The organism is Mycobacterium asiaticum, assembly GCF_001668675.1.
Lineage (GTDB): Bacteria > Actinomycetota > Actinomycetes > Mycobacteriales > Mycobacteriaceae > Mycobacterium > Mycobacterium asiaticum_D.
The window spans coordinates 1-49,749 of the sequence record NZ_LZKQ01000308.1 but is presented as its reverse complement, the minus strand read 5'-3'; the positions used below and the strand labels follow the sequence as shown (position 1 = coordinate 49,749).

39 protein-coding genes, 2 pseudogenes and 1 riboswitch are annotated in these 49,749 nt (G+C 66.6%); of the genes and pseudogenes, 22 read left to right on the top strand and 19 right to left on the bottom strand.

Features of this window, described 5'->3' with window-relative positions:
• Window positions 1–189 precede the first annotated feature (189 nt).
• The 5 genes from A9X01_RS31650 to A9X01_RS25785 all read right to left on the bottom strand — a co-directional run bounded on the left by A9X01_RS31650 (window position 190) and on the right by A9X01_RS25785 (window position 4,037).
• Entirely contained in the window at window positions 190–405 is a 216-nt protein-coding gene (locus A9X01_RS31650; RefSeq protein ID WP_065123426.1) for a hypothetical protein, read from the bottom strand.
• 20 nt (window positions 406–425) lie between these two features.
• Window positions 426–929: a PE family protein gene (locus A9X01_RS25800; RefSeq protein WP_065123425.1), complete on the bottom strand. Its 504-nt coding sequence runs from the start codon at window positions 927–929 to the stop codon at window positions 426–428.
• Window positions 930–1,273: 344 nt separating this feature from the next.
• Window positions 1,274–2,356 (bottom strand): adenosine deaminase, encoded by a 1,083-nt coding sequence (locus A9X01_RS25795; RefSeq protein ID WP_065123424.1) that lies wholly within the window; start codon window positions 2,354–2,356, stop codon window positions 1,274–1,276.
• Window positions 2,353–3,639, bottom strand: a complete 1,287-nt coding sequence (locus A9X01_RS25790; RefSeq protein WP_065123423.1) for a thymidine phosphorylase — start codon at window positions 3,637–3,639, stop codon at window positions 2,353–2,355. The genes A9X01_RS25795 and A9X01_RS25790 overlap by 4 nt, the downstream gene beginning before the upstream one ends.
• A complete protein-coding gene (locus A9X01_RS25785) occupies window positions 3,636–4,037 on the bottom strand; it encodes a cytidine deaminase (protein ID WP_065123422.1) in 402 nt (133 codons plus the stop codon). The genes A9X01_RS25790 and A9X01_RS25785 overlap by 4 nt, the downstream gene beginning before the upstream one ends.
• Window positions 4,038–4,298: 261 nt before the next feature.
• Between A9X01_RS25785 and sdhC the strand changes: the two genes are divergently transcribed.
• From sdhC to A9X01_RS25765, 4 genes are read left to right on the top strand one after another with little or no spacing between them, the layout of a single operon-like run.
• Window positions 4,299–4,637, top strand: a complete 339-nt coding sequence (gene sdhC / locus A9X01_RS25780) for a succinate dehydrogenase, cytochrome b556 subunit (RefSeq protein ID WP_036353070.1) — start codon at window positions 4,299–4,301, stop codon at window positions 4,635–4,637.
• Window positions 4,634–5,101, top strand: coding sequence for a succinate dehydrogenase hydrophobic membrane anchor subunit (locus A9X01_RS25775; RefSeq protein ID WP_065123421.1), 468 nt, complete (start codon window positions 4,634–4,636; stop codon window positions 5,099–5,101). Before sdhC ends, A9X01_RS25775 begins: the two co-directional genes overlap by 4 nt.
• A gap of 20 nt (window positions 5,102–5,121) precedes the next feature.
• Window positions 5,122–6,876 carry a succinate dehydrogenase flavoprotein subunit gene (gene sdhA, locus A9X01_RS25770; protein ID WP_065123420.1) on the top strand — a complete coding sequence of 585 codons (1,755 nt, stop codon included), beginning with the start codon at window positions 5,122–5,124 and terminating at the stop codon, window positions 6,874–6,876.
• Window positions 6,876–7,667: a succinate dehydrogenase iron-sulfur subunit gene (locus A9X01_RS25765; RefSeq protein WP_065123419.1), complete on the top strand. Its 792-nt coding sequence runs from the start codon at window positions 6,876–6,878 to the stop codon at window positions 7,665–7,667. Before sdhA ends, A9X01_RS25765 begins: the two co-directional genes overlap by 1 nt.
• Window positions 7,668–7,747: 80 nt before the next feature.
• On the opposite strand, the gene A9X01_RS25760 is transcribed toward A9X01_RS25765, so the two are convergent.
• A complete protein-coding gene (locus A9X01_RS25760) occupies window positions 7,748–10,384 on the bottom strand; it encodes a serine/threonine-protein kinase PknD (RefSeq protein WP_081282635.1) in 2,637 nt (878 codons plus the stop codon).
• 63 nt (window positions 10,385–10,447) lie between these two features.
• Here A9X01_RS25760 and A9X01_RS25755 point away from each other — a divergent pair, with 63 nt between their 5' ends.
• Complete coding sequence (locus tag A9X01_RS25755) at window positions 10,448–11,308, top strand: SCO6745 family protein (RefSeq protein WP_065123418.1); 861 nt, start codon at window positions 10,448–10,450, stop codon at window positions 11,306–11,308.
• On the opposite strand, the gene A9X01_RS25750 is transcribed toward A9X01_RS25755, so the two are convergent.
• Window positions 11,229–11,765, bottom strand: coding sequence for a condensation domain-containing protein (locus tag A9X01_RS25750; protein ID WP_065123417.1), 537 nt, complete (start codon window positions 11,763–11,765; stop codon window positions 11,229–11,231). The genes A9X01_RS25755 and A9X01_RS25750 overlap by 80 nt on opposite strands.
• Window positions 11,766–11,836: 71 nt before the next feature.
• Here A9X01_RS25750 and A9X01_RS25745 point away from each other — a divergent pair.
• Window positions 11,837–12,475, top strand: a pseudogene (locus A9X01_RS25745) (carboxymuconolactone decarboxylase family protein); the annotation flags it as partial.
• 9 nt (window positions 12,476–12,484) lie between these two features.
• Window positions 12,485–13,876, top strand: a complete 1,392-nt coding sequence (locus tag A9X01_RS25740; protein WP_065123415.1) for a PE family protein — start codon at window positions 12,485–12,487, stop codon at window positions 13,874–13,876.
• A 4-nt stretch (window positions 13,877–13,880) separates the two neighbouring features.
• Here the strand turns inward: A9X01_RS25740 and A9X01_RS25735 are convergent, their stop codons facing one another.
• Entirely contained in the window at window positions 13,881–14,792 is a 912-nt protein-coding gene (locus A9X01_RS25735) for a sigma-70 family RNA polymerase sigma factor (protein ID WP_065123414.1), read from the bottom strand.
• A 32-nt stretch (window positions 14,793–14,824) separates the two neighbouring features.
• Between A9X01_RS25735 and A9X01_RS25730 the strand changes: the two are divergent.
• Window positions 14,825–16,153 (top strand): annotated as a pseudogene (locus A9X01_RS25730) (aspartate aminotransferase family protein); the annotation flags it as partial.
• Between the two features lie 85 nt (window positions 16,154–16,238).
• Here the strand turns inward: A9X01_RS25730 and A9X01_RS25725 are convergent.
• On the bottom strand, window positions 16,239–18,494 hold the full coding sequence (locus tag A9X01_RS25725) for a VIT domain-containing protein (RefSeq protein WP_065123412.1): 2,256 nt from the start codon (window positions 18,492–18,494) through the stop codon (window positions 16,239–16,241).
• Window positions 18,491–19,060, bottom strand: a complete 570-nt coding sequence (locus tag A9X01_RS25720) for a MerR family transcriptional regulator (RefSeq protein WP_065123411.1) — start codon at window positions 19,058–19,060, stop codon at window positions 18,491–18,493. The genes A9X01_RS25725 and A9X01_RS25720 overlap by 4 nt, the downstream gene beginning before the upstream one ends.
• 110 nt (window positions 19,061–19,170) lie before the next feature.
• Between A9X01_RS25720 and A9X01_RS25715 the strand changes: the two genes are divergently transcribed.
• The 6 genes from A9X01_RS25715 (at window position 19,171) to A9X01_RS25690 (ending at window position 24,309) form a co-directional block, all read left to right on the top strand.
• Window positions 19,171–19,833, top strand: coding sequence for a hypothetical protein (locus tag A9X01_RS25715; protein WP_065123431.1), 663 nt, complete (start codon window positions 19,171–19,173; stop codon window positions 19,831–19,833).
• A gap of 72 nt (window positions 19,834–19,905) precedes the next feature.
• Window positions 19,906–21,153 carry a D-alanyl-D-alanine carboxypeptidase DacB1 gene (dacB1, locus tag A9X01_RS25710; RefSeq protein WP_065123410.1) on the top strand — a complete coding sequence of 416 codons (1,248 nt, stop codon included), beginning with the start codon at window positions 19,906–19,908 and terminating at the stop codon, window positions 21,151–21,153.
• A gap of 21 nt (window positions 21,154–21,174) precedes the next feature.
• On the top strand, window positions 21,175–21,498 hold the full coding sequence (locus A9X01_RS31645; RefSeq protein WP_065123409.1) for a hypothetical protein: 324 nt from the start codon (window positions 21,175–21,177) through the stop codon (window positions 21,496–21,498).
• On the top strand, window positions 21,495–22,871 hold the full coding sequence (locus A9X01_RS25700) for a sugar porter family MFS transporter (RefSeq protein ID WP_065123408.1): 1,377 nt from the start codon (window positions 21,495–21,497) through the stop codon (window positions 22,869–22,871). The genes A9X01_RS31645 and A9X01_RS25700 overlap by 4 nt, the downstream gene beginning before the upstream one ends.
• On the top strand, window positions 22,868–23,995 hold the full coding sequence (nagA, locus tag A9X01_RS25695) for an N-acetylglucosamine-6-phosphate deacetylase (protein WP_065123407.1): 1,128 nt from the start codon (window positions 22,868–22,870) through the stop codon (window positions 23,993–23,995). Before A9X01_RS25700 ends, nagA begins: the two co-directional genes overlap by 4 nt.
• Window positions 23,995–24,309, top strand: coding sequence for a DMT family transporter (locus A9X01_RS25690; protein WP_065123406.1), 315 nt, complete (start codon window positions 23,995–23,997; stop codon window positions 24,307–24,309). Before nagA ends, A9X01_RS25690 begins: the two co-directional genes overlap by 1 nt.
• On the opposite strand, the gene yhjD (A9X01_RS25685) is transcribed toward A9X01_RS25690, so the two are convergent.
• Genes yhjD (A9X01_RS25685) through trpS form a run of 3 tightly spaced genes read right to left on the bottom strand, consistent with a single transcriptional unit; the run spans window position 24,306 to window position 27,257 of the window.
• Entirely contained in the window at window positions 24,306–25,352 is a 1,047-nt protein-coding gene (gene yhjD, locus A9X01_RS25685) for an inner membrane protein YhjD (protein WP_065123405.1), read from the bottom strand. The two genes, A9X01_RS25690 and yhjD (A9X01_RS25685), sit on opposite strands and share 4 nt — an antisense overlap.
• Window positions 25,349–26,215 carry an inner membrane protein YhjD gene (gene yhjD / locus A9X01_RS25680; protein ID WP_065123430.1) on the bottom strand — a complete coding sequence of 289 codons (867 nt, stop codon included), beginning with the start codon at window positions 26,213–26,215 and terminating at the stop codon, window positions 25,349–25,351. The genes yhjD (A9X01_RS25685) and yhjD (A9X01_RS25680) overlap by 4 nt, the downstream gene beginning before the upstream one ends.
• A 22-nt stretch (window positions 26,216–26,237) precedes the next feature.
• Window positions 26,238–27,257: a tryptophan--tRNA ligase gene (gene trpS / locus A9X01_RS25675; RefSeq protein ID WP_065123429.1), complete on the bottom strand. Its 1,020-nt coding sequence runs from the start codon at window positions 27,255–27,257 to the stop codon at window positions 26,238–26,240.
• 171 nt (window positions 27,258–27,428) lie between these two features.
• Between trpS and A9X01_RS25670 the strand changes: the two genes are divergently transcribed.
• The 4 genes from A9X01_RS25670 (at window position 27,429) to A9X01_RS25655 (ending at window position 31,744) form a co-directional block, all read left to right on the top strand.
• Window positions 27,429–28,235 (top strand): alpha/beta fold hydrolase, encoded by an 807-nt coding sequence (locus tag A9X01_RS25670; protein ID WP_065123428.1) that lies wholly within the window; start codon window positions 27,429–27,431, stop codon window positions 28,233–28,235.
• 41 nt (window positions 28,236–28,276) lie between these two features.
• Window positions 28,277–28,395, top strand: a riboswitch (SAM riboswitch).
• A 123-nt stretch (window positions 28,396–28,518) separates the two neighbouring features.
• On the top strand, window positions 28,519–29,871 hold the full coding sequence (locus A9X01_RS25665; protein WP_065123404.1) for a bifunctional o-acetylhomoserine/o-acetylserine sulfhydrylase: 1,353 nt from the start codon (window positions 28,519–28,521) through the stop codon (window positions 29,869–29,871).
• Window positions 29,872–29,882: 11 nt separating this feature from the next.
• On the top strand, window positions 29,883–31,016 hold the full coding sequence (gene metX / locus A9X01_RS25660; protein ID WP_065123403.1) for a homoserine O-acetyltransferase MetX: 1,134 nt from the start codon (window positions 29,883–29,885) through the stop codon (window positions 31,014–31,016).
• A complete protein-coding gene (locus A9X01_RS25655) occupies window positions 31,013–31,744 on the top strand; it encodes a class I SAM-dependent methyltransferase (protein WP_065123427.1) in 732 nt (243 codons plus the stop codon). The genes metX and A9X01_RS25655 overlap by 4 nt, the downstream gene beginning before the upstream one ends.
• Window positions 31,745–31,748: 4 nt before the next feature.
• Here A9X01_RS25655 and A9X01_RS25650 read toward each other — a convergent pair whose 3' ends face one another.
• On the bottom strand, window positions 31,749–32,324 hold the full coding sequence (locus A9X01_RS25650) for a carboxymuconolactone decarboxylase family protein (RefSeq protein WP_065123402.1): 576 nt from the start codon (window positions 32,322–32,324) through the stop codon (window positions 31,749–31,751).
• Window positions 32,321–32,632 carry a carboxymuconolactone decarboxylase family protein gene (locus A9X01_RS25645; protein ID WP_065123401.1) on the bottom strand — a complete coding sequence of 104 codons (312 nt, stop codon included), beginning with the start codon at window positions 32,630–32,632 and terminating at the stop codon, window positions 32,321–32,323. Before A9X01_RS25645 ends, A9X01_RS25650 begins: the two co-directional genes overlap by 4 nt.
• A 197-nt stretch (window positions 32,633–32,829) precedes the next feature.
• Here A9X01_RS25645 and A9X01_RS25640 point away from each other — a divergent pair, with 197 nt between their 5' ends.
• Window positions 32,830–33,414, top strand: coding sequence for a PE family protein (locus tag A9X01_RS25640; RefSeq protein ID WP_065123400.1), 585 nt, complete (start codon window positions 32,830–32,832; stop codon window positions 33,412–33,414).
• Between the two features lie 43 nt (window positions 33,415–33,457).
• On the opposite strand, the gene A9X01_RS25635 is transcribed toward A9X01_RS25640, so the two are convergent.
• Both A9X01_RS25635 and A9X01_RS25630 read right to left on the bottom strand, forming a co-directional pair.
• Entirely contained in the window at window positions 33,458–44,602 is an 11,145-nt protein-coding gene (locus tag A9X01_RS25635; protein ID WP_065123399.1) for a PPE family protein, read from the bottom strand.
• A 221-nt stretch (window positions 44,603–44,823) separates the two neighbouring features.
• Window positions 44,824–46,251, bottom strand: a complete 1,428-nt coding sequence (locus A9X01_RS25630; protein WP_436405306.1) for an FAD-dependent oxidoreductase — start codon at window positions 46,249–46,251, stop codon at window positions 44,824–44,826.
• A gap of 254 nt (window positions 46,252–46,505) precedes the next feature.
• On the opposite strand from A9X01_RS25630, the gene A9X01_RS25625 reads away from it, so the two are divergent.
• The gene (locus A9X01_RS25625) at window positions 46,506–46,916 is read left to right on the top strand and encodes a DUF732 domain-containing protein (protein WP_065123397.1); all 411 of its coding nucleotides are present in this window, start codon (window positions 46,506–46,508) and stop codon (window positions 46,914–46,916) included.
• Here the strand turns inward: A9X01_RS25625 and A9X01_RS25620 are convergent.
• Both A9X01_RS25620 and A9X01_RS25615 read right to left on the bottom strand, forming a co-directional pair.
• Window positions 46,913–47,206 (bottom strand): DUF3017 domain-containing protein, encoded by a 294-nt coding sequence (locus tag A9X01_RS25620; protein ID WP_036353028.1) that lies wholly within the window; start codon window positions 47,204–47,206, stop codon window positions 46,913–46,915. The genes A9X01_RS25625 and A9X01_RS25620 overlap by 4 nt on opposite strands.
• Window positions 47,203–48,048, bottom strand: a complete 846-nt coding sequence (locus A9X01_RS25615) for a bifunctional methylenetetrahydrofolate dehydrogenase/methenyltetrahydrofolate cyclohydrolase (RefSeq protein WP_065123396.1) — start codon at window positions 48,046–48,048, stop codon at window positions 47,203–47,205. Before A9X01_RS25615 ends, A9X01_RS25620 begins: the two co-directional genes overlap by 4 nt.
• A 71-nt stretch (window positions 48,049–48,119) precedes the next feature.
• Here A9X01_RS25615 and A9X01_RS25610 point away from each other — a divergent pair, with 71 nt between their 5' ends.
• The gene (locus A9X01_RS25610; RefSeq protein ID WP_065123395.1) at window positions 48,120–49,316 is read left to right on the top strand and encodes an NADH:flavin oxidoreductase; all 1,197 of its coding nucleotides are present in this window, start codon (window positions 48,120–48,122) and stop codon (window positions 49,314–49,316) included.
• A gap of 30 nt (window positions 49,317–49,346) precedes the next feature.
• A partial coding sequence (locus A9X01_RS25605) for an FHA domain-containing protein (protein ID WP_155772291.1) occupies window positions 49,347–49,749 on the top strand: 403 nt, incomplete at its 3' end.

Here is a 49,749-nt window from a genome sequence, read left to right as displayed (position 1 = left end):
AGAAACGCCCGCCCGCGCGGCGACAGCCGGTAGCCGACGTCCAGGCTGATGGTCAATCCGAGCTCTTTGAGCCGACGAACGACCGGCACTGGCCGCCGATGCCGCGTTGTCGCCCGCCGACCTCGATGCCATCGCGGCGCGCCTGCACCGGCTGGACACCGCGAGTGAATCGGGGCCGTGGACTCGGCGCTACCTGCGGCTCGTCGCCGGCAACGAGGCGGCGCGCGCCTGCCGCGCGGTGACCCGGTAGTCGGCTGGGCGTTCCTGCACGTCGTCGATGCGCACGGTTCCCGCCATGGTTCGCTGCCTGCCGCCAGGTTTGGCGCGAGGGACGTCCCAGCGGCGCAGCACCAAACTGACTTCGCCGCGGGCAATGCCTTCGGCCGTTGCGCGGTTCAGCAGCACATCGGCGATGGTATTCCGCGCTAGCCCGCAGCGGTGGCGACCGGGGTGAACAGCTGCACGATGGTGGGGAGCGCGTAGCCGACTGCGGCGAGAAACAGCAAGAAGGGTGGCCCGAGGACAAGGGTCAAGAGGATGCCGAGCAGGGGCGCGGTTATGTCCTCGAGCGTGGTGGGAATCGTCACGCCCAGCACATCCACGGCGGCGCTGCCCACGCTCGCGGCGGCTGGCTGCAGCAGCGCGGCGTTACCGGCCTCGGCGCTGGCGTAGCCACCGGCACCAGCGGTCAAGCGCTGCACGAATTGATCGTGGAATGCTGTGGCCTGCCCGGCCGCCTGCTGGTAGTGCTCGGCCTCACGGGAGAACAGCTGCGCGATCGCCGCCGAGACCTCGTCGGCGGCCGCGGGCTGGATGGTGAGCGTAGGTCCCGCCGCTTCGATGTGCGCGGCGTCGAGAGTCGAACGCACCGTCGCCAATTCCGTTGCCGCCGCCTTGATCAGCTCCGGCGTCGCCATCACATTCGACATGCCCGATACGATCCCCCATTTGCTCGAACAGCGCCTGCGGATTCCCGGATTTGGTCGGGCCGGATCACCACCAGCGGCGGTTCATCGCGCGGGACATGCAGGAATCGTCCAGGAACGAGTGGCGCCTGGGGTGGGATACCCGCTCTGGCGAACGGTCGCGGCGAGTCGATGTTTCGGGGTTGCGGGTCAGGTACTTCACTTCGTGCTCCTCGGGATAGAACGGGACGATTCGACTGTGCCCCGTCCGCCCGCAACAACCATCGGTCGGAACGCGTAATTCCCCAGGCCCGGGGTCGTACGTGTCACATGCCGCCGAAAGCTGGCCTACGTGTTTTCGCTGACGGTCATCCGATCAGCACCGCATACCGCGGCTTGATGACGTCGTCGATGATCTCCAGCCGTTCGTCGAACGGGATGAACGCCGACTTCATCGCGTTGATCGTGAAGCGCTCCAGATCACTCCACCCGTAGCCGAACGCCTCCGAAAGCCGGCTCATCTCCTGGCTCATCGTCGTATCGCTCATCAGCCGGTTGTCGGTGTTCACCGTCACCCGGAACCGGCTGCGGGCCAACAGGTCGAACGGGTGCTCGGCGATGCTGTTCACTGCGCCGGTCTGCACGTTCGAGCTCGGGCACAGTTCCAGCGGAATTCGCTTGTCCCGCAATATCGCTGCCAACTTACCCAGGGAGACGCCGCCGTCCGGGCCGACGGTGATGTCGTCGACGATGCGCACCCCGTGCCCGAGCCGGTCGGCACCGCAGAACGCGATCGCCTCGTGGATGGACGGCAGGCCGAAGGCCTCCCCGGCGTGAATCGTGAAGCGGGCGTTGTGATCTCGCATGTACTCGAAAGCATCCAGATGCCTGGTCGGCGGGTAGCCGGCTTCCGCACCGGCGATGTCGAATCCGACGACGCCCTTGTCCCGGAACCGGATTGCCAACTCCGCGATCTCCCGCGACATCGCGGCGTGGCGCATCGCGGTCACCAGGCAGCGGACCTTGATCGGACGGCCGTCGGCGGCACACGCCTTCTCGCCGGCGGCGAAACCGGCCAGCACCGCGTCGACCACTTCGTCGAACGACAGGCCGCGGTTGATGTGCAGCTCGGGCGCGAATCGGACCTCGGCGTACACCACCGAGTCGGCGGCCAGGTCCGCTACGCATTCGTGCGCGACGCGATACAGCGCTTCGGGTGTCTGCATGACGGCGACGGTGTGCGAGAACGGCTCGAGATAGCGCTCCAGCGAACCGCTGTGCGAGCGGGTGCGAAACCACGCCGCCAGCGCATCGACGTCGGTGGCCGGCAGGCCGTCGTAGCCGATCTCGCCGGCGATCTCCAGCACGGTGGCCGGCCGCAGCCCGCCATCGAGGTGGTCGTGCAGCAGCGCCTTGGGTGCTTGCTTGATCCTGTCCAGACTCAGGCTCATCGCGTGATCCGATCGATAATCAGGGGCCGCGGCGGCGGCGGTTGGTCCACCACACTGAAGGCGCCGTCCAGCTCGGCTATCGCGGGCGCCAGGCGGTCCGGGGTGTCGGTGTAGAGCGTGAAAAGCGCGTCGCCGACGGCCACCGGCTCACCGCGGCGGCGGTGGATCCGCACGCCCGCGCCGTGCTGCACCCGCGCGCCCGGCCGGGACCTGCCCGCACCGAGTCGCCAGGCCGCCAACCCAACCGCCATTGCGTCGATGTCGCCCATTGTGCCGCCCTCAGCGGCCGGCACGGTTTCCGAATGCCGACCAATCGGCAACGGTTTCGCCAAATCCCCACCTTGGGCGGCCACCAGCCGGCGGAATCGGTCCATCGCGGAGCCGTCGCGCAGCGTCTCGGCGGGGTCGCGCCCGTCGATCCCGGCCAGGTCGAGCATCTCGCTGGCCAACCGCACGGTCAGCTCGACCACGTCGGGCGGCCCGCCGCCGGCGAGCACCTCCAGGGACTCCGCCACCTCTAGGGAGTTGCCGACCGTGGCCCCGAGCGGCGCCTCCATGTCGGTGAGCAGGGCGCGGGTGGGCACCCCGTGTGCGATGCCCAGCTCGACCATGGTGTGGGCCAGGTCCCGGGACTCGGCCTCGGAGTTCATGAAAGCTCCGGAGCCGACCTTCACGTCCAGCACCAGCGCCCCCGCACCCTCTGCCAGCTTCTTGCTCATCACCGAACTGGCGATCAGCGGCAGCGATTCGACGGTCCCGGTGACATCGCGCAGCGCGTACAGCTTGGCGTCGGCAGGAGCCAGCTCGCCGGCGGCGAAGATGGCGGCACCGATGTCCCGCAACTGCTCACGCACTCGCTGGTTGGACAGCGCCGCAGTGAAGCCGGCGATGGATTCCAGCTTGTCCAGGGTGCCGCCGGTGTGGCCGAGCCCGCGGCCGGAGGCCTGCGGGACCGCTGCGCCACAGGCCGCTACCACGGGCACCAGCGGGATCGTGATCTTGTCGCCCACGCCGCCGGTGGAGTGCTTGTCCACCGTCGCCAGACCCAGGTCGGTGAAATCCAGCCGCGGTCCCGACGCCAGCATTGCCGCGGTCCAGCGGGTGGTCTCGCCGCGATCCATGCCGCGCAGGAAGATCGCCATCAGCAACGCCGACATCTGCTCGGGTGCCACACGGCCGTCTGTGTAGGCCTCGATCACCCAGTCGATGGCGGCATCCGAGAGCCGGCCGCCGTCCCGCTTGCACCGGATGACCGTCGGCGCATCGAATACGTTGTCCGTCAACGGCTTACCCGCGCGATATCGTCGGGACCGAAGGGATCGGGCAGCAGCTCGGCGAGTCGACGGGGCCCGTCGGCATGGTCGATCAGCAACTCCGGTCCGCCGTGTTCGAGCAACAGCTGACGGCATCGTCCGCACGGCATCAGCAACGAACCGACGCCGTCCACACAAGCCAGCGCGAGCAACCGGCCGCCGCCACCGGAATGCAGCGCACACACCACCGCGCATTCCGCACAGAGACCAAGGCCATATGAGACATTCTCCACATTGCATCCGGCGATAATGCGGCCGTCGTCGACCAATGCCGCGGCGCCCACCGGGAACCTCGAATATGGCGCATACGCGCCGGATGCAACCTGAATTGCCTTGTCGCGCAATAAATTCCAATTCACTTCCGGCATTTGGCAACCCCGCTCGCCGTTGGGCTTAATTGAGCAAGGCCACCCTAACCTGTGCTACGACACACAATTCGGATGGGACTGTTTGGTACCGCTCGCTCGTTGCTCAAGTTAAGCTCGGTTGCCCGGCTAGACCCGTTTACTGACGGTTTTTGGGAGGCGGTGGAAATGGTAAGCACCCAAGCGACAACCGCGGATCCGGCAACGCCCTCGACGTCACGTAAGCGGCGGCCACCTCGGACCCTGTACCGAGGCGATCCCGGAATGTGGGCGTGGGTGCTGCATCGCATCAGTGGCGCCACGATTTTCTTCTTCCTGTTCGTCCACGTGCTGGACGCGGCAGTGCTGCGGGTCAGCCCGCAGACCTACAACGAGGTGTTGTCGACTTACAAGACCCCGATCGTCGGCCTGATGGAATACGGCCTGGTGGCCGCGGTGCTTTTCCACGGGCTGAACGGGATTCGGGTCATCCTGATCGACTTCTGGTCCGAAGGTCCGCGCCACCAGCGGACCATGCTGTGGATCGTGGCGGTCGCCTTCCTGGTGCCGCTGGTGATGGCCGGCGTCGTGATCGGCATCCACGCTTGGGAGCACCTGCGATGAGCATCAACGACCTGCAGCTCGGCCCCGGCCAGACGGCGCCGATCCGCCAGCGCAGCCACGACCGGCCCGCCAGCCTGGACAACCCGCGCTCGCCGCGCCGCCGCGCCGGCATCCCGAACTTCGAGAAGTTCGCCTGGCTGTTCATGCGGTTTTCCGGGATCGCGCTGGTGTTCCTGGCCATCGGCCACCTGTTCATCATGCTGATGTGGGACGACGGCGTGTACCGCATCGACTTCAATTTCGTCGCACAGCGCTGGGCGTCGCCGTTCTGGCAGTTCTGGGATCTCGCGCTGCTGTGGCTGGCGCAATTGCACGGCGGCAACGGGCTGCGCAACATCATCGACGACTACAGCCGCAAGGACGTCACCCGCTTCTGGCTGAACAGCATCCTGCTGCTGTCGATCGGCTTCACCTTGGTGCTGGGAACCTACGTCATCGTGACCTTCAACCCGAACATCGCCTGAAAACCGTTGAAGGAGAGGTCTTGATCCAGCAACACCGATACGACGTCGTCATCGTCGGCGCGGGCGGTGCCGGGATGCGCGCCGCGGTCGAGGCCGGGCCGCGGGTACGTACTGCCGTGCTGACCAAGCTTTATCCCACTCGTAGCCACACCGGCGCCGCCCAGGGCGGCATGTGCGCGGCGCTGGCCAACGTCGAAGAGGACAACTGGGAGTGGCACACGTTCGACACCGTCAAGGGCGGCGACTACCTCGCCGACCAGGACGCGGTGGAAATCATGTGCAAGGAAGCCATCGACGCGGTGCTCGACCTGGAAAAGATGGGGATGCCCTTCAACCGCACCCCGGAGGGCCGCATCGACCAGCGCCGCTTCGGCGGGCACACCCGCGACCACGGCAAGGCGCCGGTGCGCCGGGCCTGCTACGCCGCCGACCGCACCGGCCACATGATCCTGCAGACGCTGTACCAGAACTGCGTCAAGCACGACGTGCAGTTCTTCAACGAGTTCTACGCGCTCGACCTCGCGCTGACGCAGACCCCGACCGGCCCGGTGGCTACCGGCGTGGTGGCCTACGAACTGGCGACCGGTGACATCCACGTCTTCCACGCCAAGGCCATCGTGCTGGCGACGGGCGGTTCCGGCCGGATGTACAAGACCACCTCCAACGCGCACACCCTCACCGGCGACGGCATCGGCATTGTTTTCCGCAAGGGACTTCCGTTGGAGGACATGGAGTTTCACCAGTTCCATCCGACCGGACTGGCCGGGCTGGGCATCCTGATCTCCGAGGCCGTACGCGGCGAGGGCGGCCGGTTGCTCAACGCCGACGGCGAACGCTTCATGGAGCGCTACGCCCCGACGATCGTCGACCTGGCGCCGCGGGACATCGTCGCCCGCTCGATGGTGCTGGAAGTGCTCGAAGGCCGCGGCTGCGGCCCGCACAAGGACTACGTCTACATCGACGTCCGGCACCTCGGTGAGGACGTGCTGGAGGCGAAGCTGCCCGACATCACCGAGTTCGCCCGGACCTATCTGGGCGTGGACCCGGTCCACGAACTGGTGCCCGTCTACCCGACGTGCCACTACGTGATGGGCGGCATCCCGACCACCGTCACCGGGCAGGTATTGCGCGACAACACCAACACCGTGCCCGGGCTGTTCGCGGCCGGCGAGTGCGCGTGCGTGTCGGTGCACGGCGCAAATCGGCTGGGCACCAACTCGCTGCTGGACATCAACGTGTTCGGGCGCCGGGCCGGCATCGCGGCGGCCGCATACGCCCAGGGACACGACTTCGCCGACATGCCGCCGGAGCCGGCGTCCATGGTGGTCGGCTGGGTGGCCGACATCCTCTCCGAGCACGGCAACGAACGCGTCGCCGACATCCGCGGTGCCCTGCAGCAGACGATGGACAACAACGCCGCGGTGTTCCGCACCGAGGAAACACTCAAACAGGCGCTCACCGACATTCACGCGCTCAAGGAGCGGTATTCCCGAATCACGGTGCACGACAAGGGAAAGCGCTTCAACAGCGACCTGCTGGAGGCCATCGAGCTGGGCTTCCTGCTGGAGCTGGCCGAGGTCACCGTGGTAGGAGCGTTGAACCGCAAGGAATCCCGCGGCGGGCACGCGCGCGAGGACTACCCCAACCGGGACGACGTCAACTACATGCGTCACACCATGGCTTACAAAGAGGGCACCGATCTGCTCAGCGACATCCGGCTGGACTTCAAACCCGTCGTGCAGACCCGGTACGAACCGAAGGAGCGCAAGTACTGATGAGCGCTGAGACCGACGTCGAAACCCTCGACCCGCCGCTGCCCCCGGTGCCCGAGGGCGCGGTGATGGTGACGGTGAAGATCGCCAGGTTCAACCCCGACGACCCGGATGCCTTCGCCGCGACCGGCGGCTGGCAGAGCTTCCGGGTGCCCTGCCTGCCCAGCGACCGGCTGCTCAATCTGCTCATCTACATCAAGGGCTACCTGGACGGGACGCTGACCTTCCGGCGGTCCTGCGCGCATGGCGTGTGCGGCTCCGACGCGATGAGGATCAACGGCGTCAACCGGTTGGCCTGCAAGGTGCTGATGCGCGACCTGCTGCCGAAAAAGCCGGGCAAAAAGCTGACCATCACCGTCGAGCCGATTCGCGGACTGCCCGTGGAGAAGGACCTTGTAGTGGACATGGAGCCGTTCTTCGACGCCTACCGCGCCATCAAGCCCTACCTGATCACCACCGGCAATCCGCCTACCCGCGAACGCATTCAAAGCCCCACCGACCGGGCCCGCTACGACGACACCACCAAGTGCATCCTGTGCGCGTGCTGCACCACCAGTTGCCCGGTGTTCTGGCATGAGGGCAGCTACTTCGGCCCGGCCGCGATCGTCAACGCGCACCGATTCATCTTCGACAGCCGTGACGAGGCCGCCGCCGAACGGCTGGACATCCTCAACGAGGTGGACGGGGTGTGGCGCTGCCGGACCACGTTCAACTGCACCGAAGCCTGCCCGCGTGGCATCGAGGTGACGAAGGCGATCCAGGAGGTCAAGCGCGCGACGATGTTCTCGCGCTAGGGTCGCGTTGCCTGGCGCGAGCAGACGCTAAAGCCCCCAATTTCCTTGCGAAATGGGGGCTTTAGCGTCTGCTCGCGCAACTAACTGGGCGGCAACTTCAGCACCCGGTTGTTCCCGCTGTCGACGACGTACACGTTGCCGGCGGCGTCGACCGCGATCCCTTGCGGATTCTTCAATCCCTGGAAGGGCAGCGGGTCCGAGGTGTTCGATGCCTTGACCAGCTTCACGACCTTGTTCGCGTGGCCGTCTGACACATACAGGTCATCGCCTTCACCGACGGTCATGAAGTCGGGCCGGTCGACCGCATAGGGCAGCACGGTCGCGACGATCGCGGTCGGCGGCAGCCGCAGGATCCTTTCGTTGTCCCGATCGACGACAAACAGGACACCGTCTTTGTCCACCACCACCGCCGACGGATGCTCCAAACCGGTGAAGGGCAGCTCGGTTTGACCCGTCGGCTGCAGCGTCAGTACCCGGTTGTGCAGCGAGTCGGCCACGTAATAGATCCGGTCGGCTCCGCGTGCGTAGACCGCAATACCGGTGGGCTCGGTCAGGTCGGTGAACGGGAGAACGGTGGGACTGGTCGAACCCGCCGGCAACTCGAGGACCCGACTGTTGGCAGCTTCGGCGACCACCATGTCCCCCTGGCCGTCAACCGCGATGGCGGTCGGATGGTTCAGATCCGTGAACGGTGCGACGGTCTGGTTCGTCGCGCCCGCCGCCAGCTGCACCACCCGGTTGTGGCCGCTGTCGGTGACATAGACGGTGCCGTTGGCGTCCACCGCAACGCCCACCGGCCCGTCCAGGCCCTGGAACGGCAGGACCGTTTGCGCCGAGTCCGGTGCCGAACGAAAAGGGTTGTCCAGCAACATGATTGCGGTGACAGCAAGGGCGACGGTCACGACGGCGGCCAGGCCCAGGACGAGCGGCCGCCGACTTCTGCGCGGGGACTCGACCGGTGCCAGCACCGCGGCGTCCTGTGTCGAGTCGGCGGGACCGGTGCCGGGTGTGGGCTTGGCGTGCCTGGGTCCGGCAGCGGTCAGTGCCGCGCGCGCGGCCGCCGCCAGTTCGCTGGCCGACTGGTACCGGTCATCGGGATTCTTCGCCATGCCGCGCGCGATCACCTCGTCGAACTTGACCGGGATTGCAGGCTGCGCCTCGCTCGGCCGCGGCGGCTCGTCACGTAGGTGAGCGACGGCCAATCCCTCAATACCGCCGCCGCTGAACGGCAGCTTGGCGGTCAGGCATTCGTACAGCACACAGGCCAGCGAGTAGACGTCGGCGCGAGCGTCGGCGGTCCCTTCGCCGGTGAAGCGCTCCGGAGCCATGTACCCCGGAGTTCCCGGAGTCACGTTGGTGAGCGTCAGGCGAGCGGCCGAGGCTTCATGCACGAGGCCGAAATCGATCAGATAGACGAAGTCGTCACCGACCATCAGGATGTTCGACGGCTTCACATCCCGGTGCACCAGCTCCGCGCGGTGCGCCGTGTCCAGCGCCGCGGCAACCTGTTCGATCACCCGCACCGCCTTGGCGGGGCTCATCGGCCCTTCCCGCTGGAGCACGGTGTGCACATCGACGCCGTCGACCACCGGCATCACCAGATAGAGCCGCCCGTCGATCTCGCCGGCCTCGTAGATCGGGATGATGTTCGGGCTGCTGAGCCGGCCGGCGGCGTACGCCTCGCGGCGGAATCGCTCTTGATAACCCGGCTCGGTGGCCAGTTCCGGCCGCAACACCTTGACTGCCACGTCGCGCCCCAGGGCGGTGTCGTGAGCGCGGTACACCGAACCCATTCCGCCCGAACCCAGCATTTCGAACAGTCGATAGCGGCCGAATTCCACCTCACTGAGCGAGCCCGCCGGTGCAATTGTGTTGGAGGCGAGCGCATTTCGCGCAGCGCCGGCCAATTCGCGGGACGATTGGTAGCGCTCGTCGGGATTTGTGGCCATGCCGCGCGCAATCACCTCGTCGAATCCGACCGGGACTGCCGGATTGACCTCGGTCGGTTTCGGCGGTCCATCTTCCAGGCGGGCGGCGACCACCTGCTCGAGGCTGTCACCTGCCACCGGCGGGCGCCCGGTGAGGCATTCGTAGAGCACCGCGGCCAGCGCGTAGGTATCCGCGCGGACGTCCGGGGGTTCGGACTTGATGCGCTCCGGCGCCAGGTACGCCCAACTCTGCCTCGCGTCGTCGTCGACCTGGTCCACAGCCGGCGTCTGGGAGGCGACCCCGAAATCGATCAGGTACACGAATTCGCCGCCGACCACGAACAGGTTCGACGGCTTCACATCGGCGTGCACCAGCCCTGCCGAGTGCATGGCGTCCAACGCCGCGGCGGCCTGCTCGATCACCCGCACCGCCAGCGTCGGGTGCATCGCTCCGTCACGGCGCAGCAGACTGCCCGCGTCCAGACCGTCCAACAGCGGCATCACCAGGTAGCGCTGACCCTCGATTTCGCCGGCCTCGTAGATCGGGATGATGTTGGGATTGTTCAGTTGGGCCGCGATGGACGCCTCATGGCGAAATTGCTCGTCAGACTGCGCCTCGCCGGCCTGCTCGGTCGGAAGCACCTTGATGGCGACTTCGCGCGTCATCATCGTGTCCCGGGCGCGATACACGGTCCCCAACCCGCCCCATCGAAGCACTTCGAGCAGCCGGTAGCGGCCGAAAATCTCCCCGTCCACGCCCGTTTCCAGCGAAGCCTCCTCCGAGCTCATGAGTGGTGCCTGATGCTACCAACGCGACTTTGCGTTTGGGCCGCCGTCGGCAAAGCTGCAAGCATGCAACGCACACCCGATCTGGCCCGGCGGTTCTACGACCGGTTTGAGCCGATTCACGCCCTGACGTATTTCGCCCCCGAAGCGCGTTCGGCGCTGGACGGTCTCGGGTACCGCGGCTTCTGGATGGGCTATTTCGCCGCCCGCTCGGCTCCCCTCGGCGCGGTGCCGCCGCAAGTGGTGACCGCGGTGTTTTACAACTTCGCGCCCGCCCGGGTGGCCAAGGCGCTGCCGGCGGCCTGGGACATCGCCGGGCCGGAGCTCGCACTGCGGGCCCGGCAGGATTCGGCGGTCGCCGCACTACGCCGCTGCGGCGTCACCGATGACGAAAATGTCCGCACCGCAGCACAATTGGCATTGCGCGCGGCGCATCAGACACCGGTGGACGGTCGGGCGTTGTTCGCGGCCAACCTCGCCCTGCCCGATCCGTCGGACCCGGTGGCCGCGTTATGGCATGCGACGACGTTGTTGCGGGAGCATCGCGGCGACGGACACATCGCGGTGCTGGCAGCCGCGGGCATCACCGGGCGCGAGTCGAACGTGTTCCACACCGTGTCCAGCGCGCTGCCCGCCGAATACATGAAGACCACGCGGCATTACGACGACAACGAATGGTCGGATTGCGCGCGGCGCCTCGCCGACCGCGGTCTGCTGGCCGACGACGGATCACTGACCTCGACCGGACGTGAACTCAAGGACCACATCGAGACGACCACCGACGCGCTGGCGTTGCGGGCGTTCGACCGACTCGACGACGACGAGCTGCAGACGTTGTTCGGCGCGCTCACGCCGATAGCGCGACAGGTGATCGGCGGCGGCGACTTGCCCGCCACCACGCCCATGAGTGTGCGCCGCGACTTCTAGCCCGATAGCTGGCATCGGGGGCCAGCACGCCACCGTTGTAGGCCGACATCACGCTGTGCACCACGTTGCTCCACAGCGTGGCGTCGGCGCACAGGTGGCTGGCGGTGAGCACCAGGCGCTCCGGGACGCCGGGAAGCAGCGACACCGCGAACAACCGGCCAGTGCGCATGTCGAAGCTCCCGCGGTGCCGGGCGATCACCTCGGGCACGGTGACTCCGGGGGGCTCGACCGCCCAGCTCCAGTCGCCGCCGGGGCGTGACAGCCAACGGTCCCGACTCGGTTCGAACACCGCACCCAAGTTGGGGTGGGCTTCGAAGACGGCGTCGATTGCGGCACGGACTCCGGTCTGGTCCAGGCGCGAGTCGGCGACCAGGACCTCCTCGTGCGTGCTGTCCTCGAGGTCGTTGACCATCGGAATCTCGGAATAGGTCCAGTAAGAAGATGTTCCCTGCTCCACCGAGCCAGGCTCGGACGCAGCGCTTGAAAGATTCTTGAAGGATTCTTGGAAAGGGCCGGTGACCTGGGCTGTCACGTGTGGGCGGGCTACCTCGTCTGACTGGTATGACACAAAAAACCCGTATCGAGCCCCTGCCCCCCAAGCGCGCCGGCCTGCTGATCCGCGCCATGTACCGCGTCGCCAAGCGGCGCTTCGGTGAGGTCCCGGAACCGTTCAGCGTCGCCGCGCACCACCCACGGCTGCTGATGGCCAACGCCGTGCACGAGACGATGCTGCAGAGCGCGTCGCGCACACTGCCGGCCAGTGTGCGGGAGCTGGCGGTGTTCTGGACGGCGCGCACCATCGGCTGCTCGTGGTGCGTCGACTTCGGTTCCATGCTGCAGCGACTGGACGGCCTGGACATCGAGCGCCTCAAGGACATCGACAACTACGCCACCTCACCGGCCTTCACCGACGACGAGCGCGCCGCGATCGCCTACGCCGACGCCATGACCACCGACCCGCACTCGGTGACCGACGAGCAGGTCGAAGACCTGCGCGCCCGGTTCGGCGAGGCCGGCGTCATCGAGCTGAGCTATCAGATCGGCATCGAAAACATGCGGGCCCGGATGTATTCGGCGCTGGGCATCACCGAGCAGGGTTTCAACTCCGGGGACGCCTGCCGGGTGCCGTGGGCCGATTCGGGGACCAACTCCGTTTCAGCTGGCTAACATGCGGTGATGTCGTCGTACCTGACCGCAGTGCCCGAAGCGCTTGCCGCGGCGTCGGCAGACCTGGGCGGCGTCGGGCAGGTGATCAGTGACGCCGCCACGACGGCGGCGCCGTCCACCACCCGTATTCTCGCGGCGGCCGGCGACGAGGTCTCGGTCGCCGTCGCGAGTCTGTTCGGCGGCTATGCGGACGAGTTTCAGGCGCTGATCGCGCGGACGGCCCTCTTTCACGCCGAGTTCGAGCGTGCCTTGGGCGCGGCCGCGACAGCGTATGCGACGGCCGAAGCGGCGAGTGTGCCTGCGCTGCAGACGCTGTTGCAGCAGGTTGAGAACTTCCGGCGGCCGCTGTTCGGCGGCACCGGGGCCGCGACGCTGGGCGCCGTGCTCAACTGGGCCAGCGACACCGTGGGCCTGGGCGGGGTGCTCAACTTTCCCTCGACGGTGGCCGTCGCCGGCACCGACGGCGTGACCGGGGTCAGGATCGGATTCTCCTTCCTGCAGATCCCGGTCGGCCCGAGTTCGTTCCTGGGCTTGACGATTCCGCAGTTCAGCTATCCCGCTCCGACGCTGTGGTACTTCCCGACGCAGGCGAGTGGGGCGGTGGATGCCGCCGGCACCGTTTATCTGCAGCACGGGTTCGCCGCGATCGGCTGGTTCTACCAGCCGCTGGCCATCGAATTGGCCGGCCAGACCAACAGCGTCGTGCTCACCCCCACCATCCCGTCGGTGCCGCTGCCGTTCGGGGTGTGGCTGAGCAGCCCGCAGATGCAGCAGGGTGTGGGCTCGCTGTTCCTGGGCGATCAGGCGGCGCTGAACACCGCCGCCCGCTGGGCCGGTTTGGCGGGCACGCTGCCGCAGGACTTCGTGCTGACCGGCCACTCCGCCGGCGGTGGCCTGGCGACGATGGCGGCCAGCAGTTACGTGACGAACCTCGGGGCCGGCACCAATCATCTGCTCGGCGTGGTGATGTTCGACGGGGTCGCCAACAATGCCGCGGCCTTCGGATCCGCGGTGGCGAACCTGCAGGCGGCGAGCATCCCGCTTTATGCGGTCGTGGCACCGCCGCAACCGTGGAATGCGTTCGGCGCCACCACAACTCAACTCGCCGCTTTGTACCCGAACCAGTTCTCCGGCGTCGAGATCGTCGGCGGCTCGCATGTGGACTCCATGCTTGGCGGGAGCCCGCTCGTCGACCTCGCCGCCCAGCTGTTGACCGGGTTCTCGCCGCCGGGCGCGACCGCGGCGGTGTACACCCTGGCCACCGGCTGGATCAACGACTTCTATGCCGGCGGCACTCCGGCCGACCCGATGTTCGGCATCTACGGACCCACCGGGCCGTACGAATCGCCGGGCGGCCAGTTGATCACTTTGGGGCCGGCGACCGGGATCGTGCTGCCGTAGTCCGTTAGTCGGATTGCCGCAGCGGCGAACCGGTGAACTTGTCCGGGTTGGCGATGTCCCAGAGCGCCACGACCTTTCCGTCGCGCACCGTCATCGCGGTGATCCGCGGCGCCATCTCCCGGCGGCCCTCGGCGGCCGGGACACCCTTTGTGTACGAACCGAGTTCGCCGTTGACCAACGCCAGTTGGTGCTCGGTGTAGAAAGCGTCGCCGTAGCGGTTGGCCAGGCCGAGCATGAACCGGACCACCTTGTCCACCCCGTGGATGACATTAACCGCCGTCGACGTCCGGCCGTTCGCATCGCCGGTGAAGGTGACGTCGGGATGCAGCAGCGACACGATGGTCTCGATGTCGCCGGCCGCCATGGCCGCCATCAACCGGCCGACCACCTCCGCGTGGCTGGGGTCGGGCTCGGGTGGCGGGGCGGCGGCAACCGCCTTGCGGGCCCGCGACGCCAACTGCCGGGCGGATGGCTCGCTCGTGCCCAGCACGTCGGCGACTTCGGCGAACGGCATCGAAAACCCGTCGTGCAGCACAAACGCCACCCGCTGATCGGGGCTGAGCCGTTCCAGCACCACCATGGCCGCGAACCGGGCGTCCTCAGCCGCCACCACGGCCGACAGCGGATCGGCCGGTGAATCCGAGAAGGGCGTCACCACCGGCTCGGGCAACCAGTTGCCGGTGTAGGACTCGCGCCGGTGCGCCGCCGACCGCAGCCGGTCCAAACCGAGCCGGCTCACCACCGTGGTCAGCCACGCCTGCAGGTTGTCGATCGCGGTGTCCTGAGTGGACCAACGCAGCCATGCGTCCTGGACGATGTCTTCCGCGTCGGCCACCGTGCCGGTCAGCCGGTAGGCGACCGACATGAGATGTGGCCGCAGCGCCTCGAACTCGGAGACCTGTTGGGCTACCGCCATGTTCTGAGCGTAACGCTAGGCTCGCGATCACTATGTCCAGAAATCTTTGGCTGCACTTCGCCCAGCACGGCAACGGCATCACGCCGCCCGTCATCACCCGTGGCGAAGGGGTCACCATCTTCGACGACCGCGGCAAGAGTTACCTCGACGCGCTGTCGGGTCTGTTCGTCGTGCAGGTCGGCTACGGCCGCGCCGAACTCGCCGAGGCCGCCGCGCGCCAAGCCGAAAAACTGGCTTTCTTCCCGCTGTGGGGCAACACCACCCCGCCGGCCATCGAATTGTCCGAGCGCCTTGCCGGCTATGCGCCGGGCGACCTGAACCGGGTCTTCTTCACCAACGGCGGCACCGAAGCCGTCGAAACCGCGTGGAAGGTGGCCAAGCAGTACTACAAGCTCGTCGGCAAACCCAATAAGTACAAGGTGATTTCGCGCGCCATCGCCTATCACGGCACCACCCAGGGCGCGTTGTCGATCACTGGCCTACCGAAGTACAAGGAAGCGTTCGAGCCGCTGGCCCCAGGCGGTTTCCGGGTGCCCAACACCAATTTTTATCGCGCGCCCGAACCGTTCGACACCGACGCCAAGATGTTCGGCCGGTGGGCCGCCGACCGCATCGCCGAGGCCATCGAGTTCGAGGGGCCCGACACCGTCGCCGCCGTCTTCCTGGAGCCGGTGCAGAACGCCGGTGGCTCCTACCCGCCGCCGCCGGGCTATTTCGAGCGGGTCCGCGAGATCTGCGACGCCTACGACGTGCTGCTGGTTTCCGACGAGGTGATCTGCGCGTTCGGCCGGATCGGTTCGATGTTCGCCTGCGACGATTTCGGCTACCGGCCCGACATGATCACCTGCGCCAAGGGCATGACATCGGGCTACTCCCCGTTGGGCGCAATGATCGCCAGCGACAAGGTCTTTGAGCCATTCAACGACGGCAAGACGACATTCCGGCACGGCTACACCTTCGGCGGCCACCCGGTGTCGGCGGCGGTGGCGCTGGCGAACCTGGACATCTTCGAACGCGAGGGCCTCAACGACCACGTCAAGAAGCAGTCCCCGACCCTGCGCGCCACCCTGGAAAGGCTCTACGACCTACCGATCGTCGGCGACGTTCGCGGCGAGGGATTCTTCTTCGGCATCGAGCTGGTCAAAGACCAGGCCACCAAGCAGAAGTTCGCCGACGACGAGCGTGCCGCGCTGCTCAAGCGGGTCGGCGCGGCACTGTTCGAAGCCGGGCTGTATTGCCGTACCGACGACCGCGGCGACACCGTCATCCAGATTGCCCCGCCGTTGATCAGCGGTCCCGCAGAGTTCGATGCCATCGAGTCGATCCTGCGCGGCGTGCTCAGCGACATCGGCCTGGATTGAGGCGCGCCGATGCGCGAGCGTGCACAGATGCGCGGCGACACGCCGCTGTAACCGGCAATCTGCGCACGTTCACGCACGGAAGGAATTACGTCCAGAAGCGCCGCTTGCTGGCCGGCCTGGCGTGCAACGCCAACGCCCGCTTGACCGCGTCGACCGCAACCAGCAGCTGGCGCCCCTGTGGTCCCGTCGGGTGCTCCAGGAACCGCGCCAGCGCCGCGCACAACTGGTCGAGTGCCGCGCGCAGTTCCCGATCCGACTCGTTGCCGCGGTGCTGCTTCAGTTCGGACAGCACCGTGTCGAGTCCGGAACGACGGACCTGCGCGCTCTTCTCCACCATCTTGAGCAGCTTGTCCAGCGGCCGCAGCGTCGCCGGCTTCGCACCGGCCGGCGGCGGGGCGGCGGCCATGGCGGCGGGTGCGGGCATCACCATGCCGAAGCCCGGCGTGGATACCTTTGCCGCCCGCACGAACCCCACGGTCGTCGCCCATCCCGACGGCTCCTCGACGGGCTGGATCACCTCGGTCAGCGGGCCGGCGTCGGTGCGTTCCGGGTCGACGGCCACGAACGCGGTGAACCGGGACAGCACCCCGAACCGGACGGAATGCGCGACGATCCGTTCGGCCAACTCCTCGTCCGCGCCGTACGACGCGTAGTCGTCCTCCAGGTCACGGACCACCGATCGCGCCCAAATTGTCTGCACCGCAACGGCTTCCGGGGCCACTCGGGCGGGCAGCGTCACCGCGGCCGAGTCGCCCACCACCTTTAGCGTCGCGGCACCGGCGCCCCGGTAGCGCCCGGAAACCACCCACGGCACACCAGCGAAGGCGTCGGGCAACGGGCCGGGCGTGAGGGTGCCGTCGATGATGTCGATCCCCTCGGCGGTTACCCGCAATCCGGTCAGCGCCGGGCGCCCGATGGTCCGCGCCAGCCGCGCCATCGCATCGTCCAGGCGCTCCTCGGACTCGACGAGTTCGGAGCGGCCGCGGCCCAGCTTCGCCAGCCGGTCGAGGAAGCCGGCGTTGACCGCGCGGTCGATTCCCACGCAATAAATGCGCGAGTCGCCCAGGGCCGGTGCCAGCGTCCCCAGCAGCTGGTCTTCCCCGGTGATTTGCCCATCGGTCACCAACACCACACTGGCCAGCCGGTCTTCACCCGAGCCGGCAAGCAGCTCCGCCGCCTTGAACAGCGGCTGCGCCATCTCGGTCCCGCCGCGGCTTTGCAGCCCACCCAGCCACGACGCGGCCGCGAACCGGTTCCGATCGCTGGCATCGACCAAACCGGCCGGCAGCCCCGCCGGACTGTCGATGCAATCGTCGAAGGCCAGCACGCAAAACCGGTCGGCGGCATCCAGCATGTCCACGATCCGGCCCGCGGCGCGGCGGGCGGCGATCATCTTCCAGCCGTGCATCGAACCCGAGCGGTCCAGCAACACCACCACGTCGCGCGGTGCGCTGCCGGTCTCGGCGGGTGGTACCAGCGTCACCGACCAGGTGCCCTCGTCGCCCTCGGCGTCCGGGACCAACAGCGCCGACGACGACAGCTCGCCCCGGTCGATGCGGAAACGCAGCACGAAATCCCGGTCGGCCCGAGCGCCCGGCTCCACCAGCAACCGGGTCGCACCCTCGGCTTCGGACACCGCCGTGGGCAGGCTCGACCGCAGATCGGACACCGGCAGGCCGCCTCCGTCGACGGTCAGCGCGATCTGCAGATCGGGGCGCTCGTCCTCCTCGGCCAGGCGTGGCGGCGTCACCCGCGACGCGTCGGGCACCGCGTCGGTGTCGTCGGCCAGGCCGGCGCCGGTCCGGTCGCCCGGCAGAGGTTTGCCGGCCGTATAGCGCGGGGCGACCACGAGCGGGAAGCGGAACGTCGCCTCGCCGTCCTCGAAGGACAGCGGCCCCGTCAGCCGCAACTCGATGGTGGCTTCCTCGCCGGGGCCGAGGTTGCCGACTCGCACCGAGAACACGTCCGAGCGGTCCTCCTCGACGATCGCGGCACGCTGGCCGGCGAGCAGCGCCTGCTCGTAGTCGGCGCGGGCGTGACCCCGCTCCTTGAGGAGCCCGATCACGCGCCGCCCCGCCAGATCGGCGGCGAAGTCGGTCACCCCGGCGCGAGCCGGCAGGGGAAATACGTAGGTCGCCTCGATGGCGGTATCGCCGGTGTTGACGAACCGCTGTCGCACGGTGGCCGTGGCGGTCAGGCCGACCAGGGCGGCGTCGACGGTCAGCGACTTCAGGGGGAGGGATCGGCCGTCCGGTCCCGACAACTCACCGCACGTCGGGCCGCCCGCCGGCACCGGGTGTGCGGGGCCGGCGGGCAGCAGGGGTAACAACTGAGCACTCATGACGAGTCCTTTCGGGTGTGGGCGAGGAGCTCCAGCAGCGGGGCCGCGGCGTGGCGCAGGGCATCGAGGGACGGCAGCCCGTCGCCGTCGACCAGCAAGGTGACAGTGTCGGACAGCCGCACGGCCTGCAGGCTGGTGACGGCCGGCTCGGCCGCCGGCTCGGCAGCCCGGTCAGGGACCGTCCGCCAGAACGCGCCGGCGGCGCGGGCGGGCGCGGGCGTCGGTTCGGGGTCGCCCAGATCCGCCGGCATCGCCGCCTGCGGGATGGCGGCCAGTGCCGCTTCCTCCGCCGCCGTCATGCTGTCGAGCCGCTCGGCGATCTGCTCTAGCGAGAAGCCCTGGCCCTGCAGCCGTTTGATGGCGACCAGCCGGATCAGGTGCGAACGCCCGTAGGTCAACGCGCGGCCCCGGTTGCCCGGCCGGGGCAGCAGGCCCCGCGCGGTGTAGTAGCGGACCATCCGCTCGGCCGGGATGGGCTTGGCTTGCCGGTTCTCCGGCACGGCGCCGGACGACTGCACCGCGGCAGCGGCCGCGGCGGCGAACTCGGGAAGCGTCAGCAGTTTCATACTGATTGACAGTGTCACACCGTATATTGACACTGTCAAACGGACTAGGCATCTGCTTCGGTTTGCCTGCGGACCTCGAGTGGCGCACTTAGGGTCGACAGATGAATTGGATGACGTTGCTAGCAAACGCGCTCGTCCCTCTCGCGTCCGTGATTTCAAGTGCCACCGTCGCGATCTGGACCAAGCGCATCGACGCCAGGAACAAGGAGGAAGACCGCCGTCACGAACGTGTGCTCGACTTCGAGAAGCGGGCGGCCGACGACAAGAAGGCCGTGCTCAAATCGCTGATCTCAGCGACCATGTACGTCAAACGCGCGGCCCAGTACGAAGGGCGCGGGACCGCCGAGGAGATCGCCACCCAGCGGCGCGCCGAAGCCATCCGGGAGCTCTATGACTTCCGCATGCGGCTGGGCCTCGACGACGGAGTGGCCGAGCTTCTGGTCTACGCCGCGCCGCCGGTGCAAGAGCTGGTAGGTCTGCTACTCGACGAGTGGGATCGTCAGTTCCGCGAACACGGCTACTCACTGACCCAGCTGGACGCCTGCAAGCGGCAGTTGGCCCAATCCGCGGCCTGCCCCGCCCCCGCGGACGACGCGACCGTGTACTACGAGGGCGAACTCAAGTGGTCCGAGCTGCGCAGGCAGGAGACGGTGTTCCTGGACATGCTGGGCAAAGATTCCGATCTCGACCTCGACGCGCTCGTGGACCTGTGCGATCGCATCCTGGCGGCCGCACACACAGACCTGCGCGGGGGCTACGGGCTCGATTTCTGATCGGCAGTGCAGCAGACCCAACACCGCGCGGCATCCTGCGATCCCCGGTTCGATCACTTAATCTGCTGAGCGATGCTGTTTTCACGGACCTCTTTGCGCGCCGCATCATGCCTGGCCGCAGCGTTTTTGGCGGTCACCGGAGCGGGTGCGCTAGCGCTTCCTGCGGCGGTTGCCGAGCCCAGTGCCGCGGTGAATGCCGGGACCGAGAACTGCCCGTACAAGATCAACACCCCGCCCGCGGTCGACTCCTCCGAGGTACCGATGGCGGGCGACCCGCCGCTCCCCCTGGCCCTGCCCCCGTCGCCGATCGGCGGGAACGCGCTGGGCGGCTGCGGCATCATCACCGCGCCGGGCACTCCCCCGCCGCCGGGCGATGTCTCCGCCGAGGCCTGGCTGGTCGCGGACCTCGACAGCGGCGCCGTGATCGCGGCGAAGGATCCGCACGGCCGTCACCGCCCCGCCAGCATCATCAAGGTGCTGGTCGCGATGGCATCGATCAACGCGTTCAACCAGAACAAGACGGTGCCCGGCACCGACGACGACGCGGCCGCCGAAGGCACCAAGGTCGGCGTGGACGCCGGCGGCGTCTACACCATCAACCAGCTGCTGCACGGCTTGCTGATGCACTCGGGCAACGACGCGGCGCACGCGCTGGCGATGCAGCTAGGCGGCATGCAGGCGGCGCTGGAGAAGCTCAACGTGCTGGCCGCCAAACTCGGCGGACACGACACCCGGGTAGCCACACCGTCCGGGCTCGACGGGCCCGGCATGAGCACCTCGGCCTATGACATCGGGCTGTTCTACAGGTACGCCTGGCGCAACCCCGTCTTCGCCGACATCGTCGCGACCAGGACATTCGACTTCCCTGGCCACGGCGACCACCCCGGCTACGAACTGGAGAACGACAACCAGCTGCTCTACCACTACCCCGGCGCGATGGGCGGCAAGACCGGCTACACCGACGACGCCGGCCAGACTTTTGTCGGTGCGGCAAACCGCAACGGCCGACGGCTGGTTGCGGTGTTGCTGCACGGCACCCGGCAGCCGATCGCTCCGTGGGAGCAGGCGGCGCACCTGCTGGACTACGGCTTCAGCACCCCGCAGGGCACGCAGGTGGGCTCGCTCATCGAACCCGACCCATCGCTGTTGCCCAGCAATCCCAACCCGGCCAACCGGGCCCCGGAGAACAACCAGGCGGCGGGGCTGATGTCCTCGGCGGACACACTGCCGATCCGGGTGGGGGTGGCCGTCATCGGCACCGTCATCGTGTTCGGATTGATCCTGGTAGCACGGTCGATGAATACCCGTCGTGGGCATTAGCAGCCGCTAGACTCAGGCGCCATGACGGCCCTGTACGAGGACGCCAACCTCACGCTGGATGAGGAAGGCATCACCATTCGGCACTACTACTTCCCGTTTGCCACCCCCAAACGAGTCGCCTACAGCGACATCGAGGGCATCAAGAGCGAGCAGATGGGCTGGGCCAGCGGCAAGGGCCGGATCTGGGGCGCCGGTGATCCGCGCTACTGGTTCCCGCTGGACATCCACCGCGGCCGCAAAAGCACCCTCCTGGTCATCGACGTGGGCAAGCGGGTGCGGCCCTGCATCACGCCCGAGGATCCGGCAAGGGCCATCGAGGTGCTCAAAGCGAAGGTGAAGACCTGACCGGTCGGGGTTTGCTGGTCGGCCTGACCGCGGCCAGCGTCGGAATCATCTACGGCTACGACCTATCCAGCATCGCGGGCGCACTGCACGTCATCTCGCGCGACTTCGACCTCACCGACGACCACAAGGAACTCGTCACCACCATGGTGGTGATCGGCCAGATCGGCGGAGCGCTGGGCGCCGGCGTGCTGGCCAATGCAATCGGGCGACAGAAGTCGATGGTGCTGATCCTGCTCGGCTACGCGCTGTTCGCCTTGTTGGGGGCGATGTCGGTCTCGGTGCCGATGCTGCTGGCGGCGCGGCTGCTGCTGGGCGTCACGATCGGTGTGTCGGTGGTGGTGGTCCCCGTGTATGTGGCCGAATCGGCGCCCGCCGCGGTGCGGGGTTCGCTGCTGGCCGCCTACCAGCTGGCCACCGTCAGCGGCATCATCCTGGGCTACGTCGTCGGCTACCTGCTGGCCGGGTCACAGGGCTGGCGGTGGATGCTGGGACTGGCCGCCGTGCCGGCCACGCTGTTGCTGCCCCTGCTGTTACGCATGCCCGACACCGCACGTTGGTATCTGCTGAAGGGCCGCGTCGACGACGCGCGCCGCGCGCTGTTGCGCATCGAACCCGAGGCGGCGGTGGATGCGGAACTGGCCGAGATCGCCGTCGCGGTGAAAGAAGACCAGAACACCCCCGGCGGCGGCATCGCCGAGATGCTGCGACGGCCCTACCTACGCGCCACCCTGTTCGTGGTGGCACTGGGCTTCCTCATCCAGATCACCGGCATCAACGCGATAATTTATTACAGCCCACGGCTTTTCAAGGCGATGGGCTTCGAGGGTGATTTCGCGCTGCTGGCGCTTCCTGCCCTGGTTCAGGTTGCCGGCCTGGCCGCGGTGGGCACGTCGTTGTTCCTGGTGGACCGGGTGGGCCGGCGGCCGATTCTGTTGTCCGGCATCGCGATGATGATCGCCGCGGACGCCGTGCTGATCGCCGTGTTCGCCGAGGAATCCCACGCCCCGCTGCTGCTCGGATTCGGTGGGGTGCTGCTGTTCATCGTGGGGTTCAGCTTCGGGTTCGGCTCGCTGGTATGGGTGTTCGCCGGGGAGAGCTTTCCGTCCCACCTGCGTTCGGTGGGCTCCAGCGTGATGCTGACTTCCAACCTGATCGCCAACGCGATCATCGCCGGCTTCTTCCTCACCCTGCTGCAGCTGCTCGGCGGCGCAGGCGTCTTCGCGGTGTTCGGGGCTTTCGCGGTGATCGCATTTGGCGTGGTGTACCGGTTCGCGCCGGAAACCAAAGGCCGTCAGCTCGAGGACATCCGGCATTACTGGGAAAACCGCGGGCGCTGGCCAACGGAGGACGCCGAGAGCGGAAGCCGCCCATGACCCTGATCCACGCCGGCACGGTCGTGGTCGATGGCGACGTCTGCCGCCCCGGGTGGGTCGACACGCACGGCGCGCGGATCGTCGCCTGCGGTTCCGGGACGCCGACCGCATCGGCCGATGTCGAACTGCCCGATTCCGTTGTGGTTCCGGGCTTTGTCGACATGCATGTGCACGGCGGCGGCAGCGCCTCCTTCAGCGACGGCGAGGTGGAGCGCGCCGTTGCGTTTCACGCGCGGCACGGGACCACCACGATGCTGGCCAGCCTGGTCACCGCCGCGCCCGCGAAACTCATTGCCGCCGTTGGTCTGCTGGCCGATGCGACCCGGAGCGGGTTGATCGCCGGCATCCATCTGGAGGGGCCGTGGCTGAGCGTGGGGCGTTGCGGCGCGCACGACCCCGCCCAGATCCGCCCGCCGGACCCCGAAGAGGTCGACGCCGTCCTGGCCGTCGCCGATGGCACCGTGCGGATGGCCACGCTGGCCCCGGAACTGCCCGGCAGCGACGAGGCGATCCGGCGGTTCCTGGACGCCGGAGCCGTCGTCGCCGTTGGGCATACCGACGCCGACTACGAACAGACCCGGCACGCGATCGCCGCGGGCGCCACCGTCGGCACGCACCTGTTCAACGCGATGCCGCCGTTGAACCATCGCGATCCCGGGCCGGCGCTGGCCCTGTTGGCCGATCCGCGGGTGACCGTGGAACTGATCGCCGACGGGGTACACGTCCACCCGGACATGGTGCAGGGGGTGATTGCCGCGGTGGGTGCGGACCGGGTCGCGGTGGTGACTGACGCGACGGCCGCGGCAGGTTGCGGTGACGGGGAGTTCCGGCTGGGATCGGTGCCGGTGGTCGTCACCTCGGGGGTGGCCCGGGTGCGCGGTACGACCACCATCGCCGGCAGCACCGCCACCATGGACCGGGTCTTCCGCGCCGTTGCCAGCCGAGCGGGCCTGGCCGCCGCGGTCAAGACCGCCTCCGCGACCCCGGCGCGGGCGCTCAGACTCGACGGCGTGGGCACGATCCGGGCCGGATTCGCCGCCAATCTGGTTGTGCTGGATCAGGATCTGCGGGTGACGGGTGTGATGGCGAACGGGCAGTGGAGCCACGTTCCGGGGGTGCAGTGATGGCCTGGCTCGTGCTGGTGGTTTCCGGAGTCCTGGAGGCGGTGTGGGCGACCGCCCTGAGCCGGTCCGACGGCTTCACCCGTCTAGGACCGTCGGTGATCTTCGGTGTGGCCCTGCTCCTCTCGATGACCGGCCTCGCGGTAGCGATGCGCAGCCTGCCCACCGGCACCAGTTACGCGGTGTGGGTGGGCATCGGCGCCGTGCTGACGGTCTGCTACGCGATGGCGACCGGTGACGAACCCGCTTCGCTGGTCAAGATGCTGTTGATCGCCGGGATCGTCGGCTGCATCGTTGGCCTGAAGTTGGTCAGCTAGCGGTTGCGGAGCCGGGTCAGCCGCGAAAGGGTCAGCGCGCCAACGGCTCCCGCTGCCATTGCGGCCAACGTCTGGCGCGCGCTGGGGCCTTCCTGAACCTGGATGCGCGGTCGGATGATCGCCGGAGCGGGCGGGTCCACGTGACTCTCCCGCTCGTCGTCGGCGGCGGTCGCGGCCCAAGCGGTGGCGAACAACAGCAGCGACCAGGTGACGAACGCGAAGACCATCAGGCCCAGCACCGGTCCGAAGGTGGCACCGGCGGGGCTGCGCACCACGGTCTGCAGGTAGATAGACCCCAATTGCTTGAACACCTCGAACCCGACGGCCGCCATCAAGCCGGCGCGCATCGAGGTGACGAAGCTGCCCGGCTCGCGCGGCAACCGGGCGATCATCCAGGTGAACAACAGCCACGACACCAGCACCGACACGAGCACCGACACGACGCGGAAGATCTCGTCGAAGAACGAGAACTCGGGTATATGAAGCAATCTCAGCAACGCCCCCATCGGGCCGGACTGCCCGAGGGCACTCAGCGCGATGGTGACCAAGATGACCACGAACGTACCCAACATGGCCAGTAGGTCGGACAACTTGGTGCGCACGAATCCCGCCGGGTCGGCTACCTGTAACCACATCTCGCTCAACGCTTCCCGCAGGTGATACATCCAGCCCAGGCCGGCCCACGCCGCGGTCAGCAACCCGATGACCCCGACCGAGGCGCGCGCGTCGATCGCCGAGTTCATCAGATCGACAAGCTGCTGGCCCAGCTCCCCGGACACCGCCGTGCGGATGCGTGCCTCCAGCGTGCTCAACAGCTGCGGCCGGCGGGACAAGGTGTAACCGGCAACCGCGAAACCGACCATCAGCAAAGGAAATAACGCGAAGATCGTGTAGTAGGTGAGCCCGGCCGCGAAGAAGGTGCCCTTCTGCTTGCTGAAGCGTTGGTAGGCCTTGACCGCGTGGTCGAGCCAGCCGTGCCGGGCCCGCAGGCGTTGCAGGAACCCCAGGGCGGCAGCGTCGGCGTCGGTGTCGGTGTCGGTCATGAAGCTCCCGCCGTCGCGGCCCAAGCGGTACTGAACAGCACCAGCACCCAGGTGACATAGGCGAACACCAGCAGCCCGAGCAGCGGCCCGAAAGTGGCACCGGCCACGCTGCGCAGCACCACTCGCAGATACAGCGACCCCAGCAGTTTGAACAGCTCGAACCCGACGGCCGCGATCAGACCGGCCCGCATCGACGTGGCCACTCCCACCGACTCCCGCGGCAACCGGACGATCACCCAGGTGAAGACCAGCCACGAAACCAGGAACGAGATCAGCACGGAAAGCACCCGCAGCAACCAGTGGAAGACCGAAAGTTCCGGGAGGCCAAGCAGTTTGAGGGCCGCTTCCATCGGCTCCCGATGCCCCAGCGCCGAGAGTGCCATGGTGGCCAGGATTACCCCGAACGTCGCCACGACGGCGGCCAGATCGGACAGCACCGTGCGCACCAGACCCACCGAGATAACCGGGTGCCCCCAGATTCTGCCGAGTGCTTCGCGCAGCCGATACATCCACGTCTGACCCACCCAGGCCGCGAAAAGCAGTCCGATCACGCCGACGGAGGTGTGCGCCGCGACCGCCGAGTTCATCAGGCCCACCAGTTGCTGCCCCAGCTCCGGCGACACCCAGGACCGGGCGCGGTCGTCGATGGTGTCGACCAGTCCCGGCTGCCGCGACAGCGCGAAACCGCCCAGCGCGAAACAGATCATCAGCAACGGGAACAGCGCGATCAGCGTGTAGTAGGTGAGCCCGGCCGCGAAGAGATTGCCGTTGCAATCCCGGAAATGCAGGAAGGCGCGCACCGCATGATCGAACCAGTCAGCCCGGGCCCGCAGCCGGTCCAGGACTCCCGGGGTGGACGGCACGGGCTGATGATTCGCGGTCAACTTATTCCTTAAGCGGAAGGAAACCTAACCGATCGTAGACCCGCTGCACGGTTTTGCTGGCGATCTCGTTGGCGCGCTGCGCCCCGGCCGCCAGCACGGCCTCCAGTTCGCCTAGGTCGGCGGTCAGCTCGTCGACCCGCGCCTTGATCGGCCGGACGTATTCGACGACCGCTTCGGCGGTGTCTTTCTTCAGGTCGCCGTAGCCGCGCCCGGCGTACCCGTCGACCAGGGCGTCGATGCCGACGCCGGTGACCGCCGACTGGATGCTCAGCAGGTTCGACACGCCGGCCTTGGCCTCCGGGTCGTACCGGATCTCCCGTTCGCTGTCGGTGACCGCGGAGCGAATCTTCTTGGCGGATCTGGCCGGATCGTCAAGCAGGCTGATCAGCCCGGCGTCGGTGGAGGCCGACTTGCTCATCTTCGACGTCGGGTCCTGTAGGTCGTAGATCTTGGCGGTGACCTTGGGAATCAACACGTCAGGGACGACGAAGGTGTCCGGGAAGCGGCTGTTGACGCGCTGCGCGATGTCGCGGGCCAGCTCCAGGTGCTGGCGCTGGTCCTCGCCCACCGGCACCAGGTCGGTGTCGTAGGCCAGCACGTCGGCGGCCTGCAGCACCGGGTAGGTGAAGAGTCCGACGGTGGTGGAGTCGGCGCCCTGGCGCGTCGACTTGTCCTTGAACTGCGTCATCCGGGAGGCCTGGCCGAAGCCGGTGAAGCAGCCCAGTACCCAGGCCAGCTGACTGTGGGCGGGCACGTGGCTCTGCACGAAGATGGTGGCCTTGTCGGGGTCGATGCCGAGCGCCAGGTACTGCGCCGCAGTGATCAGCGTGCGGCGCCGCAGCGCGTCCGGGTCTTGCGGAATGGTGATGGCGTGCAGGTCCACCACGCAGAAGAACGCGTCATGCTCGTCCTGCAGCCCGACCCACTGGGCGACGGCGCCCAGGGCGTTGCCGAGGTGTAGCGAGTCAGAAGTGGGCTGCACACCGGAGAAAATCCGGCGGGATCCGGTAGGGGTGCTCATGATGCCACCGATCTTTTCACGGGCCCCGACCACGCGAACGTGATGCCAACGAGACTTGGTTGCGGTACCAGCGGTACCGCATTTACTGTCGAAATTATGCGAAGCCTGCGAAAGCCTTCATCGGGCGCCGCCACCCGCAAGCCCATTCACTTGGGTTCGGGCGAGCCGGTGCTGCTGCTCCACCCGTTCCTGATGTCGCAGACGGTGTGGGAGGTGGTCGCGCAGCAACTGGCCGAAACCGGCCGCTACGAGGTTTTCGCCCCGACGATGGCGGGCCACAACGGCGGCCCCCGCGCCGGCACCTACTTCCTGTCCTCCGAGGTGCTGGCCGACCACGTCGAGCGCCAAATGGACGAACTCGGCTGGGACACCGCGCACATCGTCGGCAACTCGCTGGGCGGCTGGGTCGCGTTCGAGTTGGAACGACGCGGGCGCGCGCGCAGCGTGCTGGGCATCGCCCCGGCCGGCGGCTGGACCCGGTGGAGCCCGGCCAAGTTCGAGGTGATCGGCAAGTTCATCCTGGGCATTCCGATGCTGATACTCGCCTGGCTGTTCGGTCCGCGGGTACTGCGCATACCGTTCAGCCGGCACCTGGCCACCTATGCGATCAGCGCCACCCCCGACGGGGTCAGCGAGCGCGAACTCAGCGTCATCGTCGATGACGTCGCACACTGTCCGGCCTACTTCCAGCTGCTGGTCAAGGCGTTGCTGATGCCCGGGCTGCAGCAACTCGCCGAGAACTCCGTACCCGCCCATCTGGTGGTCTGCGAAAAGGACCGGGTTGTCCCTTCGCCGCGGTTCAGCCGGCATTTCCGCACTGAACTGCCCGACGACCACCGGTTCACCACGCTCGACAACGTCGGCCATGTGCCAATGTTCGAGGCACCGGGGCGGGTCACCGAGGTGATCCTGGATTTCCTGGACGAGTGCGTGGGGGCCAGCGGCGGTAATCAGGTCAGCCAGCCACCCGCCAGTTAGGAATTGGCGGGGATCCGCCGCCATACGATAGTCTTCAAATCGGTCATGAGCGCCAGCGTCAAGCCCCGGCTTGCTGGCCGGCAACCCTCCAACCGCGGTGGGGTGCCCCGGGTGATGACCAGGTTGAGTAGCCGCACCGGCTACGCGGCAAGCGCGGGTCCGCCGTCAACCGGGCCCCTGAGCTGACAGGGAAACGTGATGTGCACTTATCAAACCCACTCGGCTCTGCAAGCTGTGCCTCTCTTCGCCTAACCGCCATTTCCCCCAGCAGAAAGCGACCAGAGTGAGCTCCGAGACCACCGACCCGACCGCGAATTGGTCTTTCGAAACCAAGCAGATCCACGCCGGGCAGCGACCGGACCCGACCACCAACGCGCGGGCGCTGCCGATCTACCAGACCACCTCGTACACCTTCGACAACGTCGCGCACGCCGCCGCCCTGTTCGGCCTCGCGGAGCCGGGCAACATCTACACCCGCATCGGTAATCCGACCACCGACGTCGTCGAGCAGCGCATCGCCGCGCTCGAGGGCGGCGTGGCCGCGTTGTTCCTGTCCTCCGGACAGGCGGCCGAGACTTACGCCATCCTGAACCTGGCCGCCGCCGGTGATCACATCGTCTCCAGCCCGCGGCTCTACGGCGGCACCTACAACCTGTTCCACTATTCGCTGGCGAAGCTGGGCATCGAGGTCAGCTTCGTCGAGGATCCCGACGACCTGGACTCCTGGCAGGCTGCGGTGCGGCCCAACACCAAGGCGTTCTTCGCCGAGACCATCTCCAACCCGCAGATCGACGTGCTGGACACGCCGGGCGTCTCCGAGGTGGCGCACCGCAATGGGGTGCCGCTGATCGTCGACAACACCATCGCCACGCCGTATCTGATCCAGCCGCTGGCCCAGGGCGCCGACATCGTGGTGCACTCGGCCACCAAATACCTGGGCGGGCACGGCTCGGCCATCGCCGGTGTCATCGTCGACGGCGGCACCTTCGACTGGACCAACGGCAAGTTCCCTGGGTTCACCACTCCCGACCCCAGCTACCACGGCGTGGTGTTCGCCGAGCTCGGGCCGCCGGCGTTCGCGCTCAAGGCCCGCGTGCAACTGCTGCGCGACCTCGGCTCGGCCGCTTCGCCGTTCAACGCGTTCCTGGTCGCCCAGGGCCTGGAGACGCTGAGCCTGCGGGTGGAGCGCCACGTCGCCAACGCCCAGCGGGTCGCGGAGTTCCTGGAGGCACGCGAGGACGTGCTTTCGGTCAACTACGCCGGGCTGCCCAGCTCGCCCTGGCATCAGCTGGCGACGAAGTTGGCCCCCAAGGGCGTCGGAGCGGTGCTGGCTTTCGAGCTCGCGGGCGGCGTGGACGCCGGCAAGGCGTTCGTCGACGCGCTGCAACTGCACAGCCACGTCGCCAACATCGGGGATGTGCGTTCGCTGGTAATCCACCCGGCCTCGACCACGCACGCCCAGCTCAGCGCCGCCGAGCAGCTCGCGACCGGCGTCACTCCCGGATTGGTACGGCTGGCCGTCGGCCTGGAGAACATCGACGACATCCTGGCCGACTTGGAGCTCGGTTTCGCCGCGGCCGGGGCGCTCGGCTCGTCGGCGGCCGGTTCCGACCCGCAGGCCGTAGCGGCGTTCTGAGAGCGGCGGACGTGACGATCTCCGACGTGCCCACACAAGCGCTGCCCGCCGAAGGTGAGGTCGGCGTCGTCGACATCGGCGCCCTGCGGCTGGAAAGCGGTGCGGTCATCGACGATGTCCACATCGCAGTTCAGCGCTGGGGCGAGTTGTCGCCGACGCGCGACAACGTGGTGATGGTGCTGCATGCGCTCACGGGTGACTCGCACATCACCGGGCCCGCCGGCCCGGGGCATCCCACGCCCGGCTGGTGGGACGGGGTGGCCGGACCCGGCGCACCGATCGACACCAACCGCTGGTGCGCGGTGGCCACCAACTCGCTCGGCGGGTGCCGCGGCTCCACCGGGCCGAGCTCGCTGGCGCGCGACGGAAAACCCTACGGCTCAAGGTTTCCGCGGATCACCATCCGCGACCAAGTCGAGGCGGACATCGCCGCGTTGGCGGCGCTGGGAATAACTCAGGTGGCCGCTGTCGTTGGCGGGTCCATGGGCGGTGCACGAGCGCTCGAGTGGATTGTCGGCCACCCCGACCGGGTGCGCGCCGGCCTGCTGCTGGCGGTGGGCGCCCGCTCCACCGGCGACCAGCTCGGCACGCAGACCACGCAGATCGCGGCGATCAAGGCCGATCCGGACTGGCAGGGCGGCGACTACTACGAAACCGGTCGGGCTCCGGACGACGGGCTGAAAATCGCGCGCCGCATCGCGCACCTGACCTACCGCGGCGAGGTCGAGCTGGACCGCCGGTTCGCCAACGAGCCGCAGCTGGGCGAGGACCCTTCGGCCGGCGGCCGCTACGCCGTGCAGAGCTATCTGGAGCATCAGGGCGACAAGCTGCTTTCGCGCTTCGACGCGGGCAGTTACGTCACCCTGACCGAGGCGCTCAACAGCCATGACGTCGGGCGCGGGCGCGGCGGCGTACACGCGGCACTGACCCGGTGCCCGGTCCCGACCGTGGTCGGCGGTATCACCTCCGACCGGCTCTACCCGCTGCGTCTGCAGGACGAGCTGGCCGAGTTGTTGCCCGGTTGCGGCGGGGTGCGGGTGGTCAAGTCCATCTGCGGCCACGACGGCTTCCTGATCGAATCCGACGCGGTGGGTGTGTTGATCCGCGAGACCCTCCAGCTGGCCGAAGGTGCGTGTTCGCGGTGACACGATCCCAGCGCGACCGTTCCCTGTCCTTCGGCGCGGCCGCGGCCGCCTACGAGCGGGGCCGGCCGACGTATCCGCCGGAAGCGATCGACTGGCTGTTGCCGTCCGGTGCCCGCGAAGTCCTCGACCTCGGCGCGGGGACCGGCAAGCTGACGACCCGCCTGGTCGAGCGCGGCTTGGACGTGGTGGCCGTGGACCCGGTTCCCGAAATGCTCGAGGTGCTCACCGCATCGCTGCCGCAGACGCGAGCGCTGCTGGGCACCGCCGAAGAGATTCCGTTGCAGGACAACAGCGTTGACGCGGTGCTGGTGGCGCAGGCGTGGCACTGGGTGGACCCGGCCCGCGCGATTCCGGAGGTGGCCCGGGTGTTGCGTCCGGGCGGCCGGCTGGGTCTGGTGTGGAACACCCGCGACGAACGGCTCGGCTGGGTGCGCGAGCTCGGCGAGATCATCGGCCGCGACGACGATCCGGTCCGCAACCGGGTGACCCTCCCCGAGCCGTTCACCGACGTGGAACGCCATCAGCTCGAGTGGACGAATTACCTTACGCCGCAGGCGCTTATCGACCTGGTGGCCTCGCGCACCTACTGCATCACCTCGCCCACCGAGGTACGCACCAAGACGCTGGACAAGGTGCGCGAGTTGCTGGCCACCCACCCGGCTCTGGCGAATGCCAATGGTCTTGCGCTGCCCTACATCACCGTGTGCGTGCGGGCCACCCTGGCCTAAAGGTCTATCGGTAGCCGCGTTTGAGCAGGTGCCTCGCGCCGGCGTCCATGGCCGCGGGTTCGGCGATCGCGAAGTCGAAGGCGTTGGCCAGCCGGTTGGTGATGTCGAAGGCCAGGCACACGGCCAGCGCATCCTCGATCTGCTCGGCCGAGACGCCGGCGTCGAGAACGGTTCGGATATCGCCGGCGTCGACACGGTGCTCCCGGGCGAGCTTGCCGAGCAGGCGCAGGGTCTCCCGCAGCGGCGCGCCGATCGGTGCTGCATCCAAATCCTCAAGTGTGGCAGCGACTTTCGCGTCGTTCTGATACCACTGTCTGGAAGTGGCGGTGTGCGCGGCGACGCAGAACGGGCAGTCGTTGGCTTGCGAGACGACGGCGGCCATCAACTCACGATCACCGACCGACCATTCCGAAGCGCCGCGCATGGCCTCGTGGGTCAGTTCGCCACCGCCGTAGAAATCGCGTCGGTAGAAGGCCAGTTTGACGGCATCGACGACCGGATGCCGCGACACCAGCCGGATCACGCCGAACAGCGCCTTGATGTGCGGCGGGTGACCCCCGTCCAGGACCTGCAGCCTCATTGGTCTGCCCCAGTGGCTTCGGCGAGTGCGGCCATAGCACCGCGGTAATGGCGGTTGGCCTGGCCGACGGCCGCGCAGACCACGATCTCGAACACCTCGTCTTCACTGAAGCCTGCGGCGCGGACCTCGGCTACATCTTCGTCAGTGACCTGGTAGGAGCGGTTAGCCACCTTGTCGACCAAGGTGCGCATCGGCTCGGTCAGTCCGGCGTTGCCGAACGCGGCGCGGCGCAGCGCGGGCGGCGCCGTTGCGTCACTGTGGAGCACGCGAGCGACGAGCTCGCTGTGCAGTCGGGTGATATCGGTCATGGTTACTCGGCCCCCTTCACTTCCATAGATTTTCGTCCCGTAGTGACGACGAATGAAGGGCCGCGATTGCGACGGCTGCCCGGTCGTGGGTCGGCCGGGCGAAATTAAGTACTTGGTTACTCAGGTCGACCTCGTCGGTCGCAGCCAAACTCAGCTCAACGCCGCGCACGATCGGCCGAGTAAGGAGGTGGGCGGACATGTCGCAGGTGATCGTGAGGCCCGAGTTGATGTCCGCGGCGGCAGCGGAGTTGGCCACCATCGGTTCCGCGATAGACGAGGCCCACCGTGCTTTGAGCCCGTCGATCCAGGCGATCGCGCCCGCGGCGGTCGACGAGGTTTCGGTCTGCATAGCGCGGCTGTTCTCCGAACATGCGCAGGAATACCGGGCGGCCGCCCAGGCGGCTGCGGCGTTCCAGGGTGACTTCGTTCAGAACCTGATCGCAGGCACGGGGTTGTATACCAACCTCGACAACGTCATGGCCGGGTTGCTGCGGGTATGGGAATCCGAGGTGAGCTATTACAGCACTGCGGGAACTGCCCTGTTCAACATGGTTGCCTGGCTTCCCATCCAGACCCTGGCCTTCGTGACGTTCCCGCTTTTCTGGCCGCTGCTGCCCCTTTTTCCGTTCTTGGCGATGCAGAATTTCGCGACGCTGTTCGCCGAGGTGCTGTTCAGGCAGCCGATCTCTTATCCATATCTGCAGAGTCCGCTCGTCACGCTCCAGCTTATTCAGGCGATGCTCACTGGGGTGGACCCGTCCGGGGGCGCCGGGATCGGCTGAAACACCTTGTGCGTGGCGTCTGAATCATTGGGCACGCCCACGTTTACGGGCCCGCGTTGGTGAAGAAGAACCCCGACAGCTTCTCGCCGAAGTTGTGGAAGCCCGAGATCACCGCTGATGCAAACAGGTCCAAGGAGCTGAAATTGTAGAGCCCGGCAATGTCGGTGCCGCGGTTCAGCATCCCTGACAGCTGGGTGCCGAAGTTGGCGACGCCGGACAGCGAACCGGCCGCCGCGGTCGACACCGAGTTCAGGAAGCCGGACACGGAGCTGCCGAAGTTCATGAACCCGGAGACGGCGCCACCGCCGCTGTTGAAGAAGCCCGACGACGGCAGCAGGCTGGTGTTGAACAGGCCCGGGGTGCCGCCGAATCCGGCGAGCGGAATGTCGATGGGGCCCAGCGTGCTGGTCGCGTGCAAATCGAACAGGATCCGGTCGATGACGGCCGTCGGGAGGTCGAACGACGGTGTGCCGCTCTCGAGGCCGAAGCCCAGCGGCAGCGACGGAATCCCGCCGGCCGGGGTGTTGAAACCGGGGATGGTCAGTGACAGCGGCAGCCCGATCTTGATCGGACCGGTGGGCATCGTGAATCCCGGGATGGTCAGCGAGCCACCCAGGGTGTGGATCGGCTCGAGGTGGAAGCCAGGGGTGTCGACTCTCACACCGGCCGGCGAGCCCTCGATCGTGATCGGTCCCGGAATGACAAAACCGTAACTGGCGGCGACCACGAAACTTGAACTTCCGCCGGAGATCGAGAAACTGGGCGCGGTGCTGTAGTTGATGGTGATGTCCGGTCCGGTGATGGTGATGGGCGCGACGCTGATGGGGCTGATGTTGATGGCCGGGTTGATCGAAGCGTGTATCGACGGAATCGGGATGGACGGAATGTTGACCGGGCCGATCCCGCCGACCGCGCTGAGGTACCACGGAATGGTCGGGATGTGGATGGGCGGGATCACGGTGATGGGTCCCAGGCCGCCGACGATGTCGGCGCCGACCACCGGGATCACCGGGAAGGTGTATTCGAGCGAGAATCCGGGCAGGCCTTGGAAGTTGCCGCGCCAGAACAGCCCGTCGACGTAGTTGCCCGAGACCAGAGCGCCGGTGTTGACGCTGCCGGTGTTGAGCAGGCCGGTGTTGGAGTTTCCGGTGTTGAACCAGCCGGTGTTGATGTTGCCTGGGTTGAAGTCGCCGCTGTTGGTGTTGCCCGCGTTGAAGCTGCCGGTGTTGTGGTGTCCGGCGTTGCCCAGGCCGGTGTTGAAGTTGCCTGCGTTGAAGATCCCGGTGCTGCCAATTCCGGCGTTGCCGATGCCGGTGTTGTAGTTGCCGGTGTTGAAGAACCCGACGTTGCCGTTGCCGGTGTTGAAGAACCCGATGTTGCCGGAGCCCGAGTTGAACAGTCCGAGGTTGCCGCTACCGGAGTTCAGCCCGCCGATGCCGGTGAGGTTGTCGCCCTGCAGCCCGATGCCGATGTTGTTGTTGCCGGTGTTGGCGAAGCCGATGTTGCCGAGGCCGAAGTTTCCGAAACCGAAGTTGCCGCTGCCGGCATTGGCGAAGCCGAAGTTGTTGTTACCCAACAGGCCGGCGGCCAGACCGGAGTTGCCGAAGCCGAAGTTGCCGTTGCCGACATTGGCCAGCCCGAAGTTGCCATTGCCGACGTTGCCCAGTCCGAAGTTCTGGCCGCCGATGTTGGCCCCGCCCACGTTCAGGTCACCGACGTTGCCGAAGCCCACGTTGAAGTTGCCGACGTCGGCCAACCCGAGGTTGGCGATCAACGACCGGTTCATGTCCGATCCGGCCGTCATCATGCCCGACAGATGATGGCCGACGTCGCCGAAGCCGGAAAGCAGCGCCTGCTGCCCGAAGGGCAGCGTGCTGGTGTTGTACAGGCCCGACAGCCCCGTGCCCACATTCAGCAAACCGGAGTGCAGTGAGCCCACGTTCATGAATCCAGAACCGTTGCCCATCAATGCGTCGTGAGCCTGATTCAAGATGCCGGACATGCCCGCACCGAAGTTGCCCCAACCGGAGCCGCCGCCCGCGCCGCTGTTGAAGAAGCCGGAAGATGGTGTGGCCGTGGTGTTTCCGAAGCCCGGAGTGGGCGGGATGTGCAGTAGCGTGGTGTTGCTGCCGATGAGGTACACCGAGCCGTCGGCGTTGCCCAGAATCTGCGGGAACGTGATCGCCGGGATGCTGACCGCGCGGGTGCCGGCATCGAGGTTGAGGTTCAACAGGTTTGCCGCCGAGAAGTTCAATCCGCCGGGGAAGATAGTGATCGGGTCGATGACGCCGGGGGCCTGAACGCTGGCCAGCATTTGGCCGATGTTGATTTCGGGGGTATGGAATCCCGAGGTAATCAGCCTGAAGAAGGTATTGGACTCTCCGGCAATGCCTGCGAAGGTGACCAGGTTGCCCGTCGCGAAGTGGGGCCCCGGCCAGGTCGCGCCGATCGTGTAGTAGGTGGGACCTGTGTCGAGCGGGTGGCCTTGGCTCGGCCACGTCCAGATGATGAACGGGCTGATCGCCGATGTCGACCCGGTCGTCTGGTCGACGTGCTGGACAATCTCGAGATAGTTGATTGCCGGGATGGCAACCGACGGCAGCCTGATCGGGCCGAAGGAGATGGTCCCGTTGAAGTCGGGGTGCAGAGCGGGGATGTCGATCTGCGGGATGGTGAAAGCGCCCATCGCGACGTTGCCGGTGAGGTGCAGGTGTGTCACCGGCACCGGGATGGGCGGGATGACGACCGGCCCGAAGGAGGCGTTGGCGTGGATGTCCAGGAGGGTGACCGGCGGCATCGGCAAGGTGGTGGCGTAGCTGAACAAGCCCTGGTACTCGCCTCGCCAGAAGAAGCCGTTGCTGGCGTTGCCCGTCATGAAGGCACCGGTGCCGAGGTTGCCGGAGTTCAGCACGCCGGTGTTGGAGTTGCCGGTGTTGAACCAACCGGTGTTGATGTTGCCCGGGTTGAAGTCGCCGGTATTGGTGTTGCCCGCGTTGAAGCTGCCGGTGTTGTAATGCCCAGCGTTGGCCACACCGCTGTTGAAGTTGCCGGTATTAAAGAATCCGGTCGAAGCCATTCCGGTGTTGCCGATGCCGGTGTTGTAGCTACCCGAGTTGAACAACCCGACGTTGCCGGTGCCGCTGTTGAAGAACCCGATGTTGCCGGTTCCGGAGTTGAACAGCCCGATATTGCCGGCACCGGAGTTGAACCCGCCGATGCCGGTCAGGTTGTCGCCCGAAAGCCCGATGCCGATGTTGTTGTTGCCGCTGTTCGCGAACCCGATGTTGTCGCTGCCGGAGTTGGCGAACCCAAAGTTGTTGTTGCCCAATAGCCCTGCGGCCAGGCCGGTGTTGGCGAACCCGAAATTGCCGTTGCCGAAGTTGCCCAACCCGAAGTTGCCGTCACCGAAGTTGCCCAGCCCGAAGTTGCCACTGCCGACGTTGGCGAACCCGAGGTTCTGCAAACCGATATTCGCGGCGCCCAGGTTGAATCCACCGATGTTGCCGAAACCGGCGTTGAGGTTGCCCACGTCGGCCAGGCCGACGTTGGCCATCAGCGTCTGGTTCAGCGCGGTTCCGGCGGCGGACAGACCGGAAAGGTGGTTGCCGAAGTTGCCGATGCCGGAAAGGAGCGCGGGCGTGCCGAAGTCCAACGGGTTGGCGGTGTTGAAGAATCCGGAGACCCCCGAACCCACATCGAGCAGGCCCGAACTCAGCGTGCCGACATTGAGGGTGCCGGACAGGGTTCCGGTTAGCGCGGTGTGCGCCTGGTTCAGGAAGCCTGATACGCCAGAACCGAAGTTGCCGAAACCCGACACCCCGCCGGCACCGGAGTTGAAGAAACCCGACGACGGTGTGGCAGTGGAGTTTCCGAAGCCCGGCATCGCCGGGATGTCGATGAGGGTGACGCTGCTGTGCGGCATGGTGATGTTCAGCGCAGCCTTCAGTGGCAGCGGGTCGATGGTCAGACCACCTGGGAAGATCGTGATGGCATCCAGCACACCGGCCGCGTCGATGTTGATCGGGATCGCGTTCTGCGGGATGTTCAGGCCGCCAGGGAACAAGGTGAACGCCGGAATCCCGCCTGCCAGATCGATCTTCAACGGGATGGGGTCGCTCGCGATGGTCGGGATGGTGATGGTCGGCATGGTGATCTTGGTGTAGCCGGTCGATCCGCTGCTCGGCCCGCCGAACAAGGTGATACCGGTGACCGGCTTTCGGGCCCAGTCGTGTTCCATCAGGCCATTCGGTTGTCCGATCGTCCACACGTCACCGAGGGCTTTGACGGTGATGACGGGCAAGGTGAAGGGCGGCGGGGCCGGCGCCGCCTGGTTGATCATCGGGAAGATGTATTCGCCACCGAGGGTGATGCTCTTGAAGAAGACGATCGGCGGGATCTCGATGGTCTGGTGGATGTCCGGGCCCAGCGCCGGAACATCGATCTGCGGGATGGTGAACGGGCCGACGTTGACGACCTGGTGAATGTCGAACAACGACATGCTCGGGATGTCGATTTGCGGGATGGTGACGGGACCGAAGTTGAAGGTCTCGTTGAAGTCCAGGATGGTGCTCGGCTGGATTTCGATGCTGTATTTGAAGCTGAACACGCCGTGGTATTCGCCGGTCCACAACACGCCGTTGTTGAAGTTGCCGGAGTTGAAGGCGCCGGTGTTGACATTGCCCGTGTTGAACATGCCGGTGTTGGTGTTGCCGACGTTGAACCAGCCGGTGTTGGTGTTGCCGGTGTTGAAATCGCCGGTGTTGGTGTTGCCCGCGTTCCCGGTGCCGCTGTTGTAGTGCCCGGCGTTGGCCAGGCCGGTGTTGAAGTTGCCGGCGTTGAACAGACCGGTGGAGGCTGTCCCCGAGTTCCCGACGCCGGTGTTGTACTCGCCGGAGTTGAACAGCCCCCAGTTGCCGGTGCCGGTGTTGAAGAAGCCGATGTTTCCGGTGCCGGAGTTGAACAGCCCGATGTTGCCGCTGCCGGAGTTCAGACCGCCGATGCCGGTGAGGTTGTCTCCCTGCAGCCCGATGCCGACGTTGTTGTTGCCGCTGTTGGCGAAGCCGATGTTGCCGACGCCGAAGTTGGCGAATCCGAAGTTGCCGCTGCCGGCATTGCCGAACCCGAAGTTGTTGTAGCCCAACAGTCCTGCCGCCAGACCGCTGTTGCCGAACCCGAAGTTTCCGTCACCGATGTTGCCGAATCCGAAGTTCCCGTTGCCCAGGTTGCCGAAGCCCAGGTTGCCGCCACCCAGATTGCCGCCACCGAAGTTCATGCCGCCGGCGTTGCCGGCACCGAGGTTGAACTCGCCGAAGTTGCCGAAGCCGATGTTGATGCCACCCGCGTTGCCCAGGCTCAGCAGGTTTACCGGATCCAGCGCCTCTAGTTCGTGGAAGAAACCGTCGATCAGTTGCGAGATCGGGGACGGGCTCGAGGGGGCGGTGAGTATCGCGACCAGGCCCTGGTAGGAGATGCCCGAGACGTGGTTGCCGAGGTTGCTTAGTCCCGAGATGTTCGCCGTCGTGTCGAAGTCCAGCGAGCTCACGTTCAGCAGGCCGGAAATGCCGGTGCCGGCGTTGGACATACCCGATACCAGCGAACCCACGTTGCCTACACCGGAGAGCACGCCCAGGGTCGCACTCGACGCGTTGTTCATCAAACCCGAAACCATCGCGCCGGTGTTGAAGAAGCCAGAGCCTCCCCCGGCACCGGAGTTGAAGAACCCCGACGACGGCAGGGTAGTCGAGTTCCCGAAGCCCGGAGTCGGCTTTAGGTCGATGATCGACAGTGTGTAAGGCCCTGCGGTGGTGGCGATGTCGTAGTTCAGCGGAATCCCGGCGATCGTCATCCCGGGAATGGTCACGGCGGGGATGTCCGCGGAGAAATTGATCGGCAGGGTCTGCGCCATCGACATGCCCTTGATCACAGATGCGGGGATGTCGATCGGCGGGATCTCGATCGGGAGCGCCTGGCTGATCGAAATCGCATCCATTTCGATGGCCGGATTGGCGAATTCCAGCGGCAGGTTCAGCTGGCCCAGGGTAATGAAATTGAGGACGACGGGAGCCTCGAGCTCGATGCCGATAGATGACGGAAGGCCGAACCAATCTTGCAAAAACTGCGGGACGGCCCAGTTCACCTTGAACGGGTTCAGCGTGATGTTCGAGGCGGTGACCGGACCCCCGAAAAACTGTCCTTTGACGCTGATCGGGGACAGTAGTGTGGTCGCCGGTGCCTGGAAGTTGATGTTGCCGGTTCCGTCGAAGCTGATGTGAATGGCCGGGATCGGGATGTCGGGCACGGTGAAGGCGTAGCTGCCGCTGCCGTCGATACCGAAGTGCAGTGGCGGCAGAACGTGGATGTCCGGGATGACGATGGGTCCGAGGCCGCCGGTGGTGGTGACGTGGATCGGGAACTCGGGAATGGTGATCCCGTAGTAGAGGCTGGCCAGTCCTTCGTAGTTGCCCCGCCAGAACATGCCGTTGTTGTAGTTGCCCGTGATGAAGGCACCGGTGTTGACGTCACCCGAGTTCAACACGCCCGTATTGGCGTGCCCGGTGTTGAACCACCCGGTGTTGTAGTTGCCGGGGTTGAAGTCACCGCTGTTGCCGGTGCCGGTGTTGAAGCTGCCGGTGTTGTAGTGGCCGGAATTGCCCAGCCCGGTGTTGTAGTTGCCGACGTTGAACAGGCCGGTGCTGGCGGTCCCGGCATTTCCGATGCCGGTGTTGTAGCTCCCGGAGTTGAACAACCCGAAATTGCCGGTGCCGGTGTTGAAGAAGCCAACGTTGTTGGTGCCCGAGTTGAACAGCCCGATGTTGCCGCTGCCGGAGTTCAGCCCGCCGATGCCGGTGAGGTTGTCGCCCGCCAGCCCGATGCCGATGTTGTTGTTGCCGCTGTTGGCGAACCCGACGTTGCCCACGCCGAAGTTGGCGAAGCCGTAGTTGCCGGTGCCGGCATTGCCGAACCCGACGTTGCTGTAGCCCGACAGTCCTGCTGCCAGACCGCTGTTGCCGAACCCGAAGTTTCCGTTGCCGACGTTGCCGAAACCGAAGTTGCCGCTGCCGATGTTGCCCCCGCCGAAGTTCTGCCCGCCGATGTTGGCAGCACCCAGGTTGAGGTCCCCCACGTTGCCGAAGCCGAAGTTGCCGCTGCCGAGGTCGGCCCAGCCCAGGTTGAGGATGCTGCTGCCCTGGTTGAGAACCGTTCCGGCGGTGAACAATCCGGACAACTGGTGGCCGACGCCGCCGAACCCGGAGAGGAAAGCGGAGGTTCCGAGCGGCAGTGCGCTGGTATTGAACAAACCGGACACGCCCGAACCGGCGTTCAACAGCCCCGATCCCGACGTGCCGAAGTTGGCGAATCCAGAACCCGCCCCGACCAGTGTGTCGTGCGCCTGGTTCAGCATGCCCGACATTCCGGCACCGAAGTTGCCGAAACCGGAGCCACCGCCACCGCCGGAGTTGAAGAAGCCCGACGACGGGGTGGTGGTCGAGTTCCCGAAGCCCGGGAGCGGCTTGATGTCGATGAACGGCAAGTGGATGTCACCAACCATGCCCTTGGCGTCGAGGGTCATCGGCACGGTGGTGATCGTCAACCCGTTGGGCAGCAAGGTAAATGCGTCGAGACCACCGGAGAAGTTGGTGATGCCGCCGGATGCCTTCGGGACGGTGAGCCCGTTGGGGAAGAAGGTGAACGCGTCGTTGCCACCGGTGATGGCGATGTTCGCAATGGTTTGGGCGGGGATCGAGAAGCCATTGGGCAGCACGCGCACGATGTTGGTGCTCAGGCTCACCGCCAGTGGGATGTCGCTGCCGATGGTCGGACCGCTGATCGTGACTCCGCTCAGGGAGAGGTCGGAGATGAAGAAGCCGTTCGGGTTGCCCAACTTGTCGATCTTGACCAGCGGATTGTTGAAGCTGAAGGATCCGATGCTGGCTGAGATGCTGTCGAAGCGCGAATTGAGCGCGACGATCGGCGAGATGAAGGCCTGCGCCAGGTCCACCGAACCCAGAGCTTGCAGCGGGATCGCGGGAACGGTGATCGGCGCGAAGTCGATCGGTCCCAGACCGACGGCCGCGTTGCTGATGTTGAAGTGCAGCGCGGGGATGGGCACCGGCGCGACGTGCACGGGTCCGACGCCACCGATGGCGTGCACGGTGATGGGCGCGCGAGAAATCGTGAGGTCCGCGTAGGCACTCATCAGGCCCTCGTACGTGCCGCGCCAGAACATGCCGTTGCTGCCGTGACCGCTGATGAGAGCGCCGGTGTTGAGGCTGCCGGAGTTCAATAGTCCGGTATTGGACTGCCCGGTGTTGAACCATCCGCTGTTGAAGCTGCCGGGGTTGAAGTCGCCGCTGTTGGTGTTGCCCGCGTTGAAGCTGCCGGTGTTGAAGCTGCCGGGGTTCGCGACGCCGGTGTTCAGCACGCCGGCATTGAACAGGCCGGTGCTCGCCGATCCGGAGTTGCCGAGTCCGGTGTTGAAGCTGCCCGAGTTGAACAGGCCGAAGTTGCCGGTTCCGGTGTTGAAGAAGCCGACGTTGCCGGTGCCGGAATTGAACAACCCGATATTTCCGCTGCCGGAGTTCAGGCCGCCTATGCCGGTGAGGTTGTCGCCCGTCAGCCCGATGCCGATGTTGTTATTTCCGGTGTTGGCGAACCCGATGTTGTTCAATCCCAAGTTCGCGAAGCCGTAGTTGCCGCTGCCGGCGTTGCCGAAACCGAAGTTGCCGTTACCTGATTGGCCCAGCGTCAGGCCGGCGTTGCCGAATCCGACATTGCCGCCACCGAAATTACCCAGCCCGAAGTTGCCGTCCCCGACATTGCCGAAACCGAAGTTGGACCCGCCGATGTTGGCCGCCCCCAGATTGAAGTCGCCGACATTGCCGAACCCGACGTTGAAGTTGCCGACGTCGGCCCAGCCGAGGTTGGCGATGACTTCGCGGCTCAGCGCAGTACCGGCCGCGGTGACCCCGGACAGCTTCTCGCCGATGCTCGCGATACCGGACAGCGATGCCGACGTTCCGAACGGCAGCGAACTGGTGTTGTACAAACCGGACACCCCGGAGCCGAGGTTCAGCATGCCCGAATGCAGGGTCCCGGCATTGAAGGCACCCGAGCCGGATCCGGTCAGCAGGTTCGGCGCCTGGTTCATCCAGCCGGATACGCCAGCGCCCATGTTGCCGAACCCCGAAGTGCCGCCGGCCCCGGAGTTGAAGAAGCCGGACGACGGAGCGACGGTGGTGTTCCCGTAGCCGGGTGTCGCCGGAAGATTGAACGGACCCCGAATTTGGGTGGGTCCGATTTCGATGTGCGCCCCGAGGTTGATCGGGATGCGGTCGATGGTGATGGCGGGGGTGCTGAAGCCGTCGATTTGCCCGTCGATGTCAATCGTCAGCGGGATCGGTTGTCCGGGAATACTGAAGCCGGGGATGGTGAAGCCGGGAGTTCCCAGGCCCAAGTTAGCCAGCAGTGACAGCGGAGCATTCGGCACGCTGATGCCATTCGGGAAAATCGTGAATGACGGAGTATTCCAGTTGACTTTGACATTCAATATGGGGAGTCGGGTGTCGATATGTATCGGGCCGGTGACCGAACCGGCCGTATCGATGGTCTGGGGTATCGTGACGATCCCGAACAGATCGAATGGCCCGGCGGGGAAACTCGCCTGGAATGCCTGTGTGGCTATGAGTTCGAGCGGCGTCATGGTCAGCGGCCCGATGTTGATCGGGATAGCTGTGCCACCACCGATTGGCGGAATCACAATGTCTGGAATGGCCAGCGGGGGGATGAAAAATGTGTGGTGGATGTTCAGCGGAATGGTGGGAATGATCTGGATGGGTCGCAGGCTGATAGGCCCGATGCCGCCAAAGATGCCCAAGTCGAGCGGGATGACGGACACACGCGTACCGCTGGCGAAGCCGATCAGTCCCTCGTTGTCACCCACCCACAGGACGCCATTGCTCTGGTTGCCCGCAATGAAGGCACCGGTGTTGACGTTGCCCGAGTTGGCGAAGCCGGTGTTGATGTTGCCGGTATTGAGCCACCCGGTATTGGTATGGCCGGGGTTCAGATCACCGGAGTTAAAGCTCCCCACGTTCAGGGTGCCGGTGTTGTAGTTGCCCACATTGGCCAGACCGGTGTTGAAATTTCCGGCATTGAACAGTCCGGTGCTGGCAAGACCCGAGTTACCGAAACCGCTGTTGTAATCACCTGCATTGAACAGGCCGAAGTTGCCCGTGCCGGAATTAAAGAATCCGACATTATTGGTACCTGAATTGAACAACCCGATATTGCCAGTGCCCGTGTTCAAGCCACCAATACCGGTCTGATTGTCGCCAGTCAGCCCAATACCGATGTTGTTATTTCCCGTGTTTGCGAAACCGATGTTGTTGGCGCCCGTGTTCGCGAAGCCGATATTGCCGCCGAGGAAGGCGCCAAGAGCCGCGTTACCGAACCCGATGTTGCCGTTCCCGACATTGCCGAATCCGATGTTGCCGATGCCGCTGTTGCCGAACCCCAGATTCTGTGCGCCGAGGTTGCCCGCGCCCACGTTCCATTGACCGACGTTGCCCAGGCCGAGGTGGTAGTTGCCGACGTTGGCCATCCCGGCGTTGAACTGCAGCGCCCTCTCCCCGGCGGCGGCACCGATAGCGGCTGCCGTGCCCGCCAGCCCGGTCGGGTTGTGCACGAAGGGGGTCAACGCCGCAGCAATCACCGACGCACCGGCGTGATACTCGAAGATCGCCGCGACGTCCTGGGCCCACATCTGTTCGTACGCGGCCTCGGTGGCCGCGATCGCCGGCGCATTGAGACCGAAGATGTTGGACAGCGCCAACCGAACCAGCTCACTCCGGTTGGCCGCCACCGCCAGGGGGTGCGCGACGGCGGCTACCGCCGTTTCGAACGCGCTCGCGACGGCATTGGCCTGCGCAGCGGTCGTTTCGGCTTGGGCCGCGGCGGCACTCAGCCAGCCCACGTACGGGCCGGCCACCTCGGCCATCGCGGCTGCGGCCGGACCCTGCCATGCCCCCTCCGTCAGGCCGGACGTGACCGAACCGAACGAAGCGGCGGCCGACCACAGTTCGGCGCCGAGCCGTTGCCATGCCTGGGCCGCCTTCAACAACGGCCCGGTCCCAGCGCCCGCGTACATCAGAGCGGAGTTGATCTCCGGCGGCAGCACCGGAAATTCCATGACCAAATCCCTTCAGGATGTGCACACCGCATTGCTTGCGGATTTCACAGTCCTTGCGGAGACCCCCGACCCAGCAGTCCTGTCATTACATTTCACCAGGATCCTGCGCGGGAAATGGCGCATTTCGCCAACAATTTAGGTAGCTCATGCATTCTGCACAGAGCCTTGTGCAGAATGCACATCGGCGTTCCGACGGAGCAATTGTTCCGTTCGGACGACCCTCAGAAGGTCAGACCGGAGTACATCAACCCGTCCGGGTCATAGCGTTGCCGGACGGCGGTCAACTGCGCGAGGTTCGGCCCGAAATACCGCGACGCTTGCGTGTTGGGCTCCAGGTAGTTGACGTAGCCACCCGCCGAGAACTGTTGCACCGTCTGGTGTGCGGTGGCCACCCAGGTGCTCGCGGTGGAGGTCTGACCACTCCCGGTTTCGACGTACCACTGCGCGACGGCGGAGTGCCGCCGCCATGGAAAGGCCGATGCCGCCGGATCCACGTCGCCGACGGCGCCGCTGAGGGTGTCGACGATCACCGACGCCTGTCCCCCGGCGGGCGGGTACTTGCCGATCGCGGACACGATGGCTTGCGCCGCAGCGGAAGTCATCGTGCCGATCACGTCGGAGCCGGCCACGAACCCACGCGGCGAGCTGGCCGCGCTGCCCCCGGCCAGGTAGTTGACCAGATCCAGGTGGCTCAGCGTCTTGTGTTCGGTCGCGGTGGGTTGTGCCCCGACGGCAGCCTTGATCGCATCGGCCACCGCCGCGCCGCTACCGGCCGGGCAAGTGGCCAGCACGTGGCAGTCCCCTTGCGTCCCGTTGACGGAGAGGTCGACCAGCCCCCAGGTGTTGCGGTCGGCTTGGGCCAGCCACGCTTGCCAGCCGGTGAGCACCTGAGGTGCCGCCGACGGAGCGAACACGACGCGCACCACATCGGAGTCGGAGGTGGCGAAGGTGGTGAACGTCATCGAGGTGACCACCCCGAAATTGCCACCGCCACCACCGCGCAGGCCCCAGAACAGGTCGGGGTGCTCGTCGGCGGATGCGGTGACCGTCTGGCCGTTCGGCAACACCACCGTGGCCGAGCGCAACGCGTCGCACGCCAGGCCCGCATGGCGGGAATCGGCTCCCATCCCACCGCCCAGCGTCAGGCCCGCCACGCCGACCGTGGGGCAGCTGCCGGTGGGAATAGCCCGCCCGGCGCCGGCGAGGGCCTGCTGCACCGCGGACAAGGTGGTCCCGGCCGGGACCGTGACGGTGCCAGCGGCGCTGTCGACGTTCACCCCGCCGGTCAACCCCCGCAGGTCGAGCACCATGCCGCCATTGGCGGCCGACGCGCCGATGTAAGAGTGCCCACCGCCACGCGGGGCGATCTTGAGCTTGTTGGCCGCGGCGAAGGCCACGGCCTTCTCCACGTCGGCCTGCGTAGTGACCACGACGATGGCCGCGGGGCTCGAGGCTTTGTAATTCGAGTTGAATATCTGTTTGCCGGTGCTGAACGCGGGGTCGGTGGGCAGCAGCACTTTTCCGCCGATGGAAGAAGCCAAACTGCTCCAGGCACCGGTCGGTTCCGCCCTGACCAGTGCCGCTGGAAACAGCGCGGAGGTCGCCACCGCACCGACCGCACCGCGCAGAAAAGCCTGGCGAGAGATCATGAACCGCATTGTTAATCGCCGCGGCGGCCAAAAGGTCTGTCCGCCAACGTGTCGCGAACAGCGTGACAAGATCGTGTTGTTAACCGCAGGCCCGATAATCGATGCCGCGTTTGCTGGCCAGCGACAAACGCCTCGAAAGCCAAAGCTTTATGTCATCGTGTCCCGAACGAGACCACCGTCGACAAAGGTTCATAGCGTTCATTGGAGTGCCACTGGGAGTCCTGGGTGCTCTCGACACAAATGAGGGAGCAGACATGAAGCCATGGCGTTACCAGCCACTGACCATTCGCCTACTGGCGGGAACCGCGGGCCTGCTGACCGCGGCCGCGGCGTTCGCCGGCCCCGCCGACGCGAGTCCCGTGGACGACGCGTTCATCACCGCGCTGAGCAATGCCGGCGTGAACTACGGCGACCCGATCAACGCAGAAGCACTCGGCCAGTCCGTGTGTCCGATGCTGGTCCAGCCGGGCGGGAACTTCGCCGCGGCGGCCAGCCGCATCCGGGGCAGCAACGGCATGTCGCCCGAGATGGCGAGCATGTTCACCACGATCGCGATCCAGATGTACTGCCCGTCGGTGATGGCCGACGTCGCCAGCGGCAACATTCCGGGCGGTCTGCAGCAGCTGCCCGGCCTGTCGGGCATTCCGGGGCTGCCGGGGTTCTAACCGGTACCCAGCGGGTCGATCGTCCAGGCGACGTAGACCATCGCGGCGCCGACCGACGCCGTCGTGAGGAAGTCGGTGCCCCTGCTGCGCACCACCAGCAGGCCGGCGCGCTCGTCGGGCAGGGCCAGCCGCAGTACGGCGGCGACCCCGACACCGATGCCGATCAGCAGGGCGCCGCGGCGCCAGAAGTTCGCACCGGCCAGCACGAACGCCACCAGAAAAATGAGCCCGACGAGCAGGATCGGCCACTGGGCGCGCAACACGCGCCCCAGAATGGCCCGAACCGTCATTGCTGTTCGGCCAGCTCGACGACGTTGGTGAGCAGGAAGGCGCGGGTCAGAGGCCCGACCCCGCCGGGGTTGGGCGACACGTGGCCGGCGACTTCCCACACGTCGGGGTGCACGTCCCCGGTGAGCTTGCCGTCCACCCGGCTGACTCCGACGTCGACGACGGCGGCGCCGGGCCGCACCATGTCGGCGGTCAGCAGGTGTGGCGCGCCGACGGCCGCCACGATGATGTCGGCCTGCCTGGTCAGGGCGGGCAGATCGCGAGTTTTGGTGTGGCACAACGTGACCGTGGCGTTCTCGGAGCGGCGGGTGAGCAGCAGCCCGAGCGGGCGGCCCACCGTCACACCGCGGCCGATGACCACCACGTGCGCGCCGGCGAGCTCGATGTCGTAGCGCCGCAGCAGATGCACGATGCCGCGCGGGGTGCACGGCAGCGATGCCGGCGTGTTGAGCACCAGCCGGCCCAGGTTGGTGGGGTGCAACCCGTCCGCGTCCTTGTCGGGGTCGACGCGCTCCAAGGCCGCGTTCTCGTCGAGGTGCTTGGGCAGCGGCAACTGAACGATGTAACCGGTGCAGTCGGGGTTGGCGTTCAGCTCGTCGATGGTCGCGTTGAGCGTTTCCGTGGAGATGTCGGCCGGCAGGTCGCGACGGATCGACGTGATGCCGACCTTCGCACAGTCGGCGTGCTTGCCGCGCACGTAGGCCTGCGACCCGGGATCCTCGCCGACCAGGATGGTGCCCAGGCCGGGCGTGCGGCCCGACTCGGTCAGTGCGGCGACCCGTTGTTTGAGGTCGACGAAGATCTCGTCGCGGGTGGCCTTGCCGTCCAGCGTGATTGCGCCCACGCCTGACAGTCTGGCATGGCCGCCGCGCCAGCCACCGCCGCCGACCTACAACGCCCAGCTAAGCTCCCGGTATGTCTGCAGCCCCAGACGTGTTCAGCCCGGCCAAGCTCGGTCCGCTGACGCTGCGCAACCGAATCATCAAGGCCGCGACGTTCGAAGCGCGCACTCCCAACGCGCTGGTGACCGATGACCTCATCGAGTACCACCGCCTGCCCGCGGCCGGCGGTGTCGGGATGACCACCGTCGCCTACTGCGGGGTCTCCCCCGGCGGGCGCACGGAAGGCAACGGGCTGTGGATGCGTCCGGAGGCGGTCCCGGGGCTGCGTCGGCTCACCGACGCGGTCCACGCCGAAGGGGCGGCGGTCAGCGCCCAGATCGGCCACGCCGGGCCGGTGGCCAACGCCAAGTCCAACAAGGCCACCGCCCTGGCCCCGGTGCGCTTCTTCAACCCGATCGGGATGCGCTTCGCCCGCAAAGCCAACCGCGACGACATCGACGACGTGCTGGCCGATCACGCCAAGGCCGCCCGGTTCGCCGTGGAGGCCGGCTTCGACGCCGTCGAAATCCATCTGGGCCACAACTATCTGGCGAGTTCGTTCCTCAGCCCGTTGATCAACCGTCGCACCGACGAGTTCGGCGGGTCGCTGGCCAACCGCGCGAAGGTGGCCCGCGGACTGGTGCTGGCCGTGCGCCGCGCCGTGGACCAGGGACCGCGCCAGATCGCGGTGACGGCAAAACTCAACATGTCCGACGGCATCCGCGGCGGCATCAGCACTGACGAGGCCCTGACCACCGCGAAGTGGCTGGAGGAAGACGGCGGACTCGATGCGATCGAGCTGACCGCCGGCAGCTCGCTGGTCAACCCGATGTATCTGTTCCGCGGCGACGCGCCGATCAAGCAGTTCGCCGCCGCATTCAAACCGCCGATCCGCTGGGGTATGCGCATGACCGGCAAGAAGTTCCTGCGCGAGTATCCCTACCACGAGGCCTACCTGCTGCGGGAAGCCAAGCTGTTCCGCGCCGAGCTGAAGCTGCCGCTGATTCTGCTCGGCGGCATCACCAACCGGGAGACGATGGACCTCGCCATGGCCGAGGGGTTCCAGTTCGTCGCGATGGCCCGTGCGCTGCTGGCCGAGCCCGACTTGATCAACCGGATCGCGGCCGACGGCGCGCACACCCGGTCGGCGTGTACGCACTGCAATCAGTGCATGCCGACCATCTATCGCCGCACCCACTGCGTGGTGACCGGCGCGCCTGACAAGCCGTAACCCCGGCTCGACCGGCTAAAGTTGTCAGCGATGCCCCCTCCCGCCCCGCCTACGCTGACCGTTCGCCACGACGGGTCGGAACGTACCTTCGCGGCGGGCCACGACGTTGTAGTTGGCCGTGATTTACGGGCCGACATGCGCATTACCCATCCGTTGATCTCGCGCGCCCATCTGTTGCTGCGCTTCGAGCAGGGCCGCTGGCTGGCTATCGACAACAACTCCCTGAACGGCACCTATGCCAACGGCCGGCGGGTCCCGGTGGTCGACATCACCGACGGCCAGACCGTCAACATCGGGAACCCGGACGGGCCGCTGCTGATCTTCGAAGTGGGACGACACCGGGGACCGGCCGGTCGGCCGCCGCAAACCGAGTCGCTGCCGATCATCCAACCGGCCGCCGCGCCCGGGCCCGGCGGACCCCCGCCCCCACCAC

Excerpts from the sequence above, each read along its gene's own strand:
- A9X01_RS25650 (WP_065123402.1), bottom strand. The coding sequence starts at position 32,324 with ATGAGGCTGCAGGTCCTGGACGGGGGTCACCCGCCGCACATCAAGGCG.
- A9X01_RS25740 (WP_065123415.1), top strand. The coding sequence starts at position 12,485 with ATGTCGTCGTACCTGACCGCAGTGCCCGAAGCGCTTGCCGCGGCGTCG.
- A9X01_RS25630 (WP_436405306.1), bottom strand. The coding sequence starts at position 46,251 with ATGATCTCTCGCCAGGCTTTTCTGCGCGGTGCGGTCGGTGCGGTGGCG.
- A9X01_RS25620 (WP_036353028.1), bottom strand. The coding sequence starts at position 47,206 with ATGACGGTTCGGGCCATTCTGGGGCGCGTGTTGCGCGCCCAGTGGCCG.
- A9X01_RS25755 (WP_065123418.1), top strand. The coding sequence starts at position 10,448 with ATGCAACGCACACCCGATCTGGCCCGGCGGTTCTACGACCGGTTTGAG.
- nagA (WP_065123407.1), top strand. The coding sequence starts at position 22,868 with ATGACCCTGATCCACGCCGGCACGGTCGTGGTCGATGGCGACGTCTGC.
- A9X01_RS25785 (WP_065123422.1), bottom strand. The coding sequence starts at position 4,037 with ATGCCGGAAGTGAATTGGAATTTATTGCGCGACAAGGCAATTCAGGTT.
- A9X01_RS25765 (WP_065123419.1), top strand. The coding sequence starts at position 6,876 with ATGAGCGCTGAGACCGACGTCGAAACCCTCGACCCGCCGCTGCCCCCG.
- A9X01_RS25625 (WP_065123397.1), top strand. The coding sequence starts at position 46,506 with ATGAAGCCATGGCGTTACCAGCCACTGACCATTCGCCTACTGGCGGGA.
- A9X01_RS25795 (WP_065123424.1), bottom strand. The coding sequence starts at position 2,356 with ATGAGCCTGAGTCTGGACAGGATCAAGCAAGCACCCAAGGCGCTGCTG.
- A9X01_RS25610 (WP_065123395.1), top strand. The coding sequence starts at position 48,120 with ATGTCTGCAGCCCCAGACGTGTTCAGCCCGGCCAAGCTCGGTCCGCTG.
- A9X01_RS31645 (WP_065123409.1), top strand. The coding sequence starts at position 21,175 with ATGACGGCCCTGTACGAGGACGCCAACCTCACGCTGGATGAGGAAGGC.
- yhjD (WP_065123405.1), bottom strand. The coding sequence starts at position 25,352 with ATGACCGACACCGACACCGACGCCGACGCTGCCGCCCTGGGGTTCCTG.
- A9X01_RS25775 (WP_065123421.1), top strand. The coding sequence starts at position 4,634 with ATGAGCATCAACGACCTGCAGCTCGGCCCCGGCCAGACGGCGCCGATC.
- trpS (WP_065123429.1), bottom strand. The coding sequence starts at position 27,257 with ATGAGCACCCCTACCGGATCCCGCCGGATTTTCTCCGGTGTGCAGCCC.
- A9X01_RS25715 (WP_065123431.1), top strand. The coding sequence starts at position 19,171 with ATGACGTTGCTAGCAAACGCGCTCGTCCCTCTCGCGTCCGTGATTTCA.
- A9X01_RS25640 (WP_065123400.1), top strand. The coding sequence starts at position 32,830 with ATGTCGCAGGTGATCGTGAGGCCCGAGTTGATGTCCGCGGCGGCAGCG.
- A9X01_RS25645 (WP_065123401.1), bottom strand. The coding sequence starts at position 32,632 with ATGACCGATATCACCCGACTGCACAGCGAGCTCGTCGCTCGCGTGCTC.
- A9X01_RS25720 (WP_065123411.1), bottom strand. The coding sequence starts at position 19,060 with ATGAAACTGCTGACGCTTCCCGAGTTCGCCGCCGCGGCCGCTGCCGCG.
- dacB1 (WP_065123410.1), top strand. The coding sequence starts at position 19,906 with ATGCTGTTTTCACGGACCTCTTTGCGCGCCGCATCATGCCTGGCCGCA.
- A9X01_RS25635 (WP_065123399.1), bottom strand. The coding sequence starts at position 44,602 with ATGGAATTTCCGGTGCTGCCGCCGGAGATCAACTCCGCTCTGATGTAC.
- A9X01_RS25735 (WP_065123414.1), bottom strand. The coding sequence starts at position 14,792 with ATGGCGGTAGCCCAACAGGTCTCCGAGTTCGAGGCGCTGCGGCCACAT.
- A9X01_RS25690 (WP_065123406.1), top strand. The coding sequence starts at position 23,995 with ATGGCCTGGCTCGTGCTGGTGGTTTCCGGAGTCCTGGAGGCGGTGTGG.
- A9X01_RS25800 (WP_065123425.1), bottom strand. The coding sequence starts at position 929 with ATGTCGAATGTGATGGCGACGCCGGAGCTGATCAAGGCGGCGGCAACG.
- A9X01_RS25760 (WP_081282635.1), bottom strand. The coding sequence starts at position 10,384 with ATGAGCTCGGAGGAGGCTTCGCTGGAAACGGGCGTGGACGGGGAGATT.
- A9X01_RS25725 (WP_065123412.1), bottom strand. The coding sequence starts at position 18,494 with ATGAGTGCTCAGTTGTTACCCCTGCTGCCCGCCGGCCCCGCACACCCG.
- sdhC (WP_036353070.1), top strand. The coding sequence starts at position 4,299 with ATGTGGGCGTGGGTGCTGCATCGCATCAGTGGCGCCACGATTTTCTTC.